We start from the raw sequence: 56,292 nt of genomic DNA on the forward strand, positions 1-56,292 counted from the left end.
CTTCGGCTTCGGCTTCGGCTTCGGCTTCGGCTTCGGCTTCGGCTTCGGCTTCGGCTTCGGCTTCGGCTTCGGCTTCGGCTTCGAAAGGCGTTTCGTCTACGGGGTCAGCATCGTCAACAGGTGCCTCATCCGGGGTCTGGACAATGTCCTCGACTGCGTCAGCCTTGGGGTCATCTTCCGGCTTTTGATCGGTTTTCTTCTTACCAGCCACCGCAATGTTCCCCTTTTCGAATCCAAAACAACCTGAACAACTAACCAGACTAAGTTAATCTGTGGCCTCGCCGCCCTCAACCCGCATCGCATGTTTCACAAGCTTTTTAACGGCTTTCCGCATTTTCTTCGGTGTCGGCTCTTTGGCAATCTTCAGGCGGACATAATCCAAGGAATAAAGGGGTTCAGCCGTGGCCTCGCTGATTGCAGCCAGCCAAAGTGGTGCCGAACCCACCCAGATGTCGGCAAATTGTCGCGCTGTTCTGGGTGAAAATATGGGGACAATCACCGGTTCATTGCCCTCAGCAACGGCGCCTGCCCGATCTGTGAGCGGTAACAGGTGCTGTTTATAGACAGGCTGTTCACGCACAGCCAGACCGGATTCGGTCAACCGTTCAGCAATGTTACCCCGGCTGTGTTCCCCCCGAAGATGAAGCAGCGGGCTTTGGGGCCGGTGCTTTAGCAGGTTTGCAATCAGCTCTTCGGCGGTAGCACCCACCATCCGGGCATCCCAGCCCGCGCCTTTGGCCGTTCCGGTGGTAACAGGACCGACACAAAAGGCCGGCATCTTTCGAGATACATCTAAAGACGTCGCCGCATTAACGGCGTTGGCCGAAGTAAAGATCAGCCCCTTTGCTTCATCCGCATGCACTTGCACCGCCAAAGGTTTGATTTCCAGAATCGGCGAATGGATAACCTCTACCCGGCTTCTGATGCGGGTTGGCAACTGCGCGACGAACCTTTCAGACGCAGCGCGCGGGCGGGTCATCAACAAATACAACAGTTGGCGCCTTCGGCCTTGGGATTGTTTGCATCCGCGCAGGGTGATACCCCGCTTGGCAACCAAGGTGTAACGGATCAGGCCAATGGTGCAAACACTTACTGTCCTCGGGTTGGAAAGCAGCTGTGATGACACGGCCGCCGCAGTCGTGCGCCAATCCGATGATACAGCCGCCGAGGTGCTGTCCTCGGTTGTCTATGGCCAGACCGAATTGCACAGCGCATTTGGTGGCGTGGTGCCTGAGATTGCCGCCCGCGCCCATGCGGAAAAGCTGGATACCTGTGTGATGCAGGCGTTAGAGGCCGCAGGTTTGGGCCTTGCCGACATGGACGCTATTGCCGTAACCGCCGGTCCCGGCCTGATTGGGGGGGTTATGTCAGGCGTCATGTGCGCCAAAGGGATCAGTGCCGCTACGGGCCTGCCATTGATCGGAGTCAACCATCTGGCCGGTCATGCGCTGACGCCACGCCTGACGGACGGGATCGCGTTTCCCTATCTGATGCTGCTGGTCTCGGGCGGGCACTGCCAATATCTGATTGCCCATGGGCCCGAGCAGTTCACCCGTCTCGGCGGCACCATCGACGATGCCCCGGGAGAGGCCTTTGACAAGACAGCCCGCCTGCTGGGCCTACCGCAACCCGGTGGCCCCTCGGTCGAGGTCGAAGCCAATACGGGCGATCCCAAACGGTTCCGGTTTCCGCGGCCACTGCTGGACCGTCCGGGCTGCGATTTGTCCTTTTCCGGGCTCAAGACCGCGCTGATGCGAATGCGCGACCAGATCGTGGCCGAAAAAGGTGGCCTGACGCGACAGGACCGCGCCGATCTTTGCGCCGGGTTCCAACAGGCCATCGTGGACACTTTGGCCGAGAAAACACGCCGCGCAATCGACCTTTACCTATTGGAAGGCCCTGCGGAGGCGGTTGTGTCTGTTGCGGGCGGCGTTGCGGCAAATACGGCCATTCGTACCGTGTTAGAGTCTATCTGCGTCGAAAAAGGTGCCCGATTTACCGCCCCTCCGTTAGCCCTGTGCACCGACAATGCCGCCATGATCGCCTATGCCGGAATTGAACGTTTCCGCACTGGTGCCCGCGATGATCTGACCCTGACCGCGCGTCCGCGTTGGCCTCTGGATCAAACCAGCCCGGCCATGTTGGGCAGCGGCAAAAAAGGAGCCAAAGCGTGAGCGTGTCGGTTCTGGGGTCCGGAGCGTTTGGAACAGCTCTGGCGATTTCGCTGGCCGGGAAAGGCCCCGTCACGCTATGGGCTCGGGATCCGGAACAGGCCCAGATGATGCAGAACCATCGCGTAAACAGCGCGCGCCTGCCGAATGCACCTTTGCCCCAGGCGATTACGGTTACTTCGGACGCTGATCTGGCGGCAGAAAGCGAAATCATCCTCCTGTCCGTGCCGATGCAGAAATTGCGGAGCGCGTTGTGTGCGCATTCCGCTACCCTCAGAGATAAAACGCTGGTCGCCTGCTGCAAAGGGATAGAGCTGACCTCGGGCCTTGGGCCGGTTTCCGTTATCCGTGAAACCGTCCCAGAGGCGCGCGCTGCGCTGTTGACCGGGCCAAGCTTTGCGAACGACATCGCGCGCGGCCTTCCCACCGCATTGACCCTCGCTTGTGCGGATGATGCGATTGGCCGTGACCTGCAGCATGAATTGAGCACCACAAATCTGCGCCTCTATCGCACCGCGGATACTATCGGCGCCGAACTTGGTGGGGCCTTGAAAAACGTCATGGCCATCGGGTGCGGGGCCTGCATTGGCGAAGGCATGGGCGAAAGCGCCCGTGCCGCCCTTATGACGCGGGGCTTTGCCGAGATGCAGCGCTTTGCGCTGATGCGCGGGGCCCGCCCTGAAACATTGATGGGCCTGTCGGGTATGGGTGATCTGGTACTGACCTGCTGTTCCGAGCTGTCCCGGAACTATCGATTTGGCCTGTCGCTTGGGCGCCAGGATGCTTTTGACACAAACACAACCGTCGAAGGTGTTGCCACGGCCAAGGCTTTGGCCAAAATTGCCAAGGCCGAAGACCTGGACATGCCCATAAGCACAATCGTTTCAGAAATAAGCACCGGAAAATGCAGCGTAGGTGAAGCCATGCGCTGGCTGCTGAACCGACCCCTGAAGGAGGAATAACATGCTGATCGCCCTTATCGCCAAGGATAAACCCGACGCGCTGCAAACCCGGCTGGATAACCGTTCCGCCCATCTGGCCTATATCGAAGAAACCGGTGTTGTTGCCCAGGCCGGACCCCTTCTGGAAGGCGATGCGATGATCGGATCACTGATCATCCTCGAGGTTGAGGATATGACGGCGGCGCAAAACTGGGCCGACAATGATCCCTATGCCAATGCAGGACTGTTCCAGTCAGTTGATCTGATCGTCTGGAAAAAGGTGGTCGGCTGATGGCGTATTGGCTGTTCAAATCCGAACCCTCGACCTGGAGTTGGGACCAGCAAGTCGCCAAGGGCGCAGAGGGCGAAGAATGGGATGGGGTGCGCAACTATCAGGCACGCAATTTCATGCGGCAGATGGCCGTGGGCGACCGTGGTTTTTTCTATCATTCGCAAAAAGACAAGGCGATTGTCGGCATTGTTGAGGTTTGCGCCGAAGCCCATCCAGACAGCACCACCGAGGATGAGCGTTGGGAATGTGTGGATATCAAAGCCGTGCGCCCGTTCACCATCCCGGTCACGCTGGATCAGATCAAAATGGACGAACGTCTGGGCGAGATGGTTTTAGTCAAAAACTCCCGCCTGTCCGTGCAACCGGTCAGCGATGCCGAATGGCAAGTGATTTGCGATCTGGGGCAGACGAAAGCGGATTGATCAAAGGGAAGGTCCTGACAGATGCAGAACCTTCCCTACCCCGCGTGCTCCCGATTCACCACACGCGTATAGAATTTCGGTTCTGACCGTCCTGGTCACAAACTGACACTAACCCATTTGGCCGGTTTGGCACAAACAACAAGTACCTAAAATTGGAAACGCCCGCCACAGATCGGGCGGGCGCTGATTGGTCGAAACCCGGATTTAGCTATAGACCGACTCTTTGCCGAAATGCTTGGTCAGCATATAGTAAACGACAGCACGATACTTGTTGCGCTCGGACATGCCATAGGTTTCCAGCGCTTTGTTGATCGCCTCTATCAGCTCGGGACCGTCGGAAAGCCCCAGCTTCTTGATCAGGAAGTTATTCTTGACGGTCTCAATTTCACCTGACTGACTTGCTGCCACGGTCGACGCGTCGGCGTCATAAATCGCCGGACCACATCCGATCGTGACCTTGGTCAAGAGGTCCATGTCGGGGTCCATCCCGCATTTGTTTTTCAGATCATCTGCGTATTTGGCGATCAGTTCGTCGCGTTTTCCCATGAATATTTCTCCCGTTGAGCAGCTTTGGCTGCGATTTTCAATGCGCCTATGAACAGGTGTCGGAAGGTTAGTCAGTTGTTCTGTTTACACAAAGGGAAAATTTCAGGTCATTCCCCGTAAGCGAAATTATGGCAGCACAGATAGACTCCGCGTACAACAATGCCTGATTCTGGCCTTCTGTAAGGGTCAGGTGGTTTGGATTCAGGGCGCAGCGGGAAAATGTTGAAACTAGTGCAGCGTGCCGACATGGCACCTGCTAACCGACCGGTGGTTATCTGCAATATCCCCAACCCGGTCCCTGAAGATGGAAGTGGTTCGCATGCAGCCGGTTGTAGTTTGGCCCAAGTACCACCCGAAACCATTCGCATGCACCCCGGCCAATCCGGTGTAGAAAATCTGCTTCGGGTCCGGGTGTCGTCCAGTCCGACAGCAGGCTCAGGCTTCGCCCATCTGCCAACTCGACCCCGACAATATCGATGGCATCAGCGGTGGCATGACTGCTCCAACCGCTGTCCTTTCCCTGCGCGGTGCGCATTCGCCGGCAGTTATAGCTGCCCAGGTGGCGCAAGCTGCGCACCCTGCTGTCCAACATCTCGCGCGCGGCGGGTTGGACCACATGGTGTTCCCACATGGCCAATCGCAGAGCCGTGGCACAACGGGTCTCGACGCCATTGACGCTGGCCGTGGTTAAGCCCGAGAGAACCCCGCGCCCGGCTATTCCGCATTTCTCGTCGACAATCAGATCCTCGACCAGGGAAAAGCTTACCCCCGCCCCGGCCAATGCGGCCCTGCACTGCGTTTCATCGGCCAAAGCTCGTCGCATTTGCACAGGTGTGACCGGCGTGACCCGAGCCGTAATGGTCAGATCTCGCAAAGGGTTCCAGTGGTCCGGAACCGGTGATTGCGGGTGGGACAAAAGCCAGTAGCCACCCCCACCCATCAAAACCACCAAGGCGAGTGCTGAGAAAACGAAAGACGCCGCCAGATGCAATATCCGACGGCGTCCAGAAGGTTTGGTCATGCCTGACCCGCAATCAATAGCGGTAATGTTCAGGCTTATAGGGGCCTTCCGGATTCACACCGATATACGATGCCTGTTCGCTGTCCATCTGCGTCAGCTTCACGCCGATACGGTCCAGATGCAGGCGTGCAACCTTCTCGTCCAGATGTTTAGGCAGGATGTAGACCTTGTTTTCGTACTGATCGCCTTTGGTGAACAGCTCAATCTGGGCCAACACCTGATTGGTGAACGAAGCCGACATCACAAAAGACGGATGACCGGTGGCGTTGCCCAGATTCAACAGGCGGCCTTCGGACAGCAGGATCAGACGATTGCCCGAAGGCATCTCGATCATGTCCACCTGTTCCTTGATGTTGGTCCATTTGTGGTTCTTCAGGCTAGCCACCTGAATCTCGTTGTCAAAGTGACCAATGTTGCCGACGATGGCCATGTCCTTCATCGCGCGCATATGCTCGATGCGGATCACGTCCTTGTTGCCGGTCGTGGTGATGAAGATATCCGCGCTGTCAACTTCGTCTTCCAGCAGCGTAACCTCGAACCCGTCCATCGCGGCCTGCAGGGCGCAGATCGGATCAACTTCGGTCACTTTCACACGGGCACCGGCACCGCGCAGCGACGCGGCCGAGCCTTTGCCCACGTCACCATAGCCACAGACCACGGCAACTTTACCAGCCATCATAGTGTCGGTGGCGCGGCGGATACCGTCGACCAGCGATTCCTTACAGCCATATTTGTTGTCGAACTTCGACTTGGTGACACTGTCGTTGACGTTGATCGCTGGGAACGGCAGTTGGCCGTCTTTCACCAGCTGATACAGGCGGTTCACACCGGTCGTGGTTTCTTCGGACACGCCCTGGATCTGGTCGCGCATCTTGGTGAACCAACCCGGGGACGCGGCCATCCGCTTGGCGATCTGCTTTTTGATCACCTCTTCCTCTTCCGAGCCCGGTACGGGGATAATGTCTTCGCCCGCTTCGGCGCGGGCGCCCAGCAGGATATACAGCGTCGCATCGCCGCCATCGTCCAGGATCATGTTGGGGCCGTCGGTGAACAGGAAGGATTTGTCCAGATAATCCCAATGCTCTTCCAGCGTCTGGCCCTTGATGGCGAACACCGGAATTCCGGCTTCGGCAATCGCCGCCGCTGCGTGGTCCTGGGTTGAGAAGATGTTGCACGACGCCCAACGCACATCCGCGCCCAGCGCCACAAGTGTTTCGATCAGAACGGCTGTCTGGATGGTCATGTGCAGCGACCCGACAATACGCGCGCCCTTTAGGGGCTTTGCGTTACCGTATTCCGCGCGCAGGGCCATCAGGCCCGGCATCTCGGTCTCTGCAATATCCAGTTCTTTGCGGCCAAACCCGGCCAGCGAAATGTCTTTGACGATATAGTCCCCGGCCATCAGGTGCTCCATTCCGGTATAATTCAATCCGGGTTGCCCTAGCATCCCTTTCGGGACGTGGCAACGCAGATGGCCGGAAACGGGGTTTTAAGCCGCCAAAATCAACTTGGTATACCCTCTACCTTGATTTTGGGGATCGCTTGGAAAAAGTCGGTCCCAACGGCGACAATGCAACTGATGCCGTTCGGACGTGTCACCAAAACGGTATAGCTACCCGTTTCCTCTGAGGTCCAGACCTCCATCACCGATTGCGAGCCACGGGATTTTTGCAATCCGCCAAAGGCCAGTTCCTCGGAATAATTGTCCTGTAGCGTTGAAATCAGTTGATCACGCAACGCACAGCTTTGCTGGGCAAAGGCAGGCGGTGCAGTGGCGGCCATACCAAAGGCCAGAGCAATTCCTAACAAACGCTTGAACATAGCAAGCTCCTTTCGATACGAGTTACGTCCGAGAGGGGCACACCGGGAGGAGCATGCGCCCCCCTCGGTACAAATGTCGGTATCACCGCGTGCTTGTTCAAAGCACGATTGCTCAAGAAAAAGTTGGCAGCTGGTGATCTTGACAGGTACAGCTTACCACAAAAATGCGAATTTAATGTGTCCCACTTCACAAGGCATGGCAGAATGGCAACACAACCCCGCGCATGGCAAAGAATGCTGTCCGGGCGCAGGCTGGACCTGCTGGACCCAACACCGGTGGATATCGAGATTGAGGATATCGCGCATGGGCTGGCCTTTGTGGCCCGCTGGAACGGGCAGACACATGGCGATTTCGCCTATTCGGTGGCCGAGCATTCGCTGTTGGTCGAAGAGCTTTTTGGTCGTATTGCCCCCAAGGCACCGGTCAAATGGCGGCTGGCGGCCCTGCTACACGATGCGCCGGAATACGTGATCGGAGATATGATCTCTCCGGTCAAATCCGCTGTCGGTCCCGACTATGGCGCACTGGATGACCGGCTGGCTGCGGCGATCCACATCCGGTTTGGCCTGCCCGCTGCGGTGCCTAAAACGGTTAAACGGCAAATCAAAAAGGCCGACAAGATCAGCGCCTGGATGGAAGCCACCCAGATCGCGGGCTTTTCCGAGACCGAGGCGACAAAATTCTTCGGCCGCCCGGACAGGGTTATTATGGAAGGGCTGCAGATCAAATTGCGGCCACCCGTTGAAGTAAGATGTGCCTATACGCATAGACATTCGGCATTGATGGCCGAGATTGGGCCCTGACCACTATTAGCCTTCTGATCGCGCCACCTTCTGAAAGACGTTACCGTCAATCTCATGGGCATGCCAACGCACTGGCGTCGCCTTCAGATTTGTTATTTCGGCCTTGCCCTCAGTCTTTTGTACTTCAATCTGCATAATCGTGCTGCTGGCAATGTCTCTATCGGCGAAACCCCACAGCAGACTTCCTAGGGAATAGGCGATTGGCACCGTCCGATCTCCGGTCTGCGTGCGATACAGCTGAATGGGCTGAGGGACATGGGGGTGGTGGCAGACGATAAGATCAGCTCCGAATTCGGCCAAGTCCTGTGCGGCCTCTTGCTGCGCTCGGCGCGGGAACAGCTCGAACTCATGACCCCAATGAATAATCGCAATAACCAGATCACAGCCAGCCGCTTTTGCATTCGAAATCTGTGTCTTTAGAAGGGTTGTGTCCGGCGCTTGATGCTTTGAAGTCAGCTTGGCGATATTGATGCTCTGCTTTTGACCTTCAGGAAGCGCGTGGCCGTTGGTACCAAAAGCGCAGGACGCAAATCCGAACTTTATCCCTTTTCGTTCGATCGTTTTGACGGCTGTGGCTTCTGTCAAACTCTCATTCACACCGATTTGCATGATATTTCTGTCACTTAAGACGTTTAGAGTCGTCTCAAGCCCCTCAACACCCATGTCGAGAATATGGTTGTTTGCAAGGTTCAAAACATCAATGAACCTCTCGTTATGGCTGGTCAAAGCATCGAACTGTTCTTCCGACGCACATTCGATCGGCGGGCCAGCGTCCCCGATCACTTCGTCAATCAAAGGCTGTGTCGTTACAGGTGACTCGTAGTTGGCGACCAAAATATCATCCTGAAACAAAAGATCTTCGATCTCAGCATATACCTGATCTTTTGCGACACTGGCCCTGTGGGTTCTTAGAATGTCCCCGGCAAAGCTCAGAGTGACCGAATTTGATGTGTCACTGATGTCAGCGGTTGAAAGTCGTACGGCCGTTTTAGTCATAAAGCAGGACTGATCCAGCTCCGCTTCAGGCTGCTGAATGGGGTTCTTACTTTTATAGACCCAGTACAGGTTGTCCAAAATGTTCATTTCGGAAAGCTCACCCGCAGCGCCCTTTCGTGGTCGCGCCCAAAACCCAAATCTCTCTGCTGCCCAGGTGACAACAGAGACAATGACCTTAAGGGCAGGGTTGGAAATACGGAGGCTTTCGTATGGCGTATTAGGGAGCGGCGACACTTCGATACATCTCAACTATTTGTTCGGAAAATATAAATATTGAACTTAACGAAAACACAAATTGGTTAACAGACACTAAATTAAAGTCTTCAGGGGTTGCGGGCCATCAGCCGCGACAAAGCATATGTTTGATAGCCGCCTGTCGAGACTCAATTCGGTTTTCCGGCTTCATGAGTTCTGGTCTGTTATGCGCAAGCTAAACTCACGATCTCATCGCGGGCTGCGCTTCGCCAAGATCCGTTGCAATGTCCGGCGGTGCATGTTCAGGCGTCGCGCGGTTTCACTGACGTTGCGATCACACAGCTCATAGACCCGCTGGATATGCTCCCAGCGCACGCGATCCGCGCTCATCGGGTTTTCCGGCGGCGGGGGCAGTTCGTCGCCCTTGGCCAGCAATGCGTTGGTGATGTCGGTGGCGTCGGCGGGCTTCGACAAATAGTCGGTGGCACCAATCTTGACTGCGGCCACAGCGGTGGCAATCGCGCCGTACCCGGTCAGAACCACAACCCGGCTGTCGGGGCGCTTTTCGCGCAGCACTTCGACCACATCCAGGCCGTTGCCATCCTCCAACCGCAGGTCAACAACCGCATATGCAGGCGGGCGGGCTGTGGAAATTGCGCGGCCAGCGGCGACAGAGCCCGCGGTTTCAACCTCGAACCCGCGTTTTTCCATGGCCTTGGCCAGACGTCTCAGAAACGGTTCGTCATCATCCACCAATAACAGCGATTTATCCGGGCCGATGTCGAGGTCAGAGCTGTCCGCCATATTCTATTCTTTCCGCTAATTCACGCCGTTGGCTTAAACATGAGTAATAGCAGCGCCATTGCAAAGGTCAAACAGACCGTTGCGTTCTAGATCTTGTCCAGAAAGCAGCCCACCTTGTCAGCCATCTGCTCGGCTGTGTCATTGCGATCGAAAAATTCGATAAACCCGTCCTGGGGTGTGACCAGATAAGTAAAGGTCGAGTGATCAACCAGATAGTACTCATCACTTTTGTCATGGGCCTTATAATAGGTCTTATAGGCCTTGCTGGCGGCCTTGACCTGATCGGGCGTGCCGGTCAGGGCGATGGTCTTACCACCAAGGTTAAAGGCGTAATCGGCCATAACTTCGGGTGTGTCGCGATCCGGGTCGATCGAGATAAACAGCGGCGTCACCGATTGCCCGCGTTCGGCCAGAATATCCACCGCTTCGGCATTGCGGGACATGTCAAAGGGGCAAACATCCGGACAGAAGGTATAGCCGAAGTAGACCAGCGTAGGTTCGGTTATCACCTGTTTGTCGGTCACAGTCTCGCCCTTGCCGTTGATCAGTTCGAAGGGCCCGCCAATGGTGGCCGTACCCCCTGCGATCTGGCTGGACCGGCACTGCGCGAATTTGTCGTCCGAGCCTGCGCCGCGCGTCAGCAGCCACATGGCCCCCAGACCTACGGCCAAAACAACTGTTGCAAGGATAGCGTATAGACGGACCATGGCATCTTACCTGACGATGGAGGAGTTGTTGATCGTTCCGGCCGGGACACCTATCAAGATGAACAGCCGATGCAACAGGACATAATGGACCAATGGCAGATTCCAACATCACTTTTTGGCCTGGTCAGGAACGCAGCTGGATTCGCCTGCGGACGCTGATCCTGCTGCGCTGGGTGGCCATTTTTGGCCAGATCACCGCAATCACCGTGGCGCAACAGACCTATGATGTGCAGTTGGATGTGACGCTGTGCTATCTGGCCATCGGCATTTCGGTCATGGGCAACTTGACGGCGATTCTTGTCTTTCCACGCAACAAACGCCTGTCCGAGTTCGAGAACTTTCTGATGGTGTTGTTCGATTTGTTGCAGCTGACCATCCTGCTGTACCTTACCGGAGGCCTCAATAATCCGTTCGCCTTGCTGTTGGTGGGTCCTGTGACGATCTCTGCCAATGTCATGAGCACCCGGTCAACGCTGATCATCGGTACGGTGGCCATCATTCTGACCACGCTGCTAGCCGAATTTCACCTTCCCCTGCACACGGATGGCGGTGTGGATCTTGAGATCCCCGATATCCTTCTGTTCGGAAACTGGGCTGCCATCGTTATCGCGATCGTTTTCCTGGGGGCCTATTCCCACCGCGTAAGCTCTGAGGTGCAGTCGATGTCTCAAGCGCTGTCGGCCACGCATATGGCCCTCGCACGTGAACAGAAACTGACCGATCTTGGTGGAGTTGTCGCCGCCGCCGCGCACGAACTTGGAACACCTCTGGCAACAATCAAACTGACCAGTGCCGAACTGATCGAAGAGCTGGACGACCGCCCTGACCTGAAAGAAGACGCCGCCTTGATCCGCGAACAGGCCAATCGTTGCCGCGACATTCTGCGCGACATGGGGCGGGCTGGCAAAGACGACCTCCACCTGAGACAGGCCCCCCTGTCCACTGTCATCCATGAGGCCGCCGAGCCACATATCAACCGCGGCAAGCAGGTACACTTTGCCGAAGGTCCGGTCGGGGATGGCGATGTTCAACAGCCTTCGATCCTGCGAAAACCTGAGATCATCCACGGAATGCGCAACCTCATCCAGAATGCTGTGGATTTCGCGCGCAGCAACGTCTGGGTCGAAGCGGAATGGACAGCCGAAAGGATTACGATCAACATCATGGATGACGGCCGCGGGTATCCTTCGCAAATGATTGGCCGGATCGGGGATCCGTTCATGCGCCGACGGCGGGCAGAATCGGAAAAGCGGGCCCGGCCGGAATATGAAGGTATGGGCCTGGGCCTGTTCATCGCAAAAACCCTGCTGGAACGCAGCGGTGCGCATTTGGATTTCGCCAATGGCTCTGATCCATATCAGACCTTGTCGGACAATCCCGAACGTATAGGGGCCATCGTCCGGGTATCTTGGCCGCGAAAACTTGTGGATGCACAGACCGGCGACACCCCCGTTCCTTCAGGTGTAAATCAGCATATCCAAGTCTGAGTTAAGACCCCGTTAACCATTTCCACCCATAGCTATACCCGTGAATTCACCGCGGGAGAGCACATGGTCGACTGGATCATATTGGCCGTCATCAGTGTGGTGTCTGCCAGTCTGGCGGTTCAATGGCTTTTGCCCCGTCGTCAGCAGACAAGTGACAATTTCGGCCTGTCCGAGCCGGCCTCGTTGTTCAATGTCGTGTTTCTGTTCGACGGTGACAGCCTGATCAGCCACACAGACATCGCTCTGGAAGGGTTTGAGGCTGTGCGCGACTGGTCAGATCTGCGTCGGCTGCTGCAGCGAGATTTTCCGGGCTTTCCTGAAACCCCTGAACGCGTCAGGCACGAAGGGAATCTTATCATCCCCGCCATTGATTGTTCGGTCGAGCGGGACGTTTTGTGCGAATGGATCGACGGGGTCGTACGCGTACAGCTGCGGGAAAGCTCTGATTACCCCAGAACCGTATTGCGCGAGAATAGCGATCCGATCCGCCTGGCGATGGAACTGGCGCCCTACCCGGTCTGGCATCTGGATTATCAAAACAAGATCCGCTGGTGCAACGCCGCCTATGTCTCGCTTGTCCGCAAAGTGCGCGGTGGCGATACCGACCTGACTGCACCTCTTTTTCCCGGGCCCGAAAATGGCGCGCGTATCAGCGCCAAGACCCGTGTATTCATTTCGTCCGAAGACAGTGCAAACAAGCTTTGGTTTGACCTGACGATGGTGGACCACCCGGAAGGCAGCCTATGCTACGCTGTGGACATCAACGCCATCGTCGCCGCCGAGACAGCGCAGCGAAAATTCGTACAGACGATGACCAAAACCTTTGCACAGCTGTCCATCGGCTTGGCCATTTTTGACAGAAATCGCCAGCTTGCCCTGTTCAACCCCGCCTTGATTGACCTGACCACCCTGCCCCCGGATTTCCTGAGCTGCCGCCCCAACCTGTCCAGTTTCTTTGACCGCCTGCGCGATCAGCACATGATGCCGGAACCCAAGAACTATCGCAGCTGGCGTAATCAGATGAACGATCTGCTGGAGGCAGCAGAAGACGGAAATTACCAGGAAACATGGTCGCTGCCATCCGGCTCGGTCTATTCCGTCAGCGGCCGCCCGCACCCGGATGGTGCGGTGGCCTTTCTGTTCGAAGATATCACGGCCGAGATCACGTTGACCCGCCGCTTTCGGGCGGAAATGGATTTGATGCAATCCATCCTGGATAAGCTGGCCGACGCGGTTGCCGTTTTCGGTGATGACGGTACCTTGGCCTTCACCAATTATGCCTATCAGAAATTATGGGGTGAAGCCGATGGTGCCGGATTTGAACCCGACACGGTTCTGGACGTGACCCGCAACTGGCAGAAACATTGCACGGCCACTCCGATTTTGGGTGAAATCCGGGATTTCGTGGAAATGCGGGACAGCCGGGCTGAGTGGTCAGCCAGAATCCAGATGCGTAACGGAACCGATCTGTACTGCACCATCTGCCCATTGCAAAACGGGGCCACCATCATTCGCTTTGCCACGCACAATGCGTTGCCACAGCACGAGATACAGCAAATCAGCGCCTGAACCGGGTTGCAGCCAATCCAGCGTGGGGCCATTGTGGCGCCATGACGTTACCACCCCTCAGGATCACCCTGAATTCGCCCGAAGATACGACCAAATTTGCCAGTCGGCTGGGCGCAATTCTGCATCCGGGCGACATCCTGCTGCTGCAGGGTGAGATCGGAACCGGTAAGACCCATTTCGCGCGCAGTCTGATCCAATCGCTGATGACCCGGCCCGAGGATGTGCCCTCGCCCACATTCACGCTGGTTCAGGTCTATGACACCCGTAAAGGTGAGATCTGGCACTGCGATCTATACCGGCTGAGCGCGGTGGAGGAAGTCGAAGAGCTTGGGCTGGCCGAAGCGATGGAGCAAGCGATCTGCCTGATTGAGTGGCCCGAGAAACTGGGCCCGCTGACACCCGGTTCTGCCCTGACGATGACATTTGAAACAGACCCGGACATGCTGGATATGCGCCACATCACCCTCACATGGACCGACGAAAAATGGGCTCAAAAACTGGAGGTCAGCGAATGACAAACCGCGCCGTCCTTGCCGAAGCTCTGATTTCACACACGCCGTGGTCCAAGGCCCGCCGAGAGCCTTTGGCGGGGGATGCCTCGAACCGCCGGTACGAGCGCCTGACCGACCCGGTCACGGGCAAGTCCGCTGTTCTGATGGATTCGCCCCCGGGGCAGGCGGAACCGGTCGAAGCCTTCGTACGGATGGCCCGGCATTTACAATCTATCGGGCTAAGCGCCCCACAGATCTACGCCGAAGACACGCAATATGGGTTTCTTCTTCTGGAAGACCTTGGCGATGACCTATTCGCGCGGGTTCTGGTCAAACATCCCGATATGGAGCGGGAATTATACGAGGCGGCAACAGATGTCCTGATCAAGTTGCACGAGGCCCCTACCCTGTCGCTGCAATCTTACGGCCCGGCACTGATGACCGAACTGGCGGCCCTATCCTTCACCAAATACGCCCAAGGGGTTCTTGGCGAATATGACCGGGATGCACAGGATCGGTTCGAACACCGATTTGCTGATATCCTGCATCAAGAAACATCCGGCACCAAAGTTGTTGTCCAAAGGGATTACCACGCGGAAAACCTGATCTGGCTCCCTGACCGCCAAGGGGTTGAGCGCGTTGGATTGCTGGATTTTCAGACCGCCATGCTGGGCCATCCTGCCTATGATCTTGTGTCTTTGCTTCAGGATGTGCGCCGCAAAGTGACGCCGGGTACGGAAATGCGGATGGTCAGCCACTATATCTCGGCTACGGGTGTCAACGATCATGATTTCCGCAGTGCCTATGCTGTGCTGGGGGCCCAGCGAAATCTGCGGATTCTTGGTGTGTTTACACGGCTTGCGACCGAGTATGGCAAACCCCATTATGTCGATTTGATCCCCGCTGCGTGGGGCCATCTGATGCGGGATCTGGATCACCCGGCGCTGGTGAATGTTGCCGACCTGCTGCGCGTGGCTCTGCCCGCGCCGACACCCGAAAACCTGAACAGGCTCATACAGAGATGACCCAGCCCCCCAATGCCGTCATGCTGTTCGCAGCCGGGTTCGGCACCCGCATGGGCACCCTGACCCTGAACCGCCCCAAGCCGCTGATCGAGGTAGCCGGGCGCCCGCTGATCGACCATACGCTGGATCTGGTTGACGCGCTTGGGTCGGTTCGCAAAGTGGCCAACCTGCACTATCTGCCGGATCAGCTTGAGGCGCATTTGGCACCGAAAGGCGTATTTGTTTCACACGAACAGCCCGACATTCTGGATACGGGCGGTGGATTGCGGGCGGCTTTGCCTTTGTTAGGGCCTAATCCGGTGTTCACCTTGAATTCCGACGCCATCTGGTCAGGCTCAAACCCGCTGACAATGCTGCGGGCCGCCTGGAACCCTGATTTGATGGACGCATTGTTGATGTGCATCCCGACCGCGCAGGCGATTGGTCATGCCGGCGCCGGAGACTTTACTGCTGATGAAACGGGCCGGATTACCCGCGGCCCCGGATTGATCTACGGAGGCGCGCAGATCATGAAGACGGAAGGGCTGGTCGAAATTCCAGACAAGGTGTTTTCGCTGAACCTGCTTTGGGATCGGATGCAAAAGAAAGACCGGCTGTTTGCCCTAACCTATCCCGGCCGCTGGTGCGATGTTGGCCATCCGGAAGGGATCGCCCTTGCTGAAGGTCTGTTGGCGGATGTTTGACCCCTCACCCCTGCCCCGCGTCTTTGCCGTACCTCCGGGTGTGGATTTTCCAAAGACGCTGGTCCGGGGGTTGAGAAATCGCTGTGCCGCTCTTCCGCCCGAGGCTTTGGCCCGAGTGGAGCTGGTTGTTAACACGCGGCGTATGGCTCGCAGGGTGCGTGAGCTATTCGACCAGGGCCCTGCCTGTTTGTTGCCGCGCCTTTCACTGGTGACTGATCTGGGTGAAAGCGTGAATCTGGCGCAGATACCACCCGCAATACCGCCCCTGCGACGGCGGCTGGAATTGACGCAGCTGGTCTCGAAGCTGCTGGATCAACAACCGGATCTGGCGGCGCGCTCGTCTTTGTTTGACCTGTCAGACAGTCTGGCCGCATTGATAGATGAGATGCAGGGCGAAGGCGTTTCACCCGAAGCGATCCGGCGGCTGGATGTCACCGACATGTCCGGGCATTGGGCCCGCGCGCAGGCGTTTATCGGGATTGCGGATCAGTTCATCGACACAGAAGACGACATCCTGGACACGCAGGCCCGGCAGCGCCGCGTGGTCGAGAACCTAGTCAAACATTGGCGAGTGGATCCACCTCAGCACCCGGTCATTCTTGCCGGCTCGACGGGGTCACGGGGAACGACACTGATGCTGATGCAAGCTGTTGCCTGCCTGCCGCAAGGCGCATTGATTCTGCCGGGTTTTGACTTTGACCAGCCCGATAAGGTCTGGGCTCAGCTGGATGCGGCGTTAACCTCTGAGGATCACCCGCAATACCGGTTCCGGAAACTGATGAACCAGCTTGGGCAGAGCCCGGATCAAATCACAGCCTGGACCCAGGACAATCCACCCTCAACCGCCCGTAACAGACTGATATCGCTTGCGTTACGCCCCGCCCCGATCACGGATGCGTGGATGTCCGAAGGTCCACAACTGACCGATCTGCATGGCGCAACAAAAGACCTGACCCTGGTCGAGGCGCAGTCCCCCCGGGCCGAGGCCCTGGCCATAGCGCTCCGCTTGCGAGAGGCAGCTGAAACCGGCCAGACCGCCGCTCTGATCACCCCCGACCGCATGCTGACTCGTCAGGTCAGCGCTGCGCTGGACCGGTGGAACATCCTGCCCGATGACAGTGCTGGCCTGCCGCTGCAGCTGTCCCCACCCGGACGGTTCCTGCGCCATGTCGCGGCCCTGTTCGCGCGTCGATTGGACGGCGAAGCGCTGTTGACCCTGCTGAAACATCCGCTCTGCCATGACGGGGGCGAGCGTGGCTCTCATCTGTTGCACACCCGCGATCTGGAACTGGACCTGCGCCGCCACGGGCCGCCTTTCCCGGATGCCGCCAGCCTGACGGCATTTGCCATCCGCAAAGAGGTGCCCGAAGGCTGGGTCCAGTGGTTGGTGCAGCATTTCTGCGACCAGCAAATCGCTGATGAGTTGCCACTGGCGGATTGGGTTGATCGCCTCTGCGGGTTGGCTCAGGCCATTTCCGCCGGTCACACTGACGATCCCGGCACTTTGTGGGACAAGAACGCCGGTCAAAAGGCGCTGGCGGTTGTGACCGAGCTGCGAAATGAGGCTCAGCATGGCGGCACCATGACCGCCCATGACTTTGCCGATCTGCTGGGTGCTTTGCTGGCCGGAGAAGAGGTCCGCGACCGCGACGCGCCACACCCCCGGATCATGATCTGGGGCACACTCGAGGCCCGGGTGCAGGGCGCGGATTTGCTAATCCTTGGCGGTTTGAACGAGGGCAGCTGGCCCGAGGCGCCCGCGCCTGATCCCTGGCTGAACCGGCAGATGCGCGATAAGGCCGGGCTGTTGCTGCCAGAGCGGCGCATTGGCCTGTCGGCACATGACTTTCAGCAGGCTATCGGCGCGCCCGAGGTCTGGCTGACCCGGTCGACCCGGTCCGACGATGCCGAAACCGTTCCTTCCCGCTGGTTGAATCGGTTAACCAACCTCTTGAGTGGCCTGGCAGAACAGGGTGGCCAAGCCGCCCTTGCAGAAATGCGCGGCCGAGGGCGGCAATATCTGGGATGGTCCGAACAACTTGAATACGCTCCAGAAATCAAGGCGGCACCGCGCCCATCTCCGCGCCCTCCGGTCGGGTCGCGCCCGCGCCGCCTGAGCGTCACCGAGATCAAGCGCCTGATCCGTGATCCTTATGCGATCTACGCCAAACATGTGCTGCGGTTGAAACCTCTGGACCCTTTGGTTCAGGCCCCGGATGCGCTGCTGCGCGGGATTGTAATCCATGAGATTTTGGAGCAGTTCGTGAAGGACAGCGTGTTGGACACGGCCTTGCTGACACGCGAAAGCTTTTTGAAACGCGCCGAAAGCCTGCTGGTCCAGCATGTCCCATGGCCCACAGCGCGCAAATTATGGCTCGCGCGGCTGGAACGGATTGCGGATGATTTCCTGCGGGCCGAGACCACCAGGCGCAGCGATGGTGGGCCTGTGGCTTTTGAGGCCGCGATGAAGCTGGCGCTCAGTCCGCTGGATTTCACCATAGTCGGGCGCGCCGACCGCATTGACCTGAACAGCCGCGGGGCGCTGCGGCTGGTCGACTATAAAACCGGTGCGCCTCCGACCGAAAGCCAGCAGGCCAAGTTTGACAAACAGTTGCTGATCGAAGCCGCAATGGCCGAGCAGGGCGGGATCGAAGGGTTTGACCCTCTGCCTGTGGCCGAAGCAATTTTTGTCGGCATGGGCGGCACCTATAAAGAGGTGCCCGCGCCTCTGACCAAAGAGCCGGTCGACAAGGTCCTGGCTGAGCTGAAACAGCTGCTTTCCTCTTATTTAGAGCCTGATCAAGGCTTCACCTCGCGCCGCATGCTTCACAAGGATACCGATATCGGGGACTATGATCATCTGGCACGTTTCGGAGAGTGGGACCGAACCAGCAACAGCGCCCCCGAGGACCTGAAATGAGCACCCGCAACGACGCAACCGAACGGCAGGTGCAGGCCGCACGACCCGATACCTCGACCTGGCTGGCAGCCAATGCAGGATCTGGCAAAACGCGGGTTCTGACCGATCGGGTGGCGCGGCTGTTGCTGGACGGGGTGCAGCCGCAACACATCCTGTGCCTGACCTACACCAAGGCCGCCGCCAGCGAGATGCAAAACCGGTTGTTCAAACGCCTCGGTGAGTGGGCCATGCTGGGGGATGCTCCACTTTTGGCCCAGCTGACCGATTTGGGTGTTCAGGGTGCGATTGACCCGGACCGTCTGGCACAGGCCCGCACATTGTTTGCCCGCGCGATCGAAACGCCCGGCGGACTGAAGATTCAGACCATCCACTCTTTCTGCGCCTCGCTGCTGCGCCGTTTCCCACTTGAGGCCGGGGTCAGCCCGCAATTCACCGAGATGGAAGATCGGGCCGCCGCCTTGTTGCGCGAAGAAATCGTTGAGGATTTTGCCCAAGGGCCGATGGCCAATCTGATCGGCGATGTCGCCCGTTTTGTGACTGACACAGGGTTCGACAAACTGACCGCCGCCATCACGCAAAAGCGCAATCTGTTTACGCAGACCGTCGATTGGTCGCAGGTTTTGCAGCAATTCAATCTACCCGCCGATTTTGACGAACAGCTCTTGCTGGGTCAGGTGTTTTTGGGGGGCGAGGTCGAACTTGTCCGCAGCGTCCTGCCCGCACTGACCGAAAGCGGTGGGAATAATGCCAAGGCAGCCACCAGGCTTGCGGCCTTCACCCGCGCCGATATCAGTGCGCTGCCGGTGCTTGAAGATGTATTTCTGACCGGAAAGGCGGCCAAGGACCCGTTTACCGCCAAGATTAACGCTTTCCCGACCAAACCCCTGCGCGAAGGTGTTCTGGCGGGTCAGATGCCACAGCTAGAGGCGTTGATGTTGCGCATTGAAGCCGCGCGTGAACAGCGGCTTGCACTGGTTGCGGCCCGCAAAACGCTGGCGCTTCAGCGGTTCGCAATGGCCTTTCTGCCAGAATATGAGCGGCGCAAGCAACTGCGCGGCTGGCTGGACTTTGACGACCTGATCTTGCGCGCCCGAAACGTACTGAACGACCCGGCGGTAGCGTCTTGGGTATTGTACCGGCTGGACGGCGGGATTGACCATATCCTTGTGGATGAGGCCCAGGATACCAGCCCGGACCAATGGGACGTCGTCGAAAAGTTGGCGCAGGAATTCACCAGCGGGGAGGGGGCCCGGTCCGGGATTGAGCGCACTATTTTCGTGGTGGGTGACAAGAAACAATCGATCTATTCCTTCCAGGGGGCCGACCCTCAGGCCTTTGACAGGATGCAGGCCGAATTTGGGCGGAAACTGGAAGAATCAGGCTCTAAACTGTGGGATTCTACGCTGGAGTACTCGTTCCGCTCCTCCAGCGCCATTCTATCTCTGGTCGATATTCTGTTCGAAAACCATGCCGAGGCCGGGTTTCACAAAGAAAGCCAGCACCGCGCCTTCAAGTCCGATCTGCCAGGGCGCGTCGACCTATGGCCGGTGGTCGAAAAAGTCAAAGACGAGGAAGATACCGAATGGACCGACCCGGTGGACCGCCCTGGTGCGCGCCACCATACCGTTGTTCTGGCCGAGCAGGTTGCACAGTCGATCAGGGATATGATCGAACAGGGGGAAACCATCCCCGAAGATGGCGAGGTACCGGGCAGTTTCGTCCGGCGAAAGGTACAGCCGGGGGATTTTCTGATCCTCGTCCAGCGCCGCTCGGACCTGTTTGCTGAGATCATCCGCGCCTGCAAGGCTGCCGAACTGCCGATTGCAGGGGCTGACCGGTTGAAGGTCGGAGCCGAGCTTGCGGTCAAGGACCTGGCGGCTCTGCTGAGCTTTTTGGCCACGCCCGAGGACAGCTTGTCGCTGGCCACGGTACTGAAATCGCCTCTGTTTGGCTGGCCCGAACAGCGGCTTTTTGATCTGGCACATCGGCGACAAGAGCAATTCCTTTGGGCAGCGCTGCGAAATCGGGCCGAGGAGTTTCCCGAGACGCTAGCCATTCTGAATGACCTACGCAGCCAAATCGACTTTCTGCGCCCATATGACCTGATCGAGCGGATTCTGACCCGTCATCACGGGAGGCGCCTGCTGCTGGGTCGGCTGGGCCCCGAGGCCGAAGACGGCATCAACGCGCTGTTGTCACAGGCGCTGGCCTATGAACGCACCGACATTCCAAGCCTGACAGGTTTTTTAGTCTGGATGCAGACGGACGATCTGGAGATCAAACGGCAGATGAGCGGTGTCGGCAACATGATCCGCGTGATGACCGTGCACGGATCGAAAGGGTTGGAAGCCCCCATTGTGATCCTGCCGGATACCGGCAGACGGCAAGCCCCGCGCGATGCCGAGATCATGGTGACGGATGCTAAGCCACTATGGAAAGTACCGGCAGACGCGTCCCCGGCGCTGATCGCGCAGGCGCGAGCCGAAGCGCGCGAACGGGAAGAGAATGAACGGTTGCGCCTGTTATACGTGGCGCTGACCCGTGCAGAGAAGTGGCTAATCGTAAGTGCGGCAGGGGATGTCGGCAAGGACGGAACCAGTTGGTATCAACTGGTTCAGGCGGCTATGGCGCGGGCAGGGGCAACAGCTCTGCCCAACAGTGAGATCCTGCGCTTGTCGCACGGAGATTGGCATGGTCCGGAATTTATCGAACACACAGGCGCTGTTCATGCCCACAGCGAATTGCCGCCGACCTTCCTGAATTCCGCCCCCGCCATTGATGCGGCGCCGGAAACCCTCAGCCCGTCTGATCTGGGCGGGGCCAAGGCCTTGCCCGGGGATATGGGCCAGGATGAAGAGGCCGCCAAGCTGCGCGGCACCCGCCTGCACCTGCTGCTGGAGCATTTGCCGCGAGTCCTTCCTGAGAACTGGCCGCAGCTTTGCGCACGGGTTCTTCCCGATATGCGTGAGGCCGAGCGGCAAGGATTGCTGGCCGAGGCGCAAAATGTGTTGACGGCGGATCACCTGAAGGCCGTGTTCGCCCCTGATGCCTTGGCCGAAGTCCCGGTAACGGCCGATCTGGGCGGGCGGCGTATTCATGGTGTCATTGATCGGGTGATCGTCACCGAAACAGACGTCCAGGTAATTGATTTTAAATCGAATATGACAGTGCCAGACAATGCGGCATCCTGCCCCGAAGGACTGCTGCGGCAGATGGGTGCCTATGCTGATTCATTGTCGCAGATCTATCCGGACCACGAAGTCAGAACCGCAATTCTGTGGACCCGAACAGCCCAGCTGATGTGGCTGCCACACGATCTGGTGAAAGCTGCGCTAACCCGTGCGCTGACGCCTTGACCTTGGCATACCCGACACCTAGTTTCAGTGACCAAGCATTCCCCATTCAGGAGACAGAATATGTCGACCGTAGCTGTTACCGACGATACTTTTGACGCCGAAGTCAAGAATTCCGAAATCCCCGTAGTTGTCGATTTCTGGGCCGAATGGTGTGGCCCCTGTAAACAGATCGGACCCGCTCTGGAAGAGTTGGCGGCTGAATATGGCGACAAGGTCAAGATCGCCAAAGTCGATGTAGACAGCAACCCGAACTCTGCCGCCGCCATGGGCGTACGTGGCATCCCGGCGCTGTTCATCTTCAAGGATGGTCAGGTCGTTTCGAACCGCGCAGGCGCCGCACCGAAAGCCGCGCTGCAAAGCTGGATCGAAGAAGCGCTCTGATCCGGTTCGGGAAACAACGTTTGAAGGCGCCTCATTCGGGGCGCCTTTTTTCGTATCTGGGGCAAAGCGCTTCCGCCTGAATTGTCTGACTGGAAAAAGCTGCGCAGAAAACAAAAAGCCGCCCAGACCCGGGCGGCTTATCTTGAATTCACGAATTCTCGTGGATCAGAGGGTGGTGATATCCGCGCGGCACAGGCCGATATCGTCCAGCTGTTCATCACTGAGAGCCGACAGGGCATTGCGGGTTTTGCGGGATTCATTCCAATCGGCGGCTTTTTCAAAAGCGCCAAAAAACGCGTCCACTACATGCAGGATGGTAGCTGCTCCGAGCGGCGCATGGATATTTGCGGTAGTTGCCATTTGCGCATTCCTTATAAACAGAAACAGCCGACCCGTTGTCGGTTGTGAGCCTCATGTAGGATTTTCAACTGAGTCCCACAATTGCTGGTTTTACAGCCCCGATTTGCGTTTTTTGCATATCTTATAAGCAAGTTGTGAACTGTTGCGCTGCGGATGAGACCGGCCCATATAGAACAACAGGCGAAAACGGAGGCCCCCATGGCAGACAGCGACTTTCCCGGTTGGCACGGCACAACCATTATTGGCGTCAAAAAAGGCGGGCAGGTGGTCATTGCCGGAGACGGGCAAGTCAGCTTGGGCCAGACCGTGATCAAAGGGACCGCGCGCAAGGTACGCCGCCTGTCACCCGGCGGGTTCGAGGTTGTCGCAGGCTTCGCCGGATCAACCGCCGATGCCTTTACCCTGCTGGAACGTCTGGAAACCAAGCTTGAGGCCACACCCGGCCAACTGGCCCGCGCCTCGGTCGAGCTGGCCAAGGACTGGCGCACCGACAAATACCTGCAAAAGCTTGAGGCGATGCTGATCGTCACTGATGGCAAGGATCTGCTGGTGATCACCGGGGCAGGGGATGTGCTGGAGCCGGAACACAACGTGGCTGCCATCGGATCGGGTGGCAATTTTGCCCTGGCAGCGGCGCGCGCGATGATGGATGGCGACAAACCGGCGGAACAAGTCGCCCGCGAAGCCATGGCCATCGCCGCCGATATCTGCGTCTATACCAATGGCAATCTCACGGTTGAGACGATCTAAGACGCAGAACTGTCTCAGGCCAACAGCTCTCGGATCTCTTTGCCCTTCCACCGCATATGCATCCCGACCAGCCCCAACAGGGCGGTCAAGATCACGATGTAGTAGGGCAGTCGGATGTCGATACTCATCAACCCGCCGCCGATCAGGGACATGACGCCCCCAGCCAAACAGAAGACAGCCGTGGTCACCCCCATGACCCAGCCTTGATCGGTGTCGCTGACACTGGAGGAAAACAGGCCCAGCAGTGTCGGGTATGAGACGCCAAAGAAGAAATAGAAGAAAAAGACCGGGACATAGCTCAGCACACCGCTGGGGCTGAAGGCGAAACCAAGGCCGCTGATCACCATCACAACCAGTGAGACATAGATGATCTGGTGTTTACTGAACCGTTCCTGCGCAGGTTTGACCAGGAAGGTGCTGGAAAAGGCCAGCGCAACCCCAATGACGACCATGGCCATGCTGCCGCCGATGACCCCGTATCCAAATGCGCTGGTCAGGAAGTTGTCGACAAACACATAGAAGGTCACATTGGCGATCATGAACAGGCCATAGACCGGCATGATTTTCAGAACCATCGAATGTTCGCGCACCGCTATCAGGCTGTCGGTGATATCGCGGGGGCGAAAGACAAAGGGCTCACGCTCGGTCCGGGTATCCTTGAAATACGCGGCGACAAGGAAAATGGCGATCAATACCAGAACAAAGGCGCCGTAGAATGGCGTTTTCAGCGTCGCCGCGCTGCCCAGCAGGGCCGAGTCCGACAGGACCGCGCCAATAATGGGACCGCCAACCAGGCCAAAGCTGACACCTGTCACGATATAGCCCATGTTGCGGTCGCGGTCAGCGGCATCGGTGCTGCCGTCAATCATTGCCGCCTGCGCGATAGGCTGGTTGCCAGCCGTAAACCCGGTGATCGACCGGCCGACAATCAACAGCAGCAGGCTGTTGAAATACAGCGCGGCGATGGTCAGCGCATAACCTATCAATGCCCCTCCCAGACACACTAGCAGCGCGTTCTTGCGACCAATGGAATCTGAAACCTTAGAGACATAGACCACGCCCAGAAACCAGGACAGAAAGAAACAGCCAATCACCAAGCCGTAGTAGAAATGCCGGGTGCCCATGGCCGTGTTTTCAGGCAGGAACCCCGATTTCGTCTCCATGATCAGTGAGTTGATGATCGGAAAGACCAACCCTTGCCCGATCAGGTCGACAAACACGACAAACAGCAGGGTGATCTTGGCAATCTTGGTCATTTCCGCGCTCCGGGCCCTCAACGCTTTGAAATCACTGTACCAGAGGCCGGGCGCTTTACCTATGGAAAGCATTTGCAAACCGGGTGGGGCGTTGCTAACCAACGCTGCCGCTGTTGTTTTCGCCGTTGCGGTGATTACCTAGACCGCAGCCAACTTATGCCGACCGAAAGGACTGCCCCCGTGACCGACCTGACCCCGCGCGAGATTGTCTCGGAACTGGATCGCTTTATCATCGGGCAGAAGGATGCCAAGCGCGCGGTCGCCGTGGCGCTGCGTAATCGCTGGCGGCGCAAGCAACTGGCTGATGACATCCGGGATGAGGTTTATCCCAAGAATATCCTGATGATCGGCCCCACCGGCGTTGGCAAGACTGAGATCAGCCGGCGTTTGGCCAAGTTGGCCCGCGCACCTTTCATCAAGGTCGAGGCCACCAAATTCACCGAGGTTGGATATGTTGGCCGCGATGTGGAACAGATCGTGCGTGATCTGGCCGATGCCGCGATCCTGCAGACCCGTGAATTCATGCGTGAGGACGTCAAAGCCAAGGCCCATCAGGCCGCCGAAGACCGGGTGATTACTGCCATTGCCGGGGAAGACGCACGTGAGGGCACCCGCGAAATGTTCCGCAAAAAGCTCAAATCCGGAGAGCTGGACGACACAGTGATCGAGCTGGAACTGACGGATACCTCAAGCCAGATGCCGATGTTCGATATCCCTGGCCAACCGGGCAGTCAGATGGGGATGATGAATCTGGGCGATATTTTCGGCAAGGCCTTTGGCGGGCGCACCGTCAAGAAACGCCTGACCGTCGCCGAAAGCTATGACATGCTGATCGGGGAAGAGGCCGACAAACTGTTGGATGACGAAACCGTAAACCGCGCGGCGCTGGAATCGGTTGAACAGAACGGCATCGTGTTTCTGGACGAGATCGACAAGGTTTGCGCCCGTTCGGACGCACGCGGCGGTGATGTCAGCCGCGAGGGGGTGCAGCGTGACCTGTTGCCTCTGATCGAAGGCACAACCGTCTCCACCAAGCATGGGCCGGTCAAAACCGACCACATTCTTTTCATTGCCTCAGGCGCGTTTCATATTGCCAAACCGTCCGACCTGTTGCCGGAACTGCAGGGGCGCCTGCCGATCCGTGTCGAGCTGCGCGCACTGACCGAAGAGGATTTCGTCCGCATCCTGACCGAGACAGACAACGCGCTGACCCGCCAGTACACTGCCTTGATGGGCACCGAGGATGTCACGGTCAGCTTTACTGAGGACGGCATCGCAGCCCTGGCGAAAATCGCAGCGGATGTGAACCAAAGTGTCGAGAATATCGGCGCACGTCGACTTTACACCGTGATGGAGCGCGTATTCGAGGAATTGTCTTTCACAGCCCCCGATCAGGCCGGTTTGGAAATCACCGTGAATGCACAGTTCGTTGACGACAATCTTGGTGAGCTGACAAAGTCTACGGACCTCAGCCGTTACGTTCTGTAATATCTCCAGCCGGTTTTTGCCGGTCCGCGTCATTGACCCCGCTGGACCTGGGATCAGAATAGAGTAGCGTGTGCGCAAATTCCTTAGGGGGCGACAGGTGCTGCGCTATATTATTTTTGTCCTGACTGCGGCAACGCTTGCCGCATGTGTCGACCGGACCGTATCTCAAACCGTGCCCTCGGCACTGGACATTGGCACGCCCAAAACCATTTACGCAGCAACCACCCGCGCGCGCGAAGCGGACGGATCCTATGGGTACCGCCGCAGCGATCAGCTGCAATTTCTCGAGATGACGGTCTCGATTCCACCCAATCACACACCCGGGACATTGGATTTTTCCTATGCCGACCCGGACCCGGAAAATCAGTTCGTGATGGCTGATGAAGACGAGCTTGCCGGACCCCAGGGCCTTGCCTCGCGACTAAGAGGTGTGGACGAGGTTTCGATCTTTATCCACGGCTATAACACGACCCAGTCGGAAACAGTGTTCCGCGCCGCGCAGTTGGAACATGATCTGGAAATACCGGGTGAAACCATGGTCTATTCCTGGCCAAGCCAGGCAACGGGTTATGGCTATGCCTATGACATCGACAGCATGCTGTTCGCCCGTGATGGTCTGGAACAAACTGTTCGCCAGCTGAAATCAATGGGGGTCGATCGGGTTATCCTTGTGGCGCATTCCATGGGCACCGCCCTGACGATGGAGATGATGCGGCAGGCCGAGCTGCGCGAACCGGGCTGGTCGCATCGGAATATCGAAGGGGTTGTTCTGATCGCACCGGATCTGGATGTCGATCTGTTCCGGTCGCAGATGGACAGCATCAAAACGCTGCCTGACCCGTTCATTGTGATGATCTCACGCAAAGACAGGCTGCTGAGTATATCCGCACGCCTGCGCGGTACCGCCAAAAGCGAACGTCTGGGAAATATCAGCTCGGCCGATGCGCTGTCCGAATATAAGATCAGTATTCTGGATACGACCGCCTTCAACAGCGATGCCGGGTCGTCTCATTTCGTGGCTGCAACCTCTCCGGCGCTTTTGGCGATTATCAATTCCGCCCGCCGGGTCAGCAGTACCTTTGGCAGGCAACGCGGGATTGACGTGATCGCCCCCGCCGAGGTCCGCAACCCGACCGGGGCGACCGAGATTGAGCTGACCGAGACCGGGCAGGCCAAGGTCAGCTCTCCGTAATGTCCTTTCACCTGGGGCATTATCTGAAAGCAAATGCCTCATGGCTTGGCGCCGGAGTTCTGCTGACTTTTCTGTCCTGTTTTGGGCAAACGTTCTTCATCTCGATCTTTTCCGGCGAAATTCGTGCGGCGTTCGGGCTGAGCCATGGGGCCTGGGGTGGGATCTATTCGCTGGGTACAACCGCATCCGCCATCATCATGATCTGGGCGGGCGGGCTTACGGATATCTTCCGGGTGCGTGTGCTCGGCCCCGCTGTCCTGGCTGGGCTAGCCGTGGCGGCGCTAGCGATGGCGTTGAACCGCTGGCTGATCCTGCTACCGCTGGTGATCTTCCTGTTGCGCCTGTTCGGGCAGGGGATGAGCACCCATCTTGCCTTGGTCGCGATGGCGCGTTGGTTTACCACAACGCGCGGCAAGGCCTTGTCGATCGCCTCGGTCGGATTTGCGGTTGGTGAAGCGCTTTTGCCCGTAATCTTTGTCGCTGCGATGGTGTTTTTGGATTGGCGCCTGCTCTGGATCATCTCGGCATGTATTTGTGTGGCCGGCATTCCGATTCTGCTGCGCTTGCTTCGGCAAGAGCGCACACCGCAAAGTCTGGCCAGCGAGTACTCGGCGGCAGGTATGCAGGGGCGGCACTGGACACGCACCGACGCTTTGCTGAACCCGTTGTTCTGGTTCATGGCCCCCGCTTTGCTGGGTCCTTCTGCCTTTATTACCGCCTTCTTCTTTCATCAGGTCCACCTCGCCGAGGTCAAAGGCTGGCAACATATCGAGTTGGTGGCGCTGTTTCCCGTCTACACAGGTGTTTCCCTGATCTCGATGTTTGTCGCGGGATGGGCGCTGGATAAATGGGGAACCGCCCGGATGATGCCCTTTTATCAGGTGCCGATAGCTATCGGGTTCATGTTGGCGTCTGCAAGCACCTCGATTGGGGGTGCGGTTGCTGCATTGATCTTTCTGGGGCTTACCGTCGGCGCAAACAGCACCTTGCCCAGTGCGTTCTGGGCGGAATTCTATGGAACCCGTCATATTGGCGCGATCAAGGCCATGGCCACTGCGGTCATGGTCCTTGGGTCGGCGATTGGCCCCGGACTGACCGGCGTGTTGATTGATCAGGGGGTTCCTCTGGACACGCAGTTCCTGTGGATCGGCGTCTTCTTCCTGCTGGTTTGTCTGCTGACCTGGATTGGCATCAGCCGCGCCGCACGCACGCTTTAGCGACTGCGGCGCAGATAGACGTAATAGGCCCCGTCGCCACCATGGCTGATATGCGCGGGCGTCACCTGCATCACAGCCTGTGCCAAGGGCGGCAGTGACAGCCATTGCGGTACCTGATTGCGCAAGACGCCGCGCGGAGTGGGGATGGGGCCGGGCTCGTCCCGGTCCTTGCCTTTGCCGGTCACCACCAGAACCAGACGCTTGCCCGAAGCCTGCGCCGTCAGCACAAAGCGCACCAGCGCCGGATAGGCCGTGTCCATCCGCAAGCCATGCAGGTCCAACTTGCCCTCGGGCCGGAGCTTGCCACGTTTCATCCGGGCAAAAGCCTTGCTGTCCATTTGCACTGGGTTGGCGCGTAACCCTTCGGTAACGGATGGTTTCAACACATGCCGTACACCCCTGCCAGCCGCGTTCTGCCCGACTTCAAACGCCTCGATCCGGGGCTTAAAGGTCTTTGTCGGTTTCGGCTTGGGCAATGAGGTGGGGTGCACCGACTGCGGGAGTTCGGGATGCAGGCGATCTGCCTGTTTGGTCACCTTGCGCCACAGATCCATTTCGTCAGGGGTCAATTTGCGGCGCGACATCAGAACTCGTCCGGTAAAAGAGCATATGCGCGCTGAATCGGCAGCAGAACCACCATGCGACCCGGATCTTTCAGGCGCCCCGCTGCGGCCCCTGCGGCATCGCCGGTTCCAAAGAAAATATCAGCCCGTTGTGCGCCCTTGATGGCCGACCCGGTATCCTGAGCGATCATCAGCCTGCGCAAAGGGTCCTTGCCGTCCTTTTCGACCCAGACTGGAGCACCCAGCGGTGTGTATGCCGGATCGGCGGCAATGCTGCGCATGGTGGTAACCGAACGGTTCATCGCACCCAGAGGGCCAAATTCCGGTGCAACACGATTCACCTCGCGGAAGAACACATAAGACGGGTTGTGAAACAGCAATTCGGTACCCGCCTCGGGATTCTTGCGGACCCAGGATTTGATCATCTGCGCACTGACCTGATGCGCACCCAGGGCACCGCGCCGGATCAGTTCGGACCCGATCGAACGATAAGGATGCCCGTTGGCACCCCCATAACCGACCCGCAGCGCCTTCCCATCGGGCAACCGGATACGACCTGAACCCTGAATCTGCAGAAAGAACAGCTCGACTGGGTCGTCCACCCAGGCGATTTCAAGACCGCGGCCCTGCATGACATCACCGGTCAGCAGATCGCGACGGGATAACCATTTTTCGGCTCCGCGCGCCTCAGGAGGCATTTTATAGATCGGGTATTTATACCGCTCCGATCTGGTTTTGGACCCGTCCAGTTCGGGTTCAAAATAGCCTGTGAACAGGCCATCCTTCCCGTCTTCGACCAGAACGGGACGGAAGAACAGCTCAAAAAATGACCGGGCCGCATCGGGCTTATAGGTGCGTGCCACGCCGCACAATGCCTGCCAGTCCGGATCATCCAGATCACCGCACGTGTTCAGAAAAACCGAAAGGGCCGCCCCGTGATCATCGGCGGCCCAACCATTCAGGTCATCATAGGACAGTATGGATCGTGTCACCTCGGCACTGGCAGAGGTGGTCATGACAGCCACCAGGAAAAGCGACCGAAACGCTGCAATCATGCGTCCGTGGCAACAAGCAGCCAGTTCGGATCGTCCGAGCCCATAACGCGGGCAAAGGTCCAGCTGTCCTTTTGACGTTTAACCGTGTTTGGGTTGCCCTCGATGATATCGCCACCACGATCCCGCACGGCCGAAGTCAGCTCACCAACAAATTTCATGGTGATTTCGGCCTGGTTGGTATCCTTGTCAAAGCTCACATCTGCCAGTGTGGTTTCGCGCACACCGATAAATTCGGCCTCGATGGTCAGCCCCTGATCCTCGCGCGCGGCAACGACCGAAACAAAGGTTTCAAATACCTCTTCCGACAGGAAGGGCTGGATTTCGTCCAGATTGCCCTTTTCGAACCCCATGACGATCATCTCATAAGCGCCGCGAGAGCCCTGAACAAATTCACCCACCGAAAAGCCCGGCTCGATCCGTTTCATAGCGGATAGGGTCTGCGCCTGTTCGCTGTCCTCGGGCACGTGATCGGTAATGTCGTGATCTGGCCCACCCTCAATCACCTCAAAATCACGGCGCGACTTATTGGCTTCGGACTGTTGTTGAAGCGGGGGTTTCTCAAAACCCTCACGTGTACCCAGTACGCTTTTCAGGCGCAGGATCAGGAAAACGGCAATTCCGGCCAGGACCAGCAACTGGATCATTGGTTCGTTCATTTCATCCTCTTGGTCAGACCGCGACTTTGTATACACGGCCTCTTGCCACTATGTAGGTGACAGTTCGGGACAAGTCTACCGCCCGACCTGCAGTAAAGGATAATGCAAATGTACCTGTTCCTGGCTTTTTTACTTGTTCCGATCATCGAAATCGGCCTGTTCATTCAGGTTGGTGGGCTAATCGGACTGTGGCCAACCCTTGCGATCGTGGTTCTAACGGCCGTTCTGGGTACCGCTTTGGTGCGGACACAAGGTCGCATGGCGTTGGAAAACCTGCAACGATCCTTTGCAGAGCTTGACGACCCGACCGAACCTTTGGCCCATGGCGCGATGATCTTGCTGTCTGGTGTCTTGCTGCTGACACCGGGGTTTTTCACCGATGCCGTTGGATTTGCGCTGTTAATCCCTGGCGTCCGGGTCTCTGTATTCCGTTATCTCCGCTCGAAGGTCACAATCACGCAGTTTCAGATGGGCGGCGGGACGCAGTTCAGGACCGAGCCCCAAGCATCGACCCAGGGCGATGTGATCGACGGTGAATACACCGAGGTTCGCCCCCGTCAGAACCCGTCAAAGCCATCGAAATGGGTCGAAGGGCCGCACCAGCATTGAGGTGCCTCGCCCAACTTGCTAAGCAGTGGCGAATTTCAGTTTCGGAGTAGACCCATGGCCGAAGACGGCGCCCAAGAAAACACCGCGGCCCAGACCGCACCCCAGATCCAGATGCGCGTTCTGGGACAATTCATTCGCGATATGTCCTTTGAAAACGTGATGGCGCAAAAAGGCGTGTCTGGCGATGTCCAGCCCGAGATCGCGGTTCAAGTCAATCTGGACGCCAAAAAGCGCCCGGCTGAGCATCAATACGAGGTGTCGATCAAGCTGAACCTCAAATCCAAAGCCAAGGGCATGGAAGACATCCTGTTCCTGTGCGAGCTGGATTATTGCGGCCTTTTCCATGTGGAAGGTGTCGCCGAAGACCAGCTGCATCCGTTCCTGATGATCGAATGCCCGCGCATGCTGTTCCCGTTCCTGCGACGCATCGTCAGCGACATCACGCGCGATGGAGGATACCCGCCGGTTAACCTGGACAATATTGATTTTGTCAGCCTGTACCGGAATGAATTGATGCGTCGCCAAGCCGAGACGCAAAAGACTCAGGCCTAATCAGCCCTCCCCGCGCCGGAGTGATCTCAGGCGCGGGACCAAAGGGCGTTTTCGCCCAGTTTATCAATAAATTTCTCATGCGCCGCGCGTTCGTCTTGGGTGATCCGGGACGGCAAGGCATCTTTACGCGGCGATGGCCGCCACTCTTCTGCTCCGCCAACCGAAGAAGACGCAGAGGTCGACAGCCCGAAATCTGGCTGACGTCCGCCGATCAGCTCAAGATAGACCTCAGCGAGAATTTCAGAGTCGAGCAACGCCCCGTGCAAGACCCGGTTCGAGTTGTCTATGTTGAACCGCCGGCACAACGCATCCAGCGAGGCGGGCGAGCCCGGAAACCGTTTGCGCGCAATCGCCAGCGTATCCAGCGCCTGATCCATCGGGATCGGCGGCAGACCCATCCAGCCCAGCTCGGCATTCAGAAATTTCATGTCGAATGACGCATTGTGGATCACCAGTTTCGAGTCAGCGACAAAATCCCGAAACCCCTGACCAACCTTGGCAAAAACCGGCTTGTCCTTCAGCGTGACCTGACCTTTTTCCACCGGCCGGGGCGGTTCCAGCAGGTCCGGACCAATGCCATGCACGCCAAACGCCTCTTCGGGCATGAACCGTTGGGGGTTGATATAGACGTGATAGGTCTCGCCCGTGGCGACGTGATTCCAAAGCTCAACCGCACCGATTTCCACAATCCGGTCGCCGCTTTCAGGATCAAAGCCTGTGGTTTCTGTATCGAGTACGATCTCACGCATCTGTCAGCCCTGCCCGTATCTGTCTGACCACATCCTGCACTTGCGCGCGGGCGTGGTCCAGACTGTCCGTGACGATCACAAAATCAGACCGCGCGCATTTTTCGTCATTCGGCATCTGCTTGGCTTTGATCTGCTCGAACTGCGCCTCGGTCATGGTGCCGCGGTCCATCACGCGGCGTTTCTGCTCATCCGCCGGGATCGAAACGCAAGCAACCGCATCCATCGCCGCATCTCCATCGGTTTCAAATAGCAGGGGAATATCGAAAACCAGAATATCTGCGGTGGCTTGTTCCCGGAACACCGCTCGATCCGCCGCCACCAGCGGGTGAACAATGGCCTCAATCGCTTTCAGCGCCGCTGGGTCTGCCGAAATGAACCGTTTCAATACTTCCCGGCTAACCGCGCCGTCGATAATGGCCTCAGGAAACGCCCTACGCATCGGCTTGATCGCTGTCCCGCCACGCGCGTATAGCCGATGCACGGCGGCATCTGCGTCCCACAACGCACAGCCTTCGTCGACGAACATGCTGGCAGTTGTGCTTTTTCCCATGCCGATAGAACCGGTCAGGCCAAGTGCAAAGCTCATCCCAGCACCGCAGCACGCAAATCAGAAGTGACTTCAGGGCGCACCCCAAACCAGCTTTCAAATCCAGGTACGGCCTGATGCAACAACATGCCAAGGCCATCTACGGGTGTGCATCCCGCCTGTTCTGCTGTTTGCAGCAAACGTGTCTTAAGTGGCGCATAGACCAGATCGGTGACTATGGCACCGGGCTGTAACCCGTCCAGAGGCACCCGCAGCTCGGGCTGGCCGTGCATCCCAAGCGAACTTGTGTTGACCACAAGTTCCGCATCTTCAACCACGTTGCCCGCTTTCAACCAATCCACCACCGTTATGGTCGTGCCAAACTCTTCCTTCAGGCGATCTGCACGTGAGCGCGTCCGATTGGTCAACAAAATCTCGGGCACACCGGCATCGACCAACGCTTGAAGAACCGCACGCGCGGCGCCTCCGGCACCAAAGACAACCGCGGGGCCATCCGCTGGAATCCAATCTGGGGCGCCGCTGCGCAGGTTCTGCATGAACCCGTACCCATCGGTGTTATCCGCATGGATCGAACCGTCGGGCTGAAACACAAGCGTATTAGCAGCCCCGATCTGCCTGGCCCGGTCCGAAGCCGTATCCGCCAGATCCAAGGCCACCTCTTTATGGGGCACTGTGATGTTGGCCCCGACAAATCCGGCTTTGGGCAAGGTTCGTAGAACAGCCTCAAGATCATCCGGTGCGACATCCATGGGGATATAGTGACCGGCCAGGCCATAAGTTTTCAGCCAATGGCCATGCAGTATTGGGGATTTCGAATGGGAAATCGGATGCCCGATCACACCCGCCAGCGGGATCTGCTTACCACTCATTGATCAATCACCCCTTTGACCGCAAGAAAATTCAACAGCTCCAATAGGGGCATACCCAAAACGTTAAAATAGTCACCGTCAATGGTTGCGAACAGCCGCACGCCTTCTTCCTCAAGCTTATAGGCCCCGACAGCGTGGCGGATGCTGTCCCAGTTGCGCGCAACATAGTCGCGTAGATAGGCGTCCGAACTCATCCTCATCCGCAGGCGCACCTGACCAACATGTCGCCAGATCGGCTCGCCATTCTGATAGATGACGGCTGCGGATAACAGCATATGCCGCTTGCCCCGCATCGCTTTGAGCTGCGCCAGCGCATCCTCGGGCGATTGCGGTTTGGACAAAAGCTGACCTTCGAAATCCAGCACCTGATCACATCCCAGAACCATCGGCCCCGGCACCTTGTCGCTGACCTTGCGGGCTTTCATCTCTGCCAGAGTATCGGCAATATCACGTGGAGATGCCTCTTCGGCCAGCAAAGCCCGTTTGGCGGTCTCTTCGTCCACGCGTGCAGTTTGAACGGTAAACCGCACGCCCGCATTCTCTAGCAACTGCGCGCGAATGGATGACCCCGAGGCCAATATGATGGGGACAGAAATGTGGAAAACCCCCTGAGCAAATGGTTGATCGTTCAAGGATGGTTTGTATGGTTTTCCTGTTGACACGCAAGCCCGGTGTTTTCGCGGAAAACTTCTATGAGTCGCCCGAACCCTGTCCAGTCTGGACAAGGATAACTTTGAACATCGGGACAAGCGGGATATCCCAGCTTATTCATCAAGTTATCCCCTGAATTCTACGTCCTATATAATCATAACATATTGTTTTATTGTTGTTTTTTATGAAATCAACAGTATTACCCAGTTCTCAGGTGAAACTATCCACCTGGGGAAAACAGATGGGTAAATAAGTAATCCACGGAATTTGATCTCCCTACAAAACCATCATCCTTTCTCTTTTCCTATTTTTTTTATAGGGAGAGATCCAAACCACGCCCGGAGCTGGAATGACTGATCTTCTTTTCACCATCTATCCTTGGGTGAAGTCCCTGCACATCATGGCCGTGATCTCTTGGATGGCTGGTTTGTTCTATCTGCCAAGATTGTACGTCTATCACGTAGAAAAAGCCCAAGGCGTTGACGGGGCGCAGGAGATCTTCTTTGAAATGGAAGAAAAGCTGCTGCGGGTGATCATGCGCCCGGCGATGTACGTGGCCTGGGCCTGCGGCCTGATCATGGTATTCACTCCAGGCATAGTCGGCTGGGATTTTGCCTGGCCCTGGGTCAAAGGCGCAGCAGTGATTGCGATGACTTGGTTCCACTACTGGCTGATGGTACGTCGAAAGGACTTCTTAGAGGGCCGAAATACGCTCACTGGGCGGCAGTATCGCATGATGAACGAGGTGCCTACCATATTGATGGTTATCATCGTTCTGGCGGTCGTTCTGAAGTTCTGAGCAGCTATTTGACTCTTTGTAGGTAAGCGCTTATTTATCGCGTAACACGCCCGTCCGGGCGGCGTATCTTCCGTATCGAAATTCCAGTCCGAGCCGCATCCATGCGGCCAAGGTTCTTATCATCATGTCTAATGAATCCCTCAATCTGGCCGATCTGAAAGCCAAAAGCCCCAAAGACCTTTTGGCGATGGCCGAAGAGCTTGAGATCGAAAACGCCTCGACCATGCGAAAAGGCGAGATGATGTTCCAGATTCTGCGCGAACGCGCAGATGAAGGCTGGACCGTGGGCGGCGATGGCGTACTTGAGGTTCTGCAAGATGGGTTCGGGTTCCTGCGTTCGCCCGAGGCGAACTATTTGCCCGGTCCTGATGATATCTATGTCTCGCCAGAAATGATCCGCCAGCATTCGTTGCGCACCGGTGATACGGTCGAAGGTGATATCAAGGCGCCGGACGAGAACGAACGGTATTTCGCACTGATCAAGGTCACCAAGATCAATTTCGAAGATCCCGAGAAAGCCAGGCATAAAGTTGCTTTCGACAACCTGACACCGCTTTATCCGGATGAGCGCCTGAAGATGGAAGTCGAAGATCCAACCATCAAGGACAAGTCCGCCCGTGTCATCGATCTGGTTTCACCGATCGGTAAAGGTCAGCGGTCGTTGATTGTGGCACCGCCACGGACCGGTAAGACGGTGATCCTGCAGAATATTGCGAACTCAATCGAAAAGAACCACCCTGAGTGCTATCTGATCGTCCTACTGATCGACGAGCGGCCGGAAGAGGTGACCGACATGCAGCGTTCGGTGAAGGGCGAGGTCGTGTCGTCGACCTTTGACGAACCCGCCACCCGCCACGTTGCCGTATCTGAGATGGTTATCGAAAAAGCCAAGCGTTTGGTCGAGCATAAACGAGATGTTGTTATTCTTCTCGACTCGATCACAAGACTTGGTAGGGCATTTAACACCGTGGTTCCATCCTCGGGTAAGGTTCTGACCGGCGGTGTGGATGCAAACGCTCTGCAACGGCCTAAGCGATTCTTTGGTGCGGCACGGAATATCGAAGAAGGCGGCTCGCTGACCATCATCGCCACTGCGCTGATTGATACCGGCAGCCGGATGGACGAAGTCATCTTCGAAGAATTCAAAGGCACCGGTAACTCGGAAATTGTTCTGGATCGTAAGATCGCAGATAAGCGCGTGTTCCCGGCTATCGACATCCTCAAATCCGGTACGCGGAAAGAGGATTTGCTGGTCGATAAGGGTGATCTGGCCAAGACCTTTGTTCTGCGCCGTATCCTGAACCCGATGGGCACTACCGATGCGATCGAGTTCCTGTTGTCCAAGTTGAAACAGACCAAGACAAATGGCGAGTTCTTCGATTCGATGAACACCTGACACAGGTCCTGGACGCAAGCGAGGCGGTCGAATGGATACGATATTCGCCTTGGCCAGCGCGCAAGGCAAGGCAGGGGTGGCGGTCATCCGTCTCTCGGGCCCCTTGGCGCATCCTGCCGCGGCTGCTCTTTCCGGTGCTGCTTTGCCCTCCCGCGGGATGCGGGTGCGCAGCCTGTATGGCAAAGACGGATCGCGCCTGGATGATGGGGTAGTTCTGACCTTCCAGGCCCCGGCCAGCTTTACTGGCGAAGACGTGGCAGAGCTACAGATTCACGGCAGTACAGCGGCGGTCAACGCCGTCATGCGCTGCCTTGCGGACATGGACGGTTTGCGCCTGGCCGATCCCGGGGAATTCACCCGCCGTGCCTTGGAAAACGGCAAAATGGATTTGACACAGGTCGAGGGCCTTGCCGATCTGATCGACGCTGAGACAGAAGCTCAACGCAAGCAAGCACAGATCATTCTGGCCGGAGAGCTTGGGAATTTGGCTGAACGCTGGCGGCGCGATTTGATTCGCGCCGCATCGCTGCTTGAGGCAGTGATTGATTTTGCCGATGAAGAGGTGCCAACCGATGTTACCCCTGAAGTGCGCCAGTTGATCACAGATGTCATTGCAGATCTACAACGTGAAGCTGAAGGGGTTCGTATTGCGGAACGCATTCGAACCGGGTTCGAGGTTGCGATTGTTGGCTTGCCAAATGCTGGAAAGTCGACATTGCTGAATGCTCTGGCCGGTCGCGAAGCAGCGATCACGTCGGAATATGCCGGCACCACGCGCGATGTGATTGAAGTTCGAATGGACCTTGAGGGACTTCCCGTTACTTTGTTGGATACAGCGGGCTTGCGGGAAACCGACGATCACGTCGAAATCCTGGGAATTGAGCGGGCCAAAAAGCGCGCCGAGGCCGCCGATCTGCGCGTATTTCTGACAGATGATCCAAAAGAGCTGGGCGTTCAGCTGTTGGAGGGAGATATTCAGGTTCTTCCGAAATCCGATCTGAGAAACAGTTCTGATGAAGGAATCTCAGGGAAAACCGGGCAGGGTGTGGATCGGTTGATTTCCAACATATCGCGTGTTTTAGGTGATCGTACTACTACCCATGGTATCGCTACGCGTGAAAGGCATCGTATAGCGCTGATCACAGCGCGCGATGCACTTAGTGCTGCAATCGCTGTTCTGGAATCAGGTCCCGACCTGTATGATATCGCAGCCGAGGAACTGAGAACCGCGATCCGCGCTTTGGAAGCTCTGGTTGGCAGAATTGGTGTAGAAGACTTGTTGGATGAAATATTCTCAAGCTTCTGCCTGGGAAAGTAAGGAGTGTTTCACGTGAAACATTCGGATTTTGACGTCGTCGTTATCGGAGCGGGCCACGCCGGAACAGAAGCGGCCCATGCGGCCGCCCGGATGGGTGCGACTACCGCCCTTGTGACTCTGTCGGCCACTGATATCGGCGTAATGTCCTGTAACCCCGCTATTGGGGGCCTCGGCAAAGGGCATCTTGTTCGCGAAATTGACGCGTTGGACGGGGTGATGGGGCGCGTCGCAGACCAGGCGGGAATTCAGTTTCGTTTGCTGAATCGCCGTAAAGGCCCCGCTGTGCAGGGGCCCAGAACGCAGGCAGACAGGGCTTTGTACCGAGCTGCGATGCAGCGAGAAACCACGGCACAGCCGGACCTCAGCGTCGTAGTCGGCGAGGTGACAGATTTCCTGGTGAATGGACCTGCTGTTACCGGAATTCGATTGGCGGATGAGTCTGAAATACGGGCCGGCGCTGTGATCCTGACGTCTGGGACATTTTTGCGAGGCGTTATTCACATTGGTGACGTATCGCGCCCTGGCGGACGTATGGGGGATCGTCCCTCGGTAAAGCTGGCCGAGCGTTTGGATAGCCTTAACCTGCCGCTAGGACGCTTGAAAACGGGGACACCGCCCCGGCTGGATGGTCGGACGATTGATTGGTCAGGTCTCGAAAGTCAGGACGGCGATGATGAACCTACGCTGTTCTCATTCCTCTCGATGGGGGTGGTGGCGCCGCAGATTTCTTGCGGGATTACGCATACCAATGCCAGAACACATGAGATCATTGAAAAGAACCTTTCCAGATCGGCGATGTATGGGGGGCATATTGACGGTATAGGCCCCAGATATTGCCCTTCGATCGAAGATAAGATTGTGCGGTTTGCGGATAAGGAATCTCATCAGATTTTCCTCGAGCCAGAAGGTGTGAATGATCACACAATCTATCCGAATGGAATTTCTACCTCACTGCCACAGGATGTTCAGGTCGATTATGTCAGATCCATTAAGGGGCTGGAAAAGGCAGAGATCCTCCAACCTGGCTACGCCATCGAATATGACTACGTAGATCCTCGCGTTCTGACATCATCACTGTCGTTGCCTGAGGCGCCAGGACTATATCTTGCGGGTCAGATTAACGGCACCACAGGATATGAGGAAGCTGCAGCTCAGGGAATGGTGGCTGGCCTCAATGCTGCCCTTCAGGTCTTGGGTCGGGATCCAATCCATTTCACGCGTTCCGACAGTTATATTGGCGTCATGGTCGATGACCTGACCACTCGCGGAGTGGCAGAACCTTATCGGATGTTTACCTCACGGGCAGAGTTTAGATTGTCTTTGCGCGCCGATAATGCCGACCAACGACTGACACCTATTGGCCTACGCCTAGGTTGCGTAAGCGAGACACGCCGCAAGCACTTCTCTGAAAAGATGGAGAAGTTGGAGGCTGCAAAAAAGAAGCTCACAGATCATACCTATACTCCGAAAGAAGTGCGAGAAGCTGGTATCGAGGTCAATCAGGATGGCAATCGCCGCGATGGTATGGCGATTTTGGCCTTTCCTGATGTGAGCTTTGAGGACCTTGTTCCCTTGATTCCTGAGTTGCAGGACGTTGATTCAGGCATTCGGCAGCAAGTGGAACGCGATGCGCTATATGCGAATTATATCGAGCGGCAAAGACGTGATGTAGAAGCGATGAAACGCGATGAAGCCTATGAGATTCCGCGTGATTTTGACTTCTTCGCATTGGATGGGCTGTCGTCAGAGATGAAGCAGAAGTTGTCCAACGCCCGTCCCGAGAATGTAGCGCAGGCAAGCCGGATAGAGGGTGTGACACCGGCTGCGCTGACTCTGGTGTTGGCCAAGCTTCGCCGCGATCAGAGGGTGCGCAAAGCATGAAGGAAGAGCTGTTTGACGGTCTGAATGTTTCACGTGAAACATTTGATCGACTGGCAACATATGTTGCCCTTGTCGAGCGCTGGAACCCGAAAATCAACCTCGTATCGCGCAAAAGCTTGTCCGAAATCTGGACACGGCACATTCTGGATTCCGTTCAGGTTTTTCGATGTGCCGAGAACTTTTCGCATTGGGTTGATATTGGAAGTGGTGGTGGGTTTCCCGGTATGGTCTGTGCAATTATGGCGATCGAAGAAGCGCCAGGCGCAAAATTCACCTTTGTTGAAAGCGATCAGCGAAAATCTGCGTTTTTACGCAATGTATCCCGGGAATGTGGCGCAAACTGTAAAGTGGTGGCGAAACGCATTGAAGCGGTGGACCCCCTGAATGCAGATGTTTTGTCTGCCCGCGCCTTGGCAGATCTCGGGGTATTATTATCTTTTTGTGACAGACATTTAGGCGATTCTGGCGTCGCTTTGTTGCCGAAAGGTGTAAGCTGGAAAAAAGAAGTACAGGATGCGCAGGAAGAATGGAATTTCACCTGTGATCCGATTACAAGTTTAACAGAACCCCAAGCCGTCATCCTCAAGGTCAAAGGAGTATCACGTGGTTGATCTATCTCGTCCCTCAGGCCCCCGGATCATAGCGGTAGCCAACCAGAAGGGCGGGGTTGGGAAGACGACAACAGCCATAAACTTGGCAGCAGGCCTGGCCGAGGCCGGATGCAGGGTTTTAGTGGTTGATCTGGATCCACAGGGAAATGCTTCAACCGGTTTAGGCGTCGAGGATCGAGATTGGACAACTTATGATCTGATTCTGGATGATGCGCCTTTGGATGCGGTCGTTCAGGACTCGGAGATTGAAGGTATTCTCGTTGTCCCCGCTACGGTAGACCTCAGTTCCGCCGATATCGAACTGATTTCGAACGAAAAACGCAGCTATTTACTGCATGACGCGTTACGCCAGACTGCTATTGATAAGTACGATCTGGATTTCGTCCTGATTGACTGTCCGCCATCGCTGAATCTTCTGACGGTAAACGCGATGGTCGCAGCGCATTCCGTACTGGTGCCATTGCAAAGCGAGTTCTTCGCATTAGAGGGTTTGTCTCAGCTCATGCTGACCATTCGCGAGGTGCGACAGACTGCGAATCCAGACCTCAGAATCGAAGGTGTTGTGCTGACTATGTATGACAACCGCAACAACTTGTCCCGTCAGGTCGAAAAAGACGCACGTGACAATCTGGGTGAGATGGTATTTAAAACCAAAATACCCAGAAATGTGCGGGTCAGTGAGGCTCCGTCATACGCGTTGCCGGTTTTGCAATATGACTCGGGGTCTCTGGGCGCGATGGCCTATCGGCATTTGGCCCGGGAAGTCATGCATAAGAACAATAAAACCGCAGTCTGAGCGGTACTAGGAGGACCCTGTGACAGCCAGAAAATCAAAACCAAGAGGGTTGGGTCGCGGGCTTTCGGCGTTGATGGCAGATGTCACACAAGAGCCCCAGGGACGCGTGCCAACTGATTCACGGCGGCCGGACCTGACGATTCCAATCGAAAAGCTTCACGCAAACCCAAATCAGCCGCGCCGCACCTTTGCCCGGGAACATCTGGATGAGCTTGCCGCTTCGGTCAAAGAGAAGGGGATCATTCAGCCTCTGATCGTCCGAGAAATTGCCGAAGGCGATTATGAAATCGTCGCGGGTGAACGCCGCTGGCGCGCGGCGCAAATGGCGCAGTTGCATGATATCCCCGTTATCGTTCGCGATTTTGATGACACTGAGGTTCTGGAAGTCGCCATTATCGAAAACATTCAGCGCGCGGATTTGAATGCGGTGGAAGAGGCGGCCGGCTATAAGCAGCTGATGGACCGCTTTGGTCATACGCAAGAAAAGCTGGCTGAAGCATTGGGCAAAAGCCGCAGTCATATTGCCAATTTGCTGCGCCTGTTGTCCCTGCCAATGGATGTACAAACCCTTGTAATAGAAGGAAAATTATCGGCTGGCCATGCGCGAACGCTGATCACGGCCGAGAATGCCTCGGACCTTGCAAAGCAAATTGTCAAAGATGGGCTGTCGGTGCGGGCAACGGAAGCGCTGGTGAAGAAGCAACAGCAGGGGGATGCGGCCCGACCGGCACCAAGGTCTCGGGATCTGAATGCGGGTAAAGATTCGGATACCCGGGCGCTGGAAAAGGATCTTTCCGCGATTCTGGCGATGAAAGTGGCGATCAATCACAAAGCGGGCTCGGAAACGGGGCAGGTGGTCCTGACCTATGAGAACCTGGATCAACTGGATGATCTTTGTTCCAAGCTCAGCCGCTAGGGCGGGTCCAGATAAAGAACATCACGCCGCCTAGTACAATCGCCTGGATGATTAGGACATGAGACGGCGCAGACATCATGACCGATAGTCCAAATACGGCGGTGACCGACAGGGTGGCCGCCTTTTTTGCGGCCGGACGAATCGCGCCTGAACTCTGCCAATCGACGATCATTGGGCCAAACAGTCGGTGCGTTATCAGCCAGCTATGCAGCCGTGAAGACGAGCGGGCAAAGAAGAAGGCGGCGAGTAGCAGAAATGGAACCGTTGGTAGTAGGGGAAGCACCACCCCAACAGCGGCCAGCCCGACGCATAACAATCCAAGCCCTGCCCACAGATATTGCATGGTCTACCCCAAAAGTTCGCGGATCACCGCGTTCAAGACGGCCCGCCCGTCGGTTGTGGCCATCAGTCTACCATCCAGCATTTGAACCATGCCGATATCCTGAAGATGGCCCAATGGGTCTTGTGGTAAGGGGTGGCCTGATATTCCCATATATCTATCTATATCTAGCCCGCCGGTAACCCTAAGACCCATCATAAGGTATTCACTTGCCTGGTCTTCACGCGACAATGCGGCGCGTTCTTTCTCTCCGCTACCACAGGAAGCCGCGTCCAACCACCGCTGCGGATTCAGATAGGTTTCAGTCGCGTATTTCTGGCCATTCTGGGTGATCCGTCCATGGGCGCCGGGGCCAATGCCGACATAGTCACCATAGTGCCAATAGATCAGATTGTGCTGTGATTCCGCGCCGGGGCGGGCGTGGTTCGATACCTCATAGGCGGGCAGACCATGAGCCTCGCAGATTTCTTGCGTGGCCAGATACATATCGGCGGCGCTATCATCCAAGGGCAGGCCGCGCAGCTTGCCCACGGCATAGCGATCACCAAAGGCGGTTCCGTCTTCTATGGTCAGTTGGTACAGCGACAGGTGATCGACCGCCATCGACAGGGCTTCGGTCAACTCTGCGCGCCAGGCATCAAGGGTTTGATGTTGCCGCGCATAGATCAGGTCAAAGCTGACCCGTTCAAAACAATGACGGGCTATGTCATAAGCAGCCCGCGCTTCGGCCACGCTGTGAATGCGGCCCAACCGGCGCAGATCGTCATCATTCAGCGCCTGTACCCCCATCGAGATACGGTTGACGCCTGCTCCTCGGTAGGCAGCGAACCGGCCCGCCTCGACCGAACCGGGATTGGCCTCAAGCGTGATTTCCATGTCATTGGCGGGGTGCCAAAGGGCGCGGGCGGTATCAATCACAGCGGCGACGGTTTCGGGATCCATCAGAGACGGGGTGCCGCCGCCAAAAAAGATCGTGTTCAGAACACGGTTGGGGGTCTCGGCAGCGCTACGGCGCAGCTCGACCAGATATGCATCAAGCCATTGTTTTTGATCAATATTTTTTGAAACATGGCTGTTGAAATCGCAATAGGGGCATTTGGCCTCGCAAAAGGGCCAATGCACATACAGGCCAAAGCCCCCATTGCGCCAATCATCCGCCAAAACAGCCTTTCACGAACATCTCAACCGCGCGACCGCGATGGCTGATCTTGTTCTTTTCCCAGCGATCCATCTCGGCAAAGGTAATGCCATGACCCTCGGGCACAAACATTGGATCATAACCAAAGCCGTCCGCACCACGAATGGGCCAGACCAAGTGACCGGGGGCGATGCCTTCGAACACCTCGTCATGCCCGTCGGGCCAGGCCAGCACCAGAGTGCATCGGAATTGCGCGGTGCGGGGGTGCGGGGCGTTCTTGGCCTCCAGCTCTTCATGCGCGCGGGTCATGGCCATCAGGAAATCGCGGCCATTGCCGGTTTCAGCCCAATCGGCGGTGTAGACGCCCGGCGCCCCGTCAAGCGCGTCGATGGTGATCCCGGAATCGTCCGACAGGGCAGGAAGGCCGGTGGCTTTGGCGGCGGCATGGGCCTTGATCCGGGCATTGCCGACGAATGTATCCTCGGTCTCTTCCGGTTCAGGCAGGTCCATGTCGGCGGCGCCGATAACGGTGACACCAAAGGGTTCAAGCAGATGTGCCATCTCCTCAAGCTTGCCTTTGTTATGCGTGGCCACCAGCAACCTGTCGCCGTCGAACTTGCGGGTCATGCGGTGGCGGCTTTTTGCGCAGCAGCCAGTTCACTAACGCCCTGTTCAGCCAGATCCATTAGTTGATCCATCTGAACGCGGCTAAAGACCGAGCCTTCGGCGCTCATTTGAACTTCGATCAATTTGCCGGACCCGGTCATGATAAAGTTGCCGTCCACGCCGGCTTCGCTGTCTTCGGGGTAATCCAGATCCAGCACCGGTTGACCGGCGTAAATACCGCAGGACACAGCTGCAACCGGGTCAACCAGCGGGTCCGAGATCACGTCACCCGTTTTCATTAGCTTGTTGACCGCAAGACGCAGCGCAACCCAACCGCCTGTGATCGAGGCACATCGGGTGCCACCATCGGCCTGGATCACATCGCAGTCGACGGTGATCTGGCGTTCACCCAAGGCAACTCGATCGACACCTGCACGCAGGGCACGGCCGATCAAACGCTGGATTTCCACGGTACGACCACCCTGCTTACCGCTGGCAGCCTCGCGCCGCATCCGTGTATTGGTCGCACGGGGCAGCATGCCGTATTCAGCGGTAACCCAGCCCAGGCCCGAACCCTTGATGAACGGTGGCACGCGATCTTCGATCGTGGCAGTGCACAACACATGGGTATCGCCCATCTTAATCAGGCAGGAACCTTCGGCATGTTTGGTAAATCCCGTTTCGATTGAAACGGCGCGCATTTCGTTTAGATCACGTCCTGAGGGTCGCATGGGAATTCCTTTGTTTGCTGGTTTGGGGATACCGCCCCGCAGCGTCAGGATGCAACCCTGATTGACCTTTCGCCTACCTGCTATTTAATGGCTATCCAGCAGAGGATTGCCGATGAGTGACGCTAGCAAAATTCTGAACGAGATGAATGACCGGTCGCGCGAGGTGTTTCGGCTGATTGTCGAAAGCTATCTGGATAGCGGTGAGCCTGTCGGCAGCCGTACCCTGACGCGCACTTTGTCGGAAAAAGTCAGTGCGGCGACGGTTCGCAATGTGATGCAGGATCTTGAGTTTCTGGGCCTGCTCGACAGCCCTCATGTCAGTGCGGGGCGGATTCCGACGCAACACGGGTTACGGATGTTCGTGGACGGATTGCTGGAGGTCGGTGATCTGGGCGCGGATGACCGGCAGAAGCTGGACGACACACTGGGCGCTAACTCGGGGGATGTCGGCGGGATGCTGGACCGTGTCGGCGCGGCCTTGTCACACGTGACACAAGGGGCCTCACTGGTTTTGACGCCGAAACACGAAGCGGAAATCAAACATATCGAATTTGTGTCGCTTGGGCATGACAGAGCCCTGGTGGTTTTGGTCTTTTCCGACGGTCAGGTGGAAAACCGGCTGTTCAAGCCGCCACCCGGGCAAACGCCCAGCTCGATGCGGGAAGCGGCGAATTTTCTGAACGCGCTGATCGAGGGCCGCACAATCAGCGAGGTTCGCCGTCAGATGCTGACCCAGATAGATGCGCGCAAGCAGGAAATTGACGTGTTGGCCCGTGAAATGGTCGACAGCGGCATGGCCGCATGGGACGGGGATGATGGCGACTCAGCCCGTTTGATCGTCCGAGGGCGGGCGAATCTGCTGGGTGAACGCGGCGAAGCAGATGAGTTGGAGCGCATTCGCACCCTGTTTGACGACCTCGAACGCAAGCGCGACATCGCCGAATTTCTGGAATTGACCGAAGAAGGCGAAGGTGTGCGCATTTTTATCGGGTCTGAGAACAAACTTTTCTCACTTTCGGGTTCCTCTTTGGTGGTGTCTCCATATATGAACGCTGATCGTAAGATAATCGGTGCGGTTGGGGTCATCGGGCCCACACGTCTGAATTATGGACGGATCGTGCCGATCGTGGATTATACGGCGCAACTGGTCGGCAAACTGATATCCGACCGGAGCTAGAGGGTAAGAGATGGCAGAGCCCAAGAACGAAGATTTTCTGGACGATATCGCAACGGCCGAGGCCGAAGAGCTGGCTGATGAATTTGCTGAGATCAGCGAAGAAGCGCTGGAGCTGGATGAGCTGCGCGCCGAGCGCGACGACTACAAAGACAAATTCATGCGTGCATTGGCCGATGCGGAAAACGCGCGCAAGCGCGGCGACAAGGCGCGGCGCGATGCCGAACAGTATGGCGGCTCGAAGCTGGCCCGTGACATGCTGCCGGTCTATGACAATATGAAACGCGCGCTAGAGGCCGCAACCGACGAGCAGAAAGAGGTCGCAGGCGCTTTGCTGGAAGGTGTTGAACTGACCATGCGCGCGCTTAAGGACGTGTTTCAGAAACACGGGATTCAGGTGATCACGCCAGAAGTTGGCGATCGGTTTGACCCCAATGTGCATGAGGCGATGTTCGAGGCCCCCGTGCCCGGAACACGCGCCGGTGACATCATCCAGGTATCTGCAGAAGGCTTTATGTTGTACGACCGGCTCTTGCGCCCCGCGCAGGTGGGTGTGTCGTCCACGCCGGCAAGCTAAGCACCTAAGATATCAATCAATTATTGAGGCGGTCAGGATCTGGCCGCCTCTTTCAATTTATAGATCAGGTCCAATGCCTCGCGCGGGCTTAGCTCATCCGGCAAGATCTCACCCAACATATCCGCAACGGGTGAAGCTTTTGGGGGAGGCGGTGGCGGCGGGGCAGCCGAGAACAGCGGCAGATCGTCGATCAAAGCCTTTTGCTTGCCGCCTTCGCGTTCGGTTTTCTCCAGCTGGTCCAGCACAACGCGGGCACGTTCGACAACGGATGCCGGCAGGCCAGCCAGTTGCGCCACCTGGACACCATAGGACCGGTCTGCGGCGCCTTTGTGAACCTCGTGCAAAAAGATCACTTCGCCCTCCCATTCCTTGACCGCAACGGTGGCGTTGTCGACACCTTCCAGATTTCCGGCCAGCGCGGTCAGCTCGTGATAATGCGTTGCAAACAGCGCGCGACATTTATTGGCGGCGTGCAGATGTTCGAGCGTGGCCCAGGCGATGGAAAGCCCGTCATAGGTGGCCGTCCCGCGTCCGATTTCATCCAGAATGACCAGCGCATGATCGTCGGCTTGATTGAGGATGGCGGCGGTTTCGACCATTTCAACCATAAAGGTCGACCGACCCCTGGCCAGATCGTCAGATGCCCCGACACGGCTGAACAGCTGGCTGACTACACCGATATAGGCTTGTTCGGCTGGAACATAGCTGCCCATCTGTGCAAGCAGGGCGATCAGCGCATTCTGCCGCAGGAAGGTTGATTTACCCGCCATGTTGGGGCCGGTCAGCAACCAGATTGCAGCACCATCTTCGGCGCTGAGATCACAATCATTGGCGATAAACGCGTCACCGCTTTGTTGGCGCAGCGCATGTTCAACAACCGGATGCCGCCCGCCCTGAATATCAAAGGCACGAGAGGCATCGACCTGCGGGCGACACCAGTTCTCGCCCCGTGCCAGATCGGCCAGCGCAGTGGTTAGGTCCAGTTCTGCCAGCCCGCGCGCGGCTTGGTTCAGTTGCGCAGCACGGGTAAGAATCTCATCAGAAAGCCTTTGATAGAGCCGCTTTTCGATCTCCAAAGCATGATTTCCGGCGTTCAGGATACGGGTTTCGATCTCGGACAGTTCTACTGTTGTGAACCGCACCTGATTGGCCGTGGTTTGCCGGTGGATATAGGTTTCGGAGAACGGCGGGTTCAACATCTTTTCGGCATGTGTGGCCGTGGTTTCGATGAAATAGCCCAGCACGTTGTTATGCTTGATCTTCAGCGAGGTGATGCCGGTGTGCTGGGAATATTTCTGCTGAAACCCGGCGATGACCGAGCGGCCTTCGTCCCGCAGGGTGCGCGCCTCATCCAGTTCCGCGTCATAGCCGGGGGCAATGAAGCCGCCGTCGCGCGCCATCAGAGGCGGCTCGGCCACAAGCGCCTCATCCAGCAGGGTCAGCAGATCATCAAACCCTGTCAGGTTTTGCACCGCAGTGGCCAGCAATACCGGCAGATCTCCGGCATTGCACAGTTCGGCTATGGTTGCAGCCTGCGCCAGCCCGTTGCGGATGGCGGCCAGATCGCGAGGACCGCCGCGTTCCAGCGACAGGCGCGACAAGGCGCGGTCCAAATCGGGGGTTTTGCGCAAGGCATCGCGCAGATCTTGGGCGATCAGGCTGTCATCGGCTGCAAAACTTACCGCATCCAACCGCCCGTGGATCACATCCAGATTGCGCGAGGGGCTGGACAGGCGCTGTTCCAACAACCGCGCGCCGCCCGGCGTGACTGTACGGTCAACCACCGACAAAAGCGATCCGGCGCGCCCGCCAGACAGCGACCGGGTCAGCTCCAGATTGCGGCGCGTTGCGGCGTCGATCTGCACCACGCGGTCCTCGGATTCTTTCAGCGGCGTTTGCAGCAGGGGCAATTTGCCTTTTTGCGTGATCTCCAAATAGTCAATCAATGCGCCCATAGCGGACACTTCGGCCCGGCCAAAATTTCCAAACGCGTCCAGCGCGCCCACGTGAAACAAAGCGCAGATGCGCTTTTCAGCCGCAGTGCTGTCGAAACTGGCGCGGCCAATGGGCGTCAGCGAGATGCCCAGATCGCGGGCAGGTTCGTGCAGGACCTGTTCGGCCCCGTCCGCCACGATCAGCTCCGACGGGGCCAGCCGGGCCAGTTCAGGGCTTAGGCGCACAGAGGTCAAAGGCATCACGTGAAACGCCCCGGTTGAGATATCGGCCCAGGCAAGCGCCGCTTCATCCCTCACCTCGGCATAACAGGCCAGAAAGTTGTGGCGGCGCGCCTCTAGCAGCGCGTCCTCGGTCAGTGTTCCGGGTGTCACCAGCCGGACAACACCGCGCTTTACAACTGATTTAGAGCCTCTCTTCTTTGCCTCAACCGGGCTTTCCATCTGTTCGCAAACGGCCACGCGAAAGCCTTTTCGGATCAGCGTCAGCAGGTACCCTTCGGCGGCATGGACCGGCACACCGCACATCGGAATGTCGGCGTCGTTGTGCTTGCCGCGTTTGGTCAGGGCGATGTCCAGCGCCTCGGCGGCGTTGACGGCATCCTCGAAAAACATCTCGTAGAAATCGCCCATCCGGTAAAACAGAAGGGCGTCGGCATGGGCCTCTTTGATTTCGAGATATTGCGCCATCATCGGCGTGACTGTGGACAAGGCTGATCCCTTTTGACGGCGTTCGGTCGCGACCTTACAAATCCGCCATCTGGTGCGAAAGGCAAAAGTATTCTCGTTGAGGCGCGCGCGTGCCTGCGCTATGAGGCAGAAGCCCCGCAGTTGCAGAGAAACGACGTATCAAATGCCCAAAGCGAAGATCACCAACGAAGAGGCGCTGGCCTTTCACCTGGACCCAACTCCTGGCAAGTGGGAGGTACAAGCCACCGTTCCCATGACCACGCAGCGCGACCTGTCGCTGGCCTACAGCCCCGGCGTGGCTGTTCCATGTGAAGCAATCGCGGAAAATCCAGAAACGGCCTATGACTATACCAACAAGGGAAATCTGGTCGCCGTGATTTCGAATGGGACGGCGGTTTTGGGTCTTGGTAATCTGGGCGCGCTGGGCTCAAAACCGGTGATGGAGGGCAAGTCAGTCCTGTTCAAGCGTTTCGCTGACGTAAACTCGATCGATATCGAGTTGGACACCGAAGACCCGGATGAGTTCTGCCGCGCCGTGCGTCTGATGGGCCCGACCTTTGGCGGCATCAATCTGGAAGACATCAAGGCGCCCGAGTGTTTCATCATCGAACAGCGCCTGAAGGAAGAAATGGATATCCCCGTCTTCCACGATGATCAGCATGGCACGGCGGTGATCTGTGCGGCGGGCCTGCTGAATGCGCTCCGTATCTCGGGCAAGAAGATCGAAGATGTGAAGATTGTTCTGAACGGTGCCGGGGCTGCTGGGATAGCGTGTATCGAACTGCTCAAGTCGATGGGCGCGCGGCATGAGAACTGCATCGTGTGTGACACCAAAGGCGTGATCTATCAGGGCCGAACCGAGGGCATGAACCAGTGGAAATCGGCACATGCGATCACCACGGATCTGCGTACGCTGGAAGACGCCATGAAAAGCGCAGACGTCTTTCTGGGCGTGTCGGTCAAAGGGGCTGTGACGCAAGATATGGTCGCCAGCATGGCCGATAACCCGGTGATTTTTGCGATGGCAAACCCCGATCCGGAAATTACGCCGGAAGAGGCCCACGAAGTGCGCGTTGATGCCATCGTCGCCACAGGGCGCAGCGATTATCCGAACCAGGTCAACAACGTGTTGGGCTTTCCCTACCTGTTCCGCGGTGCGCTGGATATCCACGCCCGCGCCATCAATGACGAGATGAAAATTGCCTGTGCCCACGCCCTGGCCAACCTCGCGCGCGAAGATGTCCCTGATGAGGTCGCGATGGCCTATGGTAAGTCGCTGACCTTTGGGCGCGATTATATTATCCCGACACCTTTCGATCCGCGCCTGATTCACCGCATTCCGCCCGCCGTTGCGCGGGCCGGGATGGATACCGGCGCGGCGCGGCGCCCGATTATCGACATGGACGCGTATGAGCTGAGCCTGAAATCCCGCATGGATCCGACCGCCAGCATTCTGCGCGGCCTGAACGCGCGGGCCCGTCAGGCGCAAAGCCGAATGATCTTTGCCGAGGGCGACGATCCGCGTGTGCTGCGGGCTGCGGTGATGTATCAACGCTCGGGCTTTGGTAAGGCGCTGGTCGTAGGCCGCCCGGATGACGTCAAGCAAAAGCTGGAAGAGGCCGGGCTGGGCGATGCTGTGCGTGAGCTGGAGGTCGTGAATGCCGCCAACACTGCGCATCTCGATACCTATTCTGATTTTTTGTACGATCGCCTGCAGCGTAAAGGCTTTGATCGAAAGGATATTCATCGACTTGCCGCGCGCGACCGGCATGTGTTTTCATCGCTGATGCTGGCACATGGGCATGGCGACGGTTTGGTCTCGGGCGCGACGCGTAAATCGGCGCATGTGCTGGATCGGATCAACCATGTGTTCGATGCAGATGCGGCCCGTGGCGCGGCCGGTGTGACGGCGCTGTTGCACAAGGGGCGGATCGTGCTGATCGGCGACACTCTAGTCCATGAATGGCCGGACGAAAACGATCTGGCCAATATCGCCGAGCGCTCAGCAGCCGTTGCCCGCCATATGGGGCTGGAGCCGCGCGTTGCCTTTGTCAGCTTTTCGACGTTTGGCTACCCGGTGTCGGAGCGGGCCGAAAAGATGCACCGCGCTCCTGCCGTTCTGGATCAGCGTGGCGTAGATTTCGAATACGAAGGTGAAATGACGGTGGACGTGGCGCTGAATGTCGACCAGCAGGCAAACTATCCGTTCCAGCGCCTGACCGGACCGGCGAATATCCTGATTGTCCCAGCACGGCATTCGGCCTCGATCTCGACCAAGTTGATGCAGGAAATGGGTGGGGCCACGGTGATTGGCCCGATCTTGTCGGGCATCGACAAGCCGATTCAGATCTGTTCGACCATATCGACGGCCAATGACATTCTGAACATGGCCATTCTGGCCTCCTGCGATATTGGTTAAGCCATGACAATTTGGAATCTAGGCTCGATCAATGCAGACATGATTTATGATGTGCCACACCTGCCGGGCGCGGGTGAGACGCTTTCGGCCAACCGTTTGGATCGGTTTCTGGGCGGCAAGGGCGCGAATATGTCCGTCGCCGGCGCGCGGGCCGGCGCGCGGGTGGCGCATATTGGGGCCATTGGGCCCGACGGGCGCTGGGCGCGTGACAGGCTGACCGAATATGGCGTCGATACCCGTTGGATTGCCGAGGTTTCAGATCCTACCGGGCACGCCATTATCGCCGTAGACGCCGAGGGTGAAAACAACATCATCCTGTTTCAAGGCGCAAATCATGCAATTACGTCAGATCAACTGGGCCAGGCGCTGTCATCGGCGGATCAGGGTGATCTGATTGTGACGCAAAACGAAACCAACCTGCAGGTCGAAGCCGCAAAAATGGGCCGCGAAATGGGGCTGACTGTCTGTTACGCGGCGGCCCCTTTTCAAGCCGATGCAGTGCGGGCGGTTCTTCCGTATCTGGATTTCCTGATCCTAAATGAGGTCGAGGCCGAGCAGCTGCGGCAGGCAACCGGGCAGGGCCTGTCCGAGTTGGGGATAGAGCATGTCATTGTGACCCTCGGATCAAAGGGCGCGCGATATCATCATAAGGGGACGACCTCGGATTTTTTGGCTCACAAGGTTCAGGCGGTGGACACAACTGGTGCGGGCGATACGTTCACAGGTTACGTTCTGGCAGGAATGGATCGTGGCATGCCGATGGAGCAGGCAATATTGCAGGCAAACCGGGCTGCCGCGTTGATGGTGACACGGCACGGTACGGCGGATGTCATTCCTGATCTGAAAGAAGTGCGCGAAGCGCGCTTTGATTAAGACCCGGCAAAGGGCGCGTCACTGCCCCACAGCTGTTTGACGCGGGCGTCGCGACCGCATGCTTTGCGATAGGCCTTATAGGCGTTGCGCTGGCGCTTGGGACCGAACCGCGTAAAGACCAGTTTTTCGCCCTTATAGTAATCCTGATGATAGGCTTCGGCCGGGTAAAACCGGTCCTGTTGCAGGATCGGGGTGACAATCGTTTGACGCAGGACGTTCTGTGCTTTGGATTTTGCAGCCTCGGCTAACGCCTTTTCGCCTGTGTTAGAGACAAATACCGCGGTCCGGTAACTCTCGCCCCGGTCGCAGAACTGGCCGCCCGCATCCGTGGGATCGACCGAGCGGAAAAACAGGCTCAGCAAGGTTTCACGGGAAACACGGTCCGGATCAAAGGTGATCTGAACAGCCTCATAATGGCCGGTGCCGCCTTTGGTTACCTCGCCATAGGTCGGGTCCGCCGTTGCGCCCCCGGTATAGCCCGAGACCGCCTGAACCACGCCCGGCACGGATTCGAAATCGGATTCAACGCACCAGAAACACCCCCCGGCCACGGTCAGCGTCTCGGTTCCGGCAGCCGGTGCAGGCGCGGCGCGCAGCATTGCGACGATGAGGATCAGCGCAAACAGAAGCCAAGGTTTGACAGCGTCAATGTATGTGGTTCGGATCATGGTGGGTCTCCTTCCATGATCAGACTGCCTTGGGAAACCCCCGGGCGCAACGCGCTGACATCTGTTCTCACGCGCTGGTGAGACGAGTTTATCGCCTTAGCCCAGCAACTGCCCCAGTTTCATCGCCACACCCATATTGCCCGAGATCTTGAGCTTGCCCATAGCAATACCGGTCATCGGGTTCAGCTTGCCGGTCAGCAGCTTGCTTAGGTTCTCTTGTGAGATACGAATGGTGCAATCCGTGTCCTGATCCTGCGTCGTCGCCTGATTGTCGGCCAGAACAATCACACCGGCATCACCGCAATCGAATTTCAACGACCCATCGAAGTTTTTGCCATTCAGACCGCTCTGAATACCTTCTGCGATATCCTGCAACATGCCCCATCCTCTCAGTGTTGTGACTTGGGTAAAGACATATCCTGCGGTGGAGCAAGAGTGACCTGACGGGAGGTGGCAAAAATGGGCGCATAAAAAACCCGGCATCCTGAGGGGCTGCCGGGTCTTCAGTTCAATATCTCAGCTGTCTTACTTCGACAGGCGTTTGTCGCGTGCTGCCAGAAGTTTCAAGCGCAGGGCGTTCAGTTGGATGAATCCCGCAGCGTCTTTCTGATCGTAGGCACCAGCATCCTCTTCGAAGGTCACGTGCGCCTCGGAATACAGCGAGTGTTCCGACCAGCGGCCCACGGTCGATGCCAGACCTTTGTACAGCTTCACGCGCACGGTGCCGGAGACATGATCCTGAGATTTGTCGATCGCGGCCTGCAGCATCTCGCGCTCGGGCGAGTACCAGAAGCCGTTATAGATCAGCTCTGCATATTGAGGCATCAGCTGGTCCTTCAGATGCATCGCGCCCCGATCCATGGTGATGGATTCGATGCCACGGTGCGCTTCCAACAGGATTGTGCCGCCCGGTGTTTCATAGATACCGCGGGATTTCATGCCCACGAACCGGCCTTCAACCAGGTCCAGACGGCCAATGCCGTGCTTGCCGCCATATTCGTTCAGCTTGGTCAGGATGGTGGCCGGGCTCATCGCCTCGCCATTGATGCTGACCGCGTCACCTTTTTCGAACCCGATCTCGATGAATTCTGGTTTATTCGGCGCGTCCTCGGGGTGGACCGTGCGCTGATAGACGTAATCGGGCGCCATATCGGCGGGGTCTTCCAGAACCTTGCCCTCGGATGAGGTGTGCAGCAGGTTGGCATCAACCGAGAACGGCGCCTCGCCCCGCTTGTCCTTGGCGATCGGAATCTGGTTCGCCTCGGCAAATTCCAGCAGTTTGGTGCGGCTGGACAAGTCCCACTCGCGCCAGGGGGCGATGACCTTGATATCGGGATTCAGCGCGTAAGCCGCCAGTTCGAACCGTACCTGATCGTTGCCCTTGCCGGTCGCGCCATGCGATACGGCATCCGCTCCGGTCGCCTCGGCAATCTCGACCAGACGTTTCGAGATCAACGGGCGCGCAATCGAGGTGCCCAGCAGGTACAGGCCCTCATACTGCGCATTCGCGCGGAACATCGGAAAGACGAAATCGCGGACGAATTCCTCGCGGATGTCCTCAATATAGATGTTTTCGGGCTTGATCCCCAGCAGCTCGGCCTTCTTGCGGGCGGGCTCCAACTCCTCGCCCTGACCCAGATCGGCGGTGAAGGTTACGACCTCACAACCATACTCGGTCTGCAACCATTTCAGGATGATCGAGGTATCAAGGCCACCGGAATAGGCCAGAACAACTTTCTTGGGCGCGGACATCTGACTTCCCTTTATGCGTAGAACGACTGGCCCCTAGCGGGTTTTGAACGCGGGGGCAAGTTATCTGCGTTGACGCAGGTCGGGATTTGGGGTGAAACAGAAGGAAAGAAAACAAGGATTGGTTGAAGGGATAGATTTCAGATGTTGGGTTGGCAGATTTTTGCACATTCGGTGCGGATGGTTATTGGGAATCTCAAACAGGTTTTGCAGATTACGTTCGGGCCATCTTTGGTTGCGACAGCGGTGATTGTCGCCCTGTTTTTTGTATTGGACGTTCCGCTGGATCAACTCAATACAACCACCGGAGAGTTGCCTGCAGGCGTTTCGAGCGGATCGGCGATTGGCTTCCTGGTGGGCTTTATGGTCGTGATATTTGTGACGATGTTCTGGATTGTGGTGTCGTGGCACCGCTTTGTCCTGCTTGAGGAATATCCAAGAGGTATTTTCCCAACCTTCCGGTTCGATAGAATTCTGGCCTATTTCGGGCGGGTTCTTCTGTTGGGTATCCT

General features: G+C 57.3%; 56 protein-coding genes and 1 pseudogene (1 of these 57 only partly in view). 31 read left to right on the forward strand and 26 right to left on the reverse strand.

The window, feature by feature from the left end; genetic code table 11:
- Together AC2FH2_RS14570 and AC2FH2_RS14575 are read right to left on the reverse strand one after the other, a co-directional pair.
- Positions 1-211, reverse strand: a pseudogene (locus AC2FH2_RS14570) (hypothetical protein); the annotation flags it as partial.
- 54 nt (positions 212-265) lie between these two features.
- Complete coding sequence (locus AC2FH2_RS14575; protein WP_496694383.1) at positions 266-979, reverse strand: uroporphyrinogen-III synthase; 714 nt, start codon at positions 977-979, stop codon at positions 266-268.
- A gap of 97 nt (positions 980-1,076) precedes the next feature.
- On the opposite strand from AC2FH2_RS14575, the gene tsaD reads away from it, so the two are divergent.
- From tsaD to AC2FH2_RS14595, 4 genes are read left to right on the forward strand one after another with little or no spacing between them, the layout of a single operon-like run.
- Entirely contained in the window at positions 1,077-2,174 is a 1,098-nt protein-coding gene (gene tsaD / locus AC2FH2_RS14580) for a tRNA (adenosine(37)-N6)-threonylcarbamoyltransferase complex transferase subunit TsaD (protein WP_496824108.1), read from the forward strand.
- Positions 2,171-3,133, forward strand: a complete 963-nt coding sequence (locus AC2FH2_RS14585) for an NAD(P)H-dependent glycerol-3-phosphate dehydrogenase (protein WP_496824110.1) — start codon at positions 2,171-2,173, stop codon at positions 3,131-3,133. Before tsaD ends, AC2FH2_RS14585 begins: the two co-directional genes overlap by 4 nt.
- A gap of 1 nt (position 3,134) precedes the next feature.
- A complete protein-coding gene (locus AC2FH2_RS14590) occupies positions 3,135-3,404 on the forward strand; it encodes a YciI family protein (protein WP_142637484.1) in 270 nt (89 codons plus the stop codon).
- The gene (locus AC2FH2_RS14595) at positions 3,404-3,826 is read left to right on the forward strand and encodes an EVE domain-containing protein (RefSeq protein WP_496824112.1); all 423 of its coding nucleotides are present in this window, start codon (positions 3,404-3,406) and stop codon (positions 3,824-3,826) included. Before AC2FH2_RS14590 ends, AC2FH2_RS14595 begins: the two co-directional genes overlap by 1 nt.
- A 204-nt stretch (positions 3,827-4,030) precedes the next feature.
- Here AC2FH2_RS14595 and AC2FH2_RS14600 read toward each other — a convergent pair whose 3' ends face one another.
- The 4 genes from AC2FH2_RS14600 to AC2FH2_RS14615 form a co-directional block, all read right to left on the reverse strand.
- Complete coding sequence (locus AC2FH2_RS14600) at positions 4,031-4,372, reverse strand: DUF2853 family protein (RefSeq protein ID WP_496824114.1); 342 nt, start codon at positions 4,370-4,372, stop codon at positions 4,031-4,033.
- A gap of 271 nt (positions 4,373-4,643) precedes the next feature.
- Positions 4,644-5,393, reverse strand: coding sequence for an extensin-like domain-containing protein (locus AC2FH2_RS14605; protein ID WP_496824116.1), 750 nt, complete (start codon positions 5,391-5,393; stop codon positions 4,644-4,646).
- Positions 5,394-5,406: 13 nt separating this feature from the next.
- Positions 5,407-6,795, reverse strand: a complete 1,389-nt coding sequence (gene ahcY / locus AC2FH2_RS14610) for an adenosylhomocysteinase (RefSeq protein WP_496824205.1) — start codon at positions 6,793-6,795, stop codon at positions 5,407-5,409.
- Between the two features lie 101 nt (positions 6,796-6,896).
- Positions 6,897-7,214 (reverse strand): hypothetical protein, encoded by a 318-nt coding sequence (locus AC2FH2_RS14615; RefSeq protein ID WP_281995806.1) that lies wholly within the window; start codon positions 7,212-7,214, stop codon positions 6,897-6,899.
- A gap of 204 nt (positions 7,215-7,418) precedes the next feature.
- Here AC2FH2_RS14615 and AC2FH2_RS14620 point away from each other — a divergent pair, with 204 nt between their 5' ends.
- A complete protein-coding gene (locus tag AC2FH2_RS14620; protein WP_281995807.1) occupies positions 7,419-8,018 on the forward strand; it encodes an HD domain-containing protein in 600 nt (199 codons plus the stop codon).
- A gap of 6 nt (positions 8,019-8,024) precedes the next feature.
- Here the strand turns inward: AC2FH2_RS14620 and AC2FH2_RS14625 are convergent, their stop codons facing one another.
- The 3 genes from AC2FH2_RS14625 to AC2FH2_RS14635 form a co-directional block, all read right to left on the reverse strand.
- Positions 8,025-9,101, reverse strand: coding sequence for a CapA family protein (locus tag AC2FH2_RS14625; RefSeq protein ID WP_496824119.1), 1,077 nt, complete (start codon positions 9,099-9,101; stop codon positions 8,025-8,027).
- 357 nt (positions 9,102-9,458) lie between these two features.
- Complete coding sequence (locus AC2FH2_RS14630) at positions 9,459-10,013, reverse strand: ActR/PrrA/RegA family redox response regulator transcription factor (RefSeq protein WP_142637470.1); 555 nt, start codon at positions 10,011-10,013, stop codon at positions 9,459-9,461.
- Between the two features lie 86 nt (positions 10,014-10,099).
- Complete coding sequence (locus AC2FH2_RS14635; RefSeq protein WP_281973374.1) at positions 10,100-10,720, reverse strand: SCO family protein; 621 nt, start codon at positions 10,718-10,720, stop codon at positions 10,100-10,102.
- 92 nt (positions 10,721-10,812) lie between these two features.
- Between AC2FH2_RS14635 and regB the strand changes: the two genes are divergently transcribed.
- The 8 genes from regB to trxA all read left to right on the forward strand — a co-directional run bounded on the left by regB (position 10,813) and on the right by trxA (position 22,632).
- Positions 10,813-12,207 carry a sensor histidine kinase RegB gene (gene regB, locus AC2FH2_RS14640; protein ID WP_142637465.1) on the forward strand — a complete coding sequence of 465 codons (1,395 nt, stop codon included), beginning with the start codon at positions 10,813-10,815 and terminating at the stop codon, positions 12,205-12,207.
- A 63-nt stretch (positions 12,208-12,270) separates the two neighbouring features.
- The gene (locus AC2FH2_RS14645) at positions 12,271-13,776 is read left to right on the forward strand and encodes a PAS-domain containing protein (RefSeq protein WP_496824121.1); all 1,506 of its coding nucleotides are present in this window, start codon (positions 12,271-12,273) and stop codon (positions 13,774-13,776) included.
- Between the two features lie 41 nt (positions 13,777-13,817).
- The gene (tsaE, locus tag AC2FH2_RS14650; protein ID WP_496713957.1) at positions 13,818-14,291 is read left to right on the forward strand and encodes a tRNA (adenosine(37)-N6)-threonylcarbamoyltransferase complex ATPase subunit type 1 TsaE; all 474 of its coding nucleotides are present in this window, start codon (positions 13,818-13,820) and stop codon (positions 14,289-14,291) included.
- Positions 14,288-15,292, forward strand: coding sequence for an aminoglycoside phosphotransferase family protein (locus tag AC2FH2_RS14655; RefSeq protein WP_496694375.1), 1,005 nt, complete (start codon positions 14,288-14,290; stop codon positions 15,290-15,292). Before tsaE ends, AC2FH2_RS14655 begins: the two co-directional genes overlap by 4 nt.
- Complete coding sequence (locus AC2FH2_RS14660; RefSeq protein ID WP_496824123.1) at positions 15,289-15,975, forward strand: nucleotidyltransferase family protein; 687 nt, start codon at positions 15,289-15,291, stop codon at positions 15,973-15,975. The genes AC2FH2_RS14655 and AC2FH2_RS14660 overlap by 4 nt, the downstream gene beginning before the upstream one ends.
- Positions 15,968-18,895: a double-strand break repair protein AddB gene (gene addB, locus AC2FH2_RS14665; RefSeq protein WP_496824207.1), complete on the forward strand. Its 2,928-nt coding sequence runs from the start codon at positions 15,968-15,970 to the stop codon at positions 18,893-18,895. Before AC2FH2_RS14660 ends, addB begins: the two co-directional genes overlap by 8 nt.
- Positions 18,892-22,251 (forward strand): double-strand break repair helicase AddA, encoded by a 3,360-nt coding sequence (gene addA / locus AC2FH2_RS14670; protein WP_496824125.1) that lies wholly within the window; start codon positions 18,892-18,894, stop codon positions 22,249-22,251. Before addB ends, addA begins: the two co-directional genes overlap by 4 nt.
- A gap of 60 nt (positions 22,252-22,311) precedes the next feature.
- Positions 22,312-22,632: a thioredoxin gene (gene trxA / locus AC2FH2_RS14675; protein ID WP_142637451.1), complete on the forward strand. Its 321-nt coding sequence runs from the start codon at positions 22,312-22,314 to the stop codon at positions 22,630-22,632.
- A 165-nt stretch (positions 22,633-22,797) separates the two neighbouring features.
- Here trxA and AC2FH2_RS14680 read toward each other — a convergent pair whose 3' ends face one another.
- Positions 22,798-22,992, reverse strand: a complete 195-nt coding sequence (locus tag AC2FH2_RS14680; RefSeq protein ID WP_142637449.1) for a DUF1127 domain-containing protein — start codon at positions 22,990-22,992, stop codon at positions 22,798-22,800.
- A 198-nt stretch (positions 22,993-23,190) separates the two neighbouring features.
- Between AC2FH2_RS14680 and hslV the strand changes: the two genes are divergently transcribed.
- Complete coding sequence (hslV, locus tag AC2FH2_RS14685; RefSeq protein WP_142637447.1) at positions 23,191-23,742, forward strand: ATP-dependent protease subunit HslV; 552 nt, start codon at positions 23,191-23,193, stop codon at positions 23,740-23,742.
- Positions 23,743-23,756: 14 nt separating this feature from the next.
- On the opposite strand, the gene AC2FH2_RS14690 is transcribed toward hslV, so the two are convergent.
- The gene (locus AC2FH2_RS14690) at positions 23,757-24,998 is read right to left on the reverse strand and encodes an MFS transporter (RefSeq protein ID WP_496824127.1); all 1,242 of its coding nucleotides are present in this window, start codon (positions 24,996-24,998) and stop codon (positions 23,757-23,759) included.
- 180 nt (positions 24,999-25,178) lie between these two features.
- On the opposite strand from AC2FH2_RS14690, the gene hslU reads away from it, so the two are divergent.
- The 3 genes from hslU to AC2FH2_RS14705 all read left to right on the forward strand — a co-directional run bounded on the left by hslU (position 25,179) and on the right by AC2FH2_RS14705 (position 28,895).
- Complete coding sequence (gene hslU / locus AC2FH2_RS14695; protein ID WP_142637444.1) at positions 25,179-26,486, forward strand: ATP-dependent protease ATPase subunit HslU; 1,308 nt, start codon at positions 25,179-25,181, stop codon at positions 26,484-26,486.
- Between the two features lie 97 nt (positions 26,487-26,583).
- The gene (locus AC2FH2_RS14700) at positions 26,584-27,678 is read left to right on the forward strand and encodes an alpha/beta hydrolase (protein ID WP_142637442.1); all 1,095 of its coding nucleotides are present in this window, start codon (positions 26,584-26,586) and stop codon (positions 27,676-27,678) included.
- Positions 27,678-28,895, forward strand: coding sequence for an MFS transporter (locus tag AC2FH2_RS14705; RefSeq protein ID WP_496824129.1), 1,218 nt, complete (start codon positions 27,678-27,680; stop codon positions 28,893-28,895). The genes AC2FH2_RS14700 and AC2FH2_RS14705 overlap by 1 nt, the downstream gene beginning before the upstream one ends.
- Here AC2FH2_RS14705 and AC2FH2_RS14710 read toward each other — a convergent pair.
- The 3 genes from AC2FH2_RS14710 to AC2FH2_RS14720 are packed head-to-tail and all read right to left on the reverse strand — an operon-like array spanning position 28,892 to position 31,169.
- The gene (locus AC2FH2_RS14710) at positions 28,892-29,479 is read right to left on the reverse strand and encodes a Smr/MutS family protein (RefSeq protein ID WP_271950630.1); all 588 of its coding nucleotides are present in this window, start codon (positions 29,477-29,479) and stop codon (positions 28,892-28,894) included. The genes AC2FH2_RS14705 and AC2FH2_RS14710 overlap by 4 nt on opposite strands.
- Positions 29,479-30,513: a murein transglycosylase A gene (mltA, locus tag AC2FH2_RS14715; protein WP_282027493.1), complete on the reverse strand. Its 1,035-nt coding sequence runs from the start codon at positions 30,511-30,513 to the stop codon at positions 29,479-29,481. The genes AC2FH2_RS14710 and mltA overlap by 1 nt, the downstream gene beginning before the upstream one ends.
- Positions 30,510-31,169: a Tim44/TimA family putative adaptor protein gene (locus AC2FH2_RS14720; RefSeq protein ID WP_142637434.1), complete on the reverse strand. Its 660-nt coding sequence runs from the start codon at positions 31,167-31,169 to the stop codon at positions 30,510-30,512. The genes mltA and AC2FH2_RS14720 overlap by 4 nt, the downstream gene beginning before the upstream one ends.
- 108 nt (positions 31,170-31,277) lie before the next feature.
- Between AC2FH2_RS14720 and AC2FH2_RS14725 the strand changes: the two genes are divergently transcribed.
- Both AC2FH2_RS14725 and secB read left to right on the forward strand, forming a co-directional pair.
- Positions 31,278-31,778: an FxsA family protein gene (locus AC2FH2_RS14725; RefSeq protein WP_496690198.1), complete on the forward strand. Its 501-nt coding sequence runs from the start codon at positions 31,278-31,280 to the stop codon at positions 31,776-31,778.
- 54 nt (positions 31,779-31,832) lie between these two features.
- The gene (secB, locus tag AC2FH2_RS14730; protein WP_142637430.1) at positions 31,833-32,330 is read left to right on the forward strand and encodes a protein-export chaperone SecB; all 498 of its coding nucleotides are present in this window, start codon (positions 31,833-31,835) and stop codon (positions 32,328-32,330) included.
- A 26-nt stretch (positions 32,331-32,356) separates the two neighbouring features.
- Here secB and dnaQ read toward each other — a convergent pair whose 3' ends face one another.
- From dnaQ to AC2FH2_RS14750, 4 genes are read right to left on the reverse strand one after another with little or no spacing between them, the layout of a single operon-like run.
- Positions 32,357-33,079 (reverse strand): DNA polymerase III subunit epsilon, encoded by a 723-nt coding sequence (dnaQ, locus tag AC2FH2_RS14735; protein WP_271950625.1) that lies wholly within the window; start codon positions 33,077-33,079, stop codon positions 32,357-32,359.
- Positions 33,072-33,665, reverse strand: a complete 594-nt coding sequence (gene coaE, locus AC2FH2_RS14740) for a dephospho-CoA kinase (RefSeq protein ID WP_496824132.1) — start codon at positions 33,663-33,665, stop codon at positions 33,072-33,074. Before coaE ends, dnaQ begins: the two co-directional genes overlap by 8 nt.
- Complete coding sequence (locus tag AC2FH2_RS14745) at positions 33,662-34,495, reverse strand: shikimate dehydrogenase (RefSeq protein ID WP_271950622.1); 834 nt, start codon at positions 34,493-34,495, stop codon at positions 33,662-33,664. The genes coaE and AC2FH2_RS14745 overlap by 4 nt, the downstream gene beginning before the upstream one ends.
- Entirely contained in the window at positions 34,492-35,091 is a 600-nt protein-coding gene (locus AC2FH2_RS14750; RefSeq protein ID WP_142637605.1) for a Maf family protein, read from the reverse strand. The genes AC2FH2_RS14745 and AC2FH2_RS14750 overlap by 4 nt, the downstream gene beginning before the upstream one ends.
- A 404-nt stretch (positions 35,092-35,495) precedes the next feature.
- On the opposite strand from AC2FH2_RS14750, the gene AC2FH2_RS14755 reads away from it, so the two are divergent.
- The 7 genes from AC2FH2_RS14755 (at position 35,496) to AC2FH2_RS14785 (ending at position 42,863) form a co-directional block, all read left to right on the forward strand.
- Positions 35,496-35,945 carry a CopD family protein gene (locus AC2FH2_RS14755; RefSeq protein WP_142637422.1) on the forward strand — a complete coding sequence of 150 codons (450 nt, stop codon included), beginning with the start codon at positions 35,496-35,498 and terminating at the stop codon, positions 35,943-35,945.
- A 124-nt stretch (positions 35,946-36,069) separates the two neighbouring features.
- Positions 36,070-37,341 carry a transcription termination factor Rho gene (rho, locus tag AC2FH2_RS14760; RefSeq protein WP_142637421.1) on the forward strand — a complete coding sequence of 424 codons (1,272 nt, stop codon included), beginning with the start codon at positions 36,070-36,072 and terminating at the stop codon, positions 37,339-37,341.
- 31 nt (positions 37,342-37,372) lie between these two features.
- A complete protein-coding gene (gene mnmE, locus AC2FH2_RS14765) occupies positions 37,373-38,659 on the forward strand; it encodes a tRNA uridine-5-carboxymethylaminomethyl(34) synthesis GTPase MnmE (RefSeq protein WP_496824134.1) in 1,287 nt (428 codons plus the stop codon).
- Between the two features lie 12 nt (positions 38,660-38,671).
- Positions 38,672-40,540 (forward strand): tRNA uridine-5-carboxymethylaminomethyl(34) synthesis enzyme MnmG, encoded by a 1,869-nt coding sequence (mnmG, locus tag AC2FH2_RS14770; protein ID WP_496793794.1) that lies wholly within the window; start codon positions 38,672-38,674, stop codon positions 40,538-40,540.
- Positions 40,537-41,151, forward strand: a complete 615-nt coding sequence (rsmG, locus tag AC2FH2_RS14775; RefSeq protein ID WP_496793793.1) for a 16S rRNA (guanine(527)-N(7))-methyltransferase RsmG — start codon at positions 40,537-40,539, stop codon at positions 41,149-41,151. Before mnmG ends, rsmG begins: the two co-directional genes overlap by 4 nt.
- A complete protein-coding gene (locus AC2FH2_RS14780; protein WP_142637414.1) occupies positions 41,144-41,947 on the forward strand; it encodes a ParA family protein in 804 nt (267 codons plus the stop codon). Before rsmG ends, AC2FH2_RS14780 begins: the two co-directional genes overlap by 8 nt.
- A 19-nt stretch (positions 41,948-41,966) precedes the next feature.
- Positions 41,967-42,863 carry a ParB/RepB/Spo0J family partition protein gene (locus AC2FH2_RS14785; RefSeq protein ID WP_496824137.1) on the forward strand — a complete coding sequence of 299 codons (897 nt, stop codon included), beginning with the start codon at positions 41,967-41,969 and terminating at the stop codon, positions 42,861-42,863.
- Here AC2FH2_RS14785 and AC2FH2_RS14790 read toward each other — a convergent pair.
- Genes AC2FH2_RS14790 through rph form a run of 4 tightly spaced genes read right to left on the reverse strand, consistent with a single transcriptional unit; the run spans position 42,853 to position 45,678 of the window.
- On the reverse strand, positions 42,853-43,206 hold the full coding sequence (locus tag AC2FH2_RS14790) for a YbaN family protein (RefSeq protein WP_142637410.1): 354 nt from the start codon (positions 43,204-43,206) through the stop codon (positions 42,853-42,855). The genes AC2FH2_RS14785 and AC2FH2_RS14790 overlap by 11 nt on opposite strands.
- 3 nt (positions 43,207-43,209) lie before the next feature.
- Positions 43,210-44,364, reverse strand: a complete 1,155-nt coding sequence (gene hemW / locus AC2FH2_RS14795; RefSeq protein WP_496824139.1) for a radical SAM family heme chaperone HemW — start codon at positions 44,362-44,364, stop codon at positions 43,210-43,212.
- Positions 44,354-44,968, reverse strand: coding sequence for an RdgB/HAM1 family non-canonical purine NTP pyrophosphatase (rdgB, locus tag AC2FH2_RS14800; RefSeq protein ID WP_496824141.1), 615 nt, complete (start codon positions 44,966-44,968; stop codon positions 44,354-44,356). Before rdgB ends, hemW begins: the two co-directional genes overlap by 11 nt.
- Complete coding sequence (gene rph / locus AC2FH2_RS14805) at positions 44,965-45,678, reverse strand: ribonuclease PH (RefSeq protein ID WP_496692602.1); 714 nt, start codon at positions 45,676-45,678, stop codon at positions 44,965-44,967. Before rph ends, rdgB begins: the two co-directional genes overlap by 4 nt.
- 112 nt (positions 45,679-45,790) lie before the next feature.
- Between rph and hrcA the strand changes: the two genes are divergently transcribed.
- Positions 45,791-46,855, forward strand: a complete 1,065-nt coding sequence (gene hrcA / locus AC2FH2_RS14810; RefSeq protein ID WP_281995819.1) for a heat-inducible transcriptional repressor HrcA — start codon at positions 45,791-45,793, stop codon at positions 46,853-46,855.
- Between the two features lie 10 nt (positions 46,856-46,865).
- Positions 46,866-47,429, forward strand: a complete 564-nt coding sequence (locus tag AC2FH2_RS14815; RefSeq protein WP_142637400.1) for a nucleotide exchange factor GrpE — start codon at positions 46,866-46,868, stop codon at positions 47,427-47,429.
- Between the two features lie 32 nt (positions 47,430-47,461).
- On the opposite strand, the gene mutS is transcribed toward AC2FH2_RS14815, so the two are convergent.
- A complete protein-coding gene (gene mutS, locus AC2FH2_RS14820) occupies positions 47,462-50,074 on the reverse strand; it encodes a DNA mismatch repair protein MutS (RefSeq protein ID WP_496694384.1) in 2,613 nt (870 codons plus the stop codon).
- A gap of 160 nt (positions 50,075-50,234) precedes the next feature.
- Here mutS and AC2FH2_RS14825 point away from each other — a divergent pair, with 160 nt between their 5' ends.
- Positions 50,235-52,490, forward strand: a complete 2,256-nt coding sequence (locus AC2FH2_RS14825; protein ID WP_281973389.1) for an NADP-dependent malic enzyme — start codon at positions 50,235-50,237, stop codon at positions 52,488-52,490.
- Positions 52,491-52,493: 3 nt separating this feature from the next.
- Complete coding sequence (locus AC2FH2_RS14830; protein WP_496690211.1) at positions 52,494-53,363, forward strand: ribokinase; 870 nt, start codon at positions 52,494-52,496, stop codon at positions 53,361-53,363.
- Here the strand turns inward: AC2FH2_RS14830 and msrA are convergent.
- The 3 genes from msrA to AC2FH2_RS14845 all read right to left on the reverse strand — a co-directional run bounded on the left by msrA (position 53,360) and on the right by AC2FH2_RS14845 (position 55,783).
- Positions 53,360-54,031 (reverse strand): peptide-methionine (S)-S-oxide reductase MsrA, encoded by a 672-nt coding sequence (msrA, locus tag AC2FH2_RS14835; protein WP_496678658.1) that lies wholly within the window; start codon positions 54,029-54,031, stop codon positions 53,360-53,362. The genes AC2FH2_RS14830 and msrA overlap by 4 nt on opposite strands.
- Before the next feature lie 96 nt (positions 54,032-54,127).
- Positions 54,128-54,409 (reverse strand): SCP2 sterol-binding domain-containing protein, encoded by a 282-nt coding sequence (locus AC2FH2_RS14840; RefSeq protein WP_271950602.1) that lies wholly within the window; start codon positions 54,407-54,409, stop codon positions 54,128-54,130.
- A 147-nt stretch (positions 54,410-54,556) separates the two neighbouring features.
- The gene (locus AC2FH2_RS14845; protein ID WP_496824144.1) at positions 54,557-55,783 is read right to left on the reverse strand and encodes an argininosuccinate synthase; all 1,227 of its coding nucleotides are present in this window, start codon (positions 55,781-55,783) and stop codon (positions 54,557-54,559) included.
- Positions 55,784-55,960: 177 nt separating this feature from the next.
- On the opposite strand from AC2FH2_RS14845, the gene AC2FH2_RS14850 reads away from it, so the two are divergent.
- A protein-coding gene (locus AC2FH2_RS14850; protein WP_281973390.1) for a hypothetical protein crosses the window boundary here: on the forward strand, positions 55,961-56,292 show its 5' portion. The gene runs 394 nt beyond the window's last position; 332 of the gene's 726 nt are visible here — the first part of the coding sequence; the start codon lies at positions 55,961-55,963; its stop codon lies off the right edge, out of view.

Source organism: Ruegeria sp. YTSA105 (assembly GCF_059610225.1).

Excerpts from the sequence above, each read along its gene's own strand:
- AC2FH2_RS14605 (WP_496824116.1), bottom strand. The coding sequence starts at position 5,393 with ATGACCAAACCTTCTGGACGCCGTCGGATATTGCATCTGGCGGCGTCT.
- rph (WP_496692602.1), bottom strand. The coding sequence starts at position 45,678 with ATGCGACCCTCAGGACGTGATCTAAACGAAATGCGCGCCGTTTCAATC.
- AC2FH2_RS14790 (WP_142637410.1), bottom strand. The coding sequence starts at position 43,206 with ATGCAATATCTGTGGGCAGGGCTTGGATTGTTATGCGTCGGGCTGGCC.
- AC2FH2_RS14600 (WP_496824114.1), bottom strand. The coding sequence starts at position 4,372 with ATGGGAAAACGCGACGAACTGATCGCCAAATACGCAGATGATCTGAAA.
- tsaE (WP_496713957.1), top strand. The coding sequence starts at position 13,818 with ATGACGTTACCACCCCTCAGGATCACCCTGAATTCGCCCGAAGATACG.
- AC2FH2_RS14590 (WP_142637484.1), top strand. The coding sequence starts at position 3,135 with ATGCTGATCGCCCTTATCGCCAAGGATAAACCCGACGCGCTGCAAACC.
- addA (WP_496824125.1), top strand. The coding sequence starts at position 18,892 with ATGAGCACCCGCAACGACGCAACCGAACGGCAGGTGCAGGCCGCACGA.
- mutS (WP_496694384.1), bottom strand. The coding sequence starts at position 50,074 with ATGATGGCGCAATATCTCGAAATCAAAGAGGCCCATGCCGACGCCCTT.
- AC2FH2_RS14625 (WP_496824119.1), bottom strand. The coding sequence starts at position 9,101 with ATGAACATTTTGGACAACCTGTACTGGGTCTATAAAAGTAAGAACCCC.
- AC2FH2_RS14755 (WP_142637422.1), top strand. The coding sequence starts at position 35,496 with ATGACTGATCTTCTTTTCACCATCTATCCTTGGGTGAAGTCCCTGCAC.
- dnaQ (WP_271950625.1), bottom strand. The coding sequence starts at position 33,079 with ATGCGTGAGATCGTACTCGATACAGAAACCACAGGCTTTGATCCTGAA.
- AC2FH2_RS14840 (WP_271950602.1), bottom strand. The coding sequence starts at position 54,409 with ATGTTGCAGGATATCGCAGAAGGTATTCAGAGCGGTCTGAATGGCAAA.
- mnmE (WP_496824134.1), top strand. The coding sequence starts at position 37,373 with ATGGATACGATATTCGCCTTGGCCAGCGCGCAAGGCAAGGCAGGGGTG.
- rho (WP_142637421.1), top strand. The coding sequence starts at position 36,070 with ATGTCTAATGAATCCCTCAATCTGGCCGATCTGAAAGCCAAAAGCCCC.
- regB (WP_142637465.1), top strand. The coding sequence starts at position 10,813 with ATGGCAGATTCCAACATCACTTTTTGGCCTGGTCAGGAACGCAGCTGG.
- AC2FH2_RS14615 (WP_281995806.1), bottom strand. The coding sequence starts at position 7,214 with ATGTTCAAGCGTTTGTTAGGAATTGCTCTGGCCTTTGGTATGGCCGCC.
- AC2FH2_RS14845 (WP_496824144.1), bottom strand. The coding sequence starts at position 55,783 with ATGTCCGCGCCCAAGAAAGTTGTTCTGGCCTATTCCGGTGGCCTTGAT.
- AC2FH2_RS14680 (WP_142637449.1), bottom strand. The coding sequence starts at position 22,992 with ATGGCAACTACCGCAAATATCCATGCGCCGCTCGGAGCAGCTACCATC.
- AC2FH2_RS14830 (WP_496690211.1), top strand. The coding sequence starts at position 52,494 with ATGACAATTTGGAATCTAGGCTCGATCAATGCAGACATGATTTATGAT.
- ahcY (WP_496824205.1), bottom strand. The coding sequence starts at position 6,795 with ATGGCCGGGGACTATATCGTCAAAGACATTTCGCTGGCCGGGTTTGGC.
- AC2FH2_RS14630 (WP_142637470.1), bottom strand. The coding sequence starts at position 10,013 with ATGGCGGACAGCTCTGACCTCGACATCGGCCCGGATAAATCGCTGTTA.
- AC2FH2_RS14825 (WP_281973389.1), top strand. The coding sequence starts at position 50,235 with ATGCCCAAAGCGAAGATCACCAACGAAGAGGCGCTGGCCTTTCACCTG.
- AC2FH2_RS14815 (WP_142637400.1), top strand. The coding sequence starts at position 46,866 with ATGGCAGAGCCCAAGAACGAAGATTTTCTGGACGATATCGCAACGGCC.
- AC2FH2_RS14710 (WP_271950630.1), bottom strand. The coding sequence starts at position 29,479 with ATGTCGCGCCGCAAATTGACCCCTGACGAAATGGATCTGTGGCGCAAG.
- trxA (WP_142637451.1), top strand. The coding sequence starts at position 22,312 with ATGTCGACCGTAGCTGTTACCGACGATACTTTTGACGCCGAAGTCAAG.
- AC2FH2_RS14575 (WP_496694383.1), bottom strand. The coding sequence starts at position 979 with ATGACCCGCCCGCGCGCTGCGTCTGAAAGGTTCGTCGCGCAGTTGCCA.
- secB (WP_142637430.1), top strand. The coding sequence starts at position 31,833 with ATGGCCGAAGACGGCGCCCAAGAAAACACCGCGGCCCAGACCGCACCC.
- AC2FH2_RS14705 (WP_496824129.1), top strand. The coding sequence starts at position 27,678 with ATGTCCTTTCACCTGGGGCATTATCTGAAAGCAAATGCCTCATGGCTT.
- addB (WP_496824207.1), top strand. The coding sequence starts at position 15,968 with ATGTTTGACCCCTCACCCCTGCCCCGCGTCTTTGCCGTACCTCCGGGT.
- AC2FH2_RS14595 (WP_496824112.1), top strand. The coding sequence starts at position 3,404 with ATGGCGTATTGGCTGTTCAAATCCGAACCCTCGACCTGGAGTTGGGAC.
- hslV (WP_142637447.1), top strand. The coding sequence starts at position 23,191 with ATGGCAGACAGCGACTTTCCCGGTTGGCACGGCACAACCATTATTGGC.
- AC2FH2_RS14635 (WP_281973374.1), bottom strand. The coding sequence starts at position 10,720 with ATGGTCCGTCTATACGCTATCCTTGCAACAGTTGTTTTGGCCGTAGGT.
- AC2FH2_RS14660 (WP_496824123.1), top strand. The coding sequence starts at position 15,289 with ATGACCCAGCCCCCCAATGCCGTCATGCTGTTCGCAGCCGGGTTCGGC.
- AC2FH2_RS14745 (WP_271950622.1), bottom strand. The coding sequence starts at position 34,495 with ATGAGTGGTAAGCAGATCCCGCTGGCGGGTGTGATCGGGCATCCGATT.
- AC2FH2_RS14690 (WP_496824127.1), bottom strand. The coding sequence starts at position 24,998 with ATGACCAAGATTGCCAAGATCACCCTGCTGTTTGTCGTGTTTGTCGAC.
- coaE (WP_496824132.1), bottom strand. The coding sequence starts at position 33,665 with ATGAGCTTTGCACTTGGCCTGACCGGTTCTATCGGCATGGGAAAAAGC.
- mltA (WP_282027493.1), bottom strand. The coding sequence starts at position 30,513 with ATGATTGCAGCGTTTCGGTCGCTTTTCCTGGTGGCTGTCATGACCACC.
- AC2FH2_RS14620 (WP_281995807.1), top strand. The coding sequence starts at position 7,419 with ATGGCAACACAACCCCGCGCATGGCAAAGAATGCTGTCCGGGCGCAGG.
- AC2FH2_RS14655 (WP_496694375.1), top strand. The coding sequence starts at position 14,288 with ATGACAAACCGCGCCGTCCTTGCCGAAGCTCTGATTTCACACACGCCG.
- AC2FH2_RS14720 (WP_142637434.1), bottom strand. The coding sequence starts at position 31,169 with ATGAACGAACCAATGATCCAGTTGCTGGTCCTGGCCGGAATTGCCGTT.
- tsaD (WP_496824108.1), top strand. The coding sequence starts at position 1,077 with ATGGTGCAAACACTTACTGTCCTCGGGTTGGAAAGCAGCTGTGATGAC.
- hrcA (WP_281995819.1), top strand. The coding sequence starts at position 45,791 with ATGAGTGACGCTAGCAAAATTCTGAACGAGATGAATGACCGGTCGCGC.
- AC2FH2_RS14725 (WP_496690198.1), top strand. The coding sequence starts at position 31,278 with ATGTACCTGTTCCTGGCTTTTTTACTTGTTCCGATCATCGAAATCGGC.
- AC2FH2_RS14645 (WP_496824121.1), top strand. The coding sequence starts at position 12,271 with ATGGTCGACTGGATCATATTGGCCGTCATCAGTGTGGTGTCTGCCAGT.
- rdgB (WP_496824141.1), bottom strand. The coding sequence starts at position 44,968 with ATGACCCGCAAGTTCGACGGCGACAGGTTGCTGGTGGCCACGCATAAC.
- msrA (WP_496678658.1), bottom strand. The coding sequence starts at position 54,031 with ATGATCCGAACCACATACATTGACGCTGTCAAACCTTGGCTTCTGTTT.
- rsmG (WP_496793793.1), top strand. The coding sequence starts at position 40,537 with ATGAAGGAAGAGCTGTTTGACGGTCTGAATGTTTCACGTGAAACATTT.